We start from the raw sequence: 57,671 nt of genomic DNA, 5'->3' as shown, positions 1-57,671 counted from the left end.
TGGAAGTGGGCGACCGGCTTGCCGAAGACGGTGCGCTCCTGGACGTACTGCTTGGCGAACCGGACGGCGGCCTTGGCCTGCGCGTAGGCGCCGAAGGCGATGCCCCAGCGCTCGGAGGCCAGGTTGTGGCCGAGGTAGTAGAAGCCCTTGTTCTCCTCGCCGAGCAGGTCCTCGACCGGCACCTTGACGTCGACGAAGGCCAGCTCGGCGGTGTCGGAGGTCTTCAGGCCCAGCTTGTCGAGCTTGCGGCCGACGGAGTAGCCCTCGGACTTGGTGTCCACGGCGAACAGGGAGATGCCGTGGCGGCGGTCCTCGGCGGTCGGCGCCGCGGTGCGGGCGCACACGATCACGCGGTCGGCGTGGACGCCGCCGGTGATGAAGGTCTTGGCGCCGTTGAGGACGTAGTGCGTGCCGTCCTCGGAGAGCTTGGCGGTGGACTTCATGCCCGCGAGGTCGGAACCGGTGCCCGGCTCCGTCATCGCGATGGCCCACATCTCCTCGCCGGTGACGAACTTCGGCAGGTAGCGCTTCTTCTGCTCGTCGGTGGCGAGCATCTTGATGTAGGGCAGCGCGAGCAGCACGTGCACGCCGGAGCCGCCGAAGTTCACGCCCGCGCGGGCGGTCTCCTCGTAGACGACGGCCTCGAACTTGTGGCTGTCCAGGCCGGCGCCGCCGAACTCCTCGGGGACGTTGATGCCGAAGATGCCCAGCTCGCCGAGCTTGTAGTAGAAGTCGCGCGGCGCCTGGCCGGCGGCGAACCACTCGTCGTAGACGGGCACGACCTCGGCCTCGATGAAGGCGCGCAGGGTCTCCCGGAACGCCTCGTGATCCTCGTTGAACACCGTACGGCGCACGCCGCCCACCTCCACGTACATGTCTAAGCGCTTGCTCAGACTCCAAGGTACTGGTGAGTATCTTCCGCCGTCCAGAGGTCTCCCCCCGTAACGCTCATCACGCCGAGCCCCGCCCCGCCCCCTCGCCGCCCGGCCTCACGCCTCGCCGGCCGCCGTGAACGCACCCCGCGCCATCCGGTGCAGCAGTGCCGCCGTCGTCCCCCGGCCCGGCAGCGTGCCGGCGCGGCCCAGGTGGGGCGTGGAGTTCAGCAGGCCGAAGACCGAGTGGACCGCCGAGCGGGCCGTCGGCTCGGTCAGCGCCGGATACACCTCGCGGACCACCTCCACCCACAGCTCGACGTACTGCCGCTGGAGCTGGCGGACCAGCTTGCGGTCGCTGTCGCGGAGGCGGTCCAGCTCGCGGTCGTGCAGGGTGATCAGGGGACGGTCGTCCAGGGCGAAGTCGATGTGGCCCTCGATGAGGGAGTCGAGGACGGCGGAGGCGCCCAGCCGGCCGTCCGCCTCCGCCAGGCGCCGCTTGGCGCCGGTCAGCAGCTGGCCGCTGATGCCCACCAGCAGCTCGGCGAGCATCGCGTCCTTGCCCGGGAAGTGCCGGTACAGACCGGGGCCGCTGATGCCGACCGCGGCGCCTATCTCGTCGACACCGACGCCGTGGAAGCCGCGCTCGGCGAAGAGCCGGGCGGCCTCCTTGAGGATCTGCTCGCGGCGGGTGGGGGCGTCGGTTCTGGTGACCATGCAGGTAATTCTAGACAGCGAGGTTAGCGGTCGTTAACCTGGAGGAAATGGTTAACGCTCATTAACACGTTCGACCAACAGGTTCGATCACCGGTGAGGGGACCGCAGGATGCAGGAGGCACCGGAGCTCCGGAGCGCGGCAGATCCCGCGTCGGAGGCCTGGCGGGCCAATGAACAGGCTCATCTCGCGCTGGTCGCGGAGCTGCGCGGCAAGCTGGCCGCGGCGGCGCTCGGCGGCGGCGAGAAGGCGCGGGCCCGGCACACCGCGCGCGGCAAGCTGCTGCCGAGGGACAGGGTGGACACCCTGCTCGACCCGGGCTCGCCCTTCCTGGAGCTGGCCCCGCTGGCGGCCGACGGGATGTACGAGGGGCAGGCTCCGGCCGCCGGCGTGATCGCCGGGATCGGCCGGGTCAGCGGACGCGAGTGCGTGATCGTCGCGAACGACGCCACGGTCAAGGGCGGCACGTACTACCCGATGACCGTGAAGAAGCACCTGCGCGCCCAGGAGGTGGCGCTCGACAACCGGCTGCCGTGTGTGTACCTGGTCGACTCCGGCGGTGCCTTCCTGCCGATGCAGGACGAGGTCTTCCCCGACCGGGACCACTTCGGGCGGATCTTCTACAACCAGGCCCGCATGTCCGGCGCCGGGATCCCGCAGATCGCGGCCGTCCTCGGCTCCTGCACGGCCGGTGGGGCGTACGTCCCGGCGATGAGCGACGAGGCCGTGATCGTGCGCGGTCAGGGGACGATCTTCCTCGGCGGCCCGCCGCTCGTGAAGGCCGCCACCGGTGAGGTCGTCACGGCGGAGGAGCTGGGCGGCGGCGAGGTCCACTCCCGGGTCTCCGGCGTCACCGACCACCTCGCCGAGGACGACGCGCACGCCCTGAGGATCGTCCGGAACATCGTCGCCACGCTCCCGGCCCGGCGGTCCCTGCCCTGGGAGGTGCAGCCGGCGGTCGAACCGAAGGTGGATCCGTACGGGCTGTACGGCGCCGTCCCGGTCGACTCCCGCACCCCCTACGACGTCCGCGAGATCATCGCGCGCGTGGTCGACGGCTCCCGGTTCGCCGAGTTCAAGGCCGAGTTCGGGCAGACGCTCGTCACCGGCTTCGCCCGCATCCACGGCCACCCGGTCGGCATCGTCGCCAACAACGGCATCCTCTTCTCCGAGTCCGCCCAGAAGGGCGCCCACTTCATCGAGCTGTGCGACCAGCGCGGCATCCCGCTGGTGTTCCTGCAGAACATCTCCGGGTTCATGGTCGGCAAGGACTACGAGGCGGGCGGCATCGCCAAGCACGGCGCCAAGATGGTGACGGCGGTGGCGTGCACGCGCGTGCCGAAGCTGACCGTGGTGGTCGGCGGGTCGTACGGCGCGGGCAACTACTCGATGTGCGGCCGGGCCTACTCGCCCCGTTTCCTGTGGATGTGGCCGGGCGCCAAGATCTCCGTCATGGGCGGCGAGCAGGCCGCGTCCGTGCTCGCCACGGTCAAGCGCGACCAGCTGGAAGCGCGCGGCGAACAGTGGCCCGCCGGGGACGAGGAGGCCTTCAAGGCACCGATCCGCGCGCAGTACGAGCGCCAGGGCAACGCCTACTACGCCACCGCCCGCCTCTGGGACGACGGCGTGATCGACCCGCTGGAGACCCGTCAGGTGCTCGGACTCGCCCTGACGGCCTGCGCCAACGCGCCTCTGGGAGAGCCCCAGTTCGGCGTCTTCCGGATGTGAGGAGGGGAACCGTGTTCGACACAGTGCTGGTCGCCAACCGGGGCGAGATCGCCGTACGCGTCATCCGTACGCTCCGCTCGCTGGGCGTGCGCTCGGTGGCGGTCTTCTCCGACGCCGACGCCGACGCGCGGCACGTCCGGGAGGCCGACACGGCGGTACGGATCGGGCCGCCGCCCGCGGCCGAGAGCTATCTGTCCGTCGAGCGGCTGCTGGAGGCCGCCGCCCGCACCGGCGCCCAGGCCGTGCACCCCGGGTACGGCTTCCTCGCCGAGAACGCCGGCTTCGCGCGCGCGTGCGAGGAGGCGGGGCTGGTCTTCATCGGCCCGCCCGCCGACGCGATCGCGCTCATGGGCGACAAGATCCGTGCCAAGGAGACGGTGCAGAAGGCCGGGGTGCCGGTGGTGCCCGGGGGCCGTGACCCCGACCTCGCCGGTGCGGCCCGCGAACTGGGTGCGCCCGTGCTGCTCAAGCCCTCCGCAGGGGGCGGCGGCAAGGGCATGCGCCTGGTGCGGGACATGACCGTGCTGGAGGAGGAGATCGCCGCCGCCCGCCGCGAGGCCCGCGCCTCCTTCGGCGACGACACCCTGCTCGTGGAGCGGTGGATCGACCGGCCCCGGCACATCGAGATCCAGGTGCTGGCCGACGGCCACGGGAACGTGGTTCACCTCGGCGAGCGCGAATGCTCGCTCCAGCGGCGCCACCAGAAGATCATCGAGGAGGCGCCGAGCGTGCTCCTCGACGAGGCCACGCGCGCGGCGATGGGCGAGGCGGCCGTGCAGGCGGCCCGCTCCTGCGGCTACCGGGGCGCGGGCACGGTGGAGTTCATCGTGCCGGGCGGTGACCCGTCGTCGTACTACTTCATGGAGATGAACACCCGTCTCCAGGTGGAGCACCCGGTCACCGAACTGATCACCGGCCTCGACCTGGTGGAGTGGCAGCTGCGCGTGGCGGCCGGGGAGAAGCTGGGCTTCGCGCAGGCGGACGTGACGCTCACCGGGCACGCGGTCGAGGCCCGGATCTGCGCCGAGGACCCCGCGCGCGGCTTCCTGCCCTCCGGCGGCACGGTGCTGCTGCTGGACGAGCCGCAGGGCGACGGCGTGCGCACCGACTCCGGGCTCAGTGAGGGCACCGAGGTGGGCAGCCTGTACGACCCGATGGTGTCCAAGGTGATCGCCTACGGCCCCGACCGGGCGACGGCGCTCAGAAAGCTCCGGGTGGCGCTGGCGGAGACGGTCACGCTGGGCGTGCAGACCAACGCGGGCTTCCTGCGCCGGCTGCTGGAGCATCCGGCGGTCGTGGCGGGCGAGTTGGACACGGGGCTCGTGGAGCGGGTGGTGGACGAGCTGGTTCCCACCGACGTGCCGGAGGCGGTGTACGAGGCGGCGGCCGCCGTACGCATGGAGGCGCTGAAGCCCCGCGCGAAGGGCTGGACCGACCCCTTCTCGGTGCCGAGCGGATGGCGCCTCGGCGGCACCCCGAAGCCGCCCGTCTTCCACCTCCGGGTGCAGGAACCGGTGACGTACACCCCCCGGGGCACCCACACCGTCACCGGCGACCGGGTGACGGTGACCCTGGACGGCGTCCGCCACGTCTTCCACCGGGCCGGTGACTGGATCGGCCGTCACGGCGACGCCTGGCACGTGCGCGACCACGACCCGGTCGCCGCGTCCCTCACCCGGTCCGGACACACGGGCGCGGACTCGCTGACCGCTCCCATGCCCGGGACGGTGACCGTCGTGAAGGTCGCGGTCGGCGATGAAGTGGCCGCGGGCCAGAGCCTGCTGGTGGTCGAGGCGATGAAGATGGAGCACGTCATCTCCGCCCCGCACGCCGGCACGGTCGCCGAGCTGGACGTGACGCCGGGCACGGCGGTCGCCATGGACCAGGTGCTGGCCGTGATCGCACCGCACGACGAGGAAGAGGTGGTGGCGGAGTGAGTGCCGAAGGACTGCCCATGGTCGTACCGGCCGGTGGTCTGCCCGCTCGGGTGCGGATCCACGAGGTCGGCGCGCGTGACGGGCTGCAGAACGAGAAGATGGCCGTACCGACGTCGGTCAAGGCGGACTTCATCCGCCGCTTGGCCGATGCGGGCCTGACGACGATCGAGGCGACGAGTTTCGTGCACCCCGAGTGGGTGCCCCAACTGGCGGACGCCGAGCATCTGTTCCGGCAGGTCTGCGATCTCGACGTGGACCTGCCCGTCCTGGTGCCGAACCGCCGTGGCCTGGACCGCGCGCTCGCGCTCGGCGCCCGCCGGATCGCGGTGTTCGCCAGCGCCACCGAGTCCTTCGCGAAGGCCAATCTGAACCGCACGCTGGACGAGTCGCTGGCCGTGTTCGAGCCGGTGGTGCGGCAGGCGAAGGACGCGGGCGCGCATGTGCGCGGCTATGTCTCGATGTGCTTCGGCGACCCCTGGGAGGGGGCGGTCCCCCTCCACCAGGTGGCCCGCGTCTGCACGGCCCTCAGGGACATGGGCTGCGACGAGCTGAGCCTGGGCGACACGATCGGCGTCGCCACCCCCGGCCACGTCCTCGAACTGCTCTCCCTGCTCAACGAGAAGGGCGTGCCGACGAACGTGATCGGCGTGCACTTCCACGACACCTACGGCCAGGCGCTCGCCAACACCCTGGCGGCCCTGCAGCACGGCGTCACCACCGTCGACTCCTCGGCGGGCGGGCTCGGCGGCTGCCCGTACGCGAAGTCCGCCACCGGCAACCTCGCCACCGAGGACCTCGTCTGGATGCTGCACGGCCTCGGCATCGAGACCGGCGTCGACCTCGGCCGTCTGACCGCCACAAGCGTGTGGATGGCCGCCCATCTGGACCGGCCCAGCCCGTCCCGTACCGTCCGCGCTCTCTCCCACAAGGACCAGTGATCAGCATGGACCACCGTCTCAGCCCCGAGCTGGAGGAACTCCGCCGCACGGTGGAGGAGTTCGCGCACGACGTGGTGGCGCCGAAGATCGGCGACTTCTACGAGCGGCACGAGTTCCCGTACGAGATCGTCCGCGAGATGGGCCGCATGGGCCTGTTCGGGCTGCCGTTCCCGGAGGAGTACGGCGGCATGGGCGGCGACTATCTCGCCCTCGGCATCGCCCTGGAGGAACTGGCGCGGGTGGATTCGTCGGTGGCGATCACCCTGGAGGCCGGGGTGTCGCTGGGCGCGATGCCCGTGCACCTCTTCGGCACGGAGGAGCAGAAGCGGGAGTGGCTGCCCCGCCTGTGCTCGGGCGAGATCCTCGGCGCGTTCGGCCTGACGGAACCGGACGGCGGCAGCGACGCCGGGGCCACCCGTACGACGGCCCGTCTGGACCCGGCCACGAACGAATGGGTGATCAACGGCACGAAGTGCTTCATCACCAACTCCGGTACGGACATCACGGGCTTGGTGACGGTGACCGCCGTGACCGGCCGCAAGCCGGACGGCAAGCCGCAGATCTCCGCGATCATCGTCCCGTCCGGTACGCCGGGCTTCACGGTCGCGGCCCCGTACTCGAAGGTCGGCTGGAACGCCTCGGACACCCGCGAGCTGTCGTTCCAGGACGTACGCGTCCCGGCGGCCAACCTCCTGGGCGAGGAGGGCCGCGGCTACGCCCAGTTCCTGCGCATCCTGGACGAGGGCCGCATCGCCATCGCGGCGCTGGCGACGGGCCTCGCACAGGGCTGCGTCGACGAGTCGGTGAAGTACGCCAGGGAGCGCCACGCCTTCGGCAGGCCGATCGGCGCCAACCAGGCCATCCAGTTCAAGATCGCCGACATGGAGATGAAGGCCCACACGGCCCGTCTCGCCTGGCGCGACGCCGCTTCCCGCCTGGTGGCCGGCGAACCCTTCAAGAAGGAGGCGGCCCTCGCCAAGCTCCACTCCTCCACGGTCGCTGTCGACAACGCCCGCGACGCCACCCAGATCCACGGCGGCTACGGCTTCATGAACGAGTATCCGGTGGCCCGCATGTGGCGCGACTCCAAGATCCTGGAAATCGGCGAGGGCACGAGTGAGGTCCAGCGGATGCTGATCGCACGCGAGTTGGGGCTGGTCGGCTGAGGCAGCTCCGGCGGCACACAGGCCGCGTACGGGTTCGGGTGCGGGGCGCCCCACCCCCTGGACATCGAGTGAGGTTAGGCTAACCTACCTTGAAACCTGTCCGGCGGGCGCTCCGCCCCGTTCGAAAGCAGTCATACCCATGCCCCAGGCCCGTGCCACCCATCTCACTCGCCGCGGTCTCCTCGCCGCGGGCGGCGCCGTCGGACTGGCCGCCGCGCTCAGCGCCTGCGGGGACGACAAGGGCAAAGACAGTGGCGCGGGCGGCGGGTCGAAGGCCGCCAAGTCCGGCCCTTGGTCCTTCAAGGACGACCGCGGCACGGTCGTGAAGCTGGACAAGGTCCCCGCGAACATCGTCGCCTTCACCGGCGTCGGCGCCGCGCTCCACGACTACGGCATCCAGGTCAAGGGCGTCTTCGGCCCGACCACGACCAAGGACGGCAAGGCCGATGTCCAGGCCGGCGACATGGACGTCAGCAAGGTGACGGTCCTCGGCAACACCTGGGGCCAGTTCAACATCGAGAAGTACGCGTCGCTCGCGCCGGACGTGCTGATCTCCACGATGTTCGACGGCGCCGGCACCCTCTGGTACGTCCCCGAGGAGTCGGAGAAGAAGATCTCCCAACTCGCCCCCGGTGTCGGCATCTCCGTCTACGACCGCCGGCTCACCGAGCCGCTGCAGCGCATGTGGGACCTGGCCGAGTCGCTCGGCGCGGACATGAAGGCCGCGAAGGTCACCGACGCCAGGAAGCGGTTCGAGGCCGCCGCCGCCCGGCTGCGCGCCGCCGCCAAGGCCAAGCCCGGCATCAGGGTGATGGCCGGCAGTGCGAGCGACCAGCTGTTCTACGTCTCGGGCACCAACCTCTCCGTGGACCTGGAGTACTTCAAGGCCCTCGGCGTGAACTTCGTGGAGCCGCCGGAGAGCGCCAAGAAGCAGGGCGGTGGCTGGTACGAGTCGCTGAGCTGGGAGAACGTCGACAAGTACCAGGCCGACATCATCATGATGGACGACCGGTCCTCGGCGATCCAGCCGGCCGACATCAGCAAGCCGACATGGAAGAAGCTGCCCGCGGTGAAGGCGGGGCAGGTGATCGCCCGGTCGCCCGAGCCGATTCTGTCGTACGACAAGTGCGTGCCACTGCTGACGAGTCTGGCCGAGGCCTTGGAGAAGGCGAAGAAGGTCGGCTAGGGGGTGTCGTTCGGATCATCCCGGCGTCGCGGGCCCTGGCACGCACGGGTCGGCCGGCGCACCGCTCGTCACGGCCGGCCTGATCCGAACACCCCCTAGGCGCCCATGCGGAGGGGCGCCGTGCATGGCGGGCGGCTGCGGACCGCGTGTGGCTGGTCGCGCCGTTCCCCGCGCCCCTTCAGGCCCGCTGCAATCCCCCGCATCGATGAGGAGCCCACATGACCACGGCCGTAGCCGCCCCGTTCCGGTTCTTCTCCCTGCAGGTCGTACGGACGAGGCGGCTGGGGCCGTCGCTCGTCCGTGTCACCTTCGGCGGAGCCGATCTGCACGCGTTCCACTCCGACGGACGGGACCAGTCCCTCTCCCTGTTCCTGCCGCACCCCGGTCAGACCGAGCCCGTCGTCCCGCTGGAGCTGGGGGACGGCTGGTGGCAGGGGTGGCGGGAACTGCCGGACGACGTACGGGCCGTGATGCGCTCGTACACACTGCGGGCCCTCAGGCGCGACCCGGACGAGATCGACATCGACTTCGCGCTGCACGGCATCGAGTCCGGCGCGTCCACCCCCGCCGGCCCCGCCTCCCGCTGGGCCTCCCGGGCGACCGCAGGTGACCGGGTGCTGCTGCTCGGGCCGGCGGTCGCCGACAACCGCGCGATCCGCTTCCGCCCGCCCGGGGACACCGACCTCGTCGTCCTGTGGGGCGACGAGACCGCCGTACCGGCCGCGACCGCGATCCTGGAGTCCCTCCCCGCCGGCAGCCGCGCCCGCGCCTGGCTGGAGGTGCCGCACGCCGGGGACATCCAGGACGTGCGCACGGCGGCCGACGCGGAGATCACGTGGCTCGTACGGCACGACGGATCCCCCATGGCCGTCGATGCCGTACGGGCCGCCCACCTGCCCGCGGCCGAGCGGCCGTACGTGTGGATCGCCGGTGAGTCGGGGCAAGTGAAGGCGCTGCGGCGGCACTTCGTCGGCGAGCGTGGCGTCGACCGGCAGCGGGTGACCTTCGTCGGGTACTGGCGGCAGGGGATGACCGAGGAACAGCTGCGGGCCGCCGGGTAACCGCTCCTGGAGTGACGCCGGTCACGGGTCAGGCATGCCTTGATCCAATTAACTTAGGTTAGGCTAACCTAAGCTGAAACCCCCGTACGGACTGTCCCCTCGGAGGACCCCCACATGCGCTCGCACCTGCTCAATGGCCTCACCGCGGAGCACTACCGCAGCTCCGTGACCGAAGGAGTCGAGCGGGTGGCGGCCAAACTCGCCACCACCGACCGTCCGTTCACCGGCGTCACCGTGGACACCCTCTCCCCCCGGATCGACGCCATCGACCTCGACCGGCCCCTCGGCGACACCGCCGCCGTACTCGACGAACTGGAGGACGTCTACCTCCGGGACGCCGTCTACTTCCACCACCCCCGCTACCTCGCCCACCTCAACTGCCCCGTGGTCATCCCGGCGGTGCTCGGCGAGGCCGTCCTCTCCGCGGTCAACTCCTCCCTGGACACCTGGGACCAGTCGGCCGGCGGCACCCTCATCGAGCGCAAGCTCATCGACTGGACCGCCGAACGCATCGGCCTCGGCCCCGCCGCCGACGGCGTGTTCACCTCCGGGGGCACCCAGTCCAACCTCCAGGCGCTGCTCCTGGCGAGAGAGGAAGCCAAGAGCGACAGCCTCGCGAAGCTGCGCATCCTCGCCTCCGAGGTCAGCCACTTCAGCGTGAAGAAGTCCGCGAAACTCCTCGGCCTGGGCCCGGACTCCGTCGTCGCCGTCCCCGTCGACCGCGACAAGCGGATGCAGACCGTCGCCCTCGCCCATGAGCTGGAGCGCTGCCGGCGCGACGGGCTGGTGCCGATGGCGGTCGTCGCCACCGCCGGCACCACCGACTTCGGCTCCATCGATCCGCTCCCGGAGATCGCCGGACTGTGCGCCCAGTACGCCGTGTGGATGCACGTCGACGCGGCCTACGGCTGCGGGCTGCTCGCCTCCCTGAAGTACCGGGACCGCATCGACGGCATCGAGCGCGCCGACTCGGTCACCGTCGACTACCACAAGTCCTTCTTCCAGCCGGTCAGTTCGTCCGCCGTCCTGGTGAAGGACGCGGCCACGCTGCGGCATGCCACCTACCACGCCGACTACCTCAACCCGCGCCGCATGGTGCAGGAACGCATCCCCAACCAGGTCGACAAGTCCCTGCAGACCACCCGCCGCTTCGACGCCCTCAAGCTGTGGATGACCCTGCGCACCATGGGAGCGGACGGTGTCGGACAGCTCTTCGACGAGGTCTGCGACCTGGCGGCCGAGGGCTGGCAGCTGCTCGCCGCCGACCCCCGCTACGACGTCGTCGTCGAGCCCACCCTCTCCACCCTCGTCTTCCGCTACATCCCGGCGGCCGTCACCGACCCGGCCGAGATCGACCGCGCCAACCTCTACGCCCGCAAGGCCCTGTTCGCCTCCGGCGACGCCGTGGTGGCCGGCACCAAGGTCGGCGGCCGCCACTACCTGAAGTTCACCCTGCTCAACCCCGAGACACGGGCGGCCGACATCGCCGCCGTCCTCGATCTGATCGCCGGCCACGCCGAGCAGTACCTGGGAGAGTCCCTTGACCGCGCTTCCTGAAGCCACCCGTGTTCATGACTTCGTGGGGATCGGGCTCGGCCCCTTCAACCTCGGCCTCGCCTGTCTCACCGAACCGATCGCCGGTCTGGACGGCGTCTTCCTCGACTCCAAGCCGGACTTCGAGTGGCACGCCGGGATGTTCCTGGACGGCGCCCACCTGCAGACCCCGTTCATGTCGGACCTGGTCACCCTCGCCGACCCCACCTCGCCCTACTCCTTCCTCAACTACCTGAAGGAGAAAGGCAGACTGTACTCGTTCTACATCCGCGAGAACTTCTATCCCCTGCGGATCGAGTACGACGACTACTGCCGCTGGGCGGCGGGCAAACTCCGCAGCGTCCGCTTCGGCACGACGGTCACCGAGGTGACGTACGAGGACGAGCTGTACGTCGTCCGCACGCAGGCCGGTGAAACGTACCGCGCCCGGCACCTGGTCCTGGGCACGGGGACGACCCCGTACGTCCCGCAGGCCTGCCAGGACCTGCCCGGCGATTTCCTGCACAACTCCCAGTACGTGCACCGCAAGGCGGAGCTGCAGGCGAAGAAGTCCGTCACGATCGTCGGCAGCGGCCAGAGCGCGGCCGAGATCTACCACGAGCTGCTCGCCGAGATCGACGTCCACGGCTACCAGCTCAACTGGGTCACCCGCTCCCCGCGGTTCTTCCCTCTCGAATACACCAAGCTGACCCTGGAGATGACCAGTCCCGACTACATCGACTACTTCCGCGCACTGCCGGAGGAGACCCGCTACCGGCTGGAGAAGCAGCAGAAGGGCCTGTTCAAGGGCATCAACTCGGATCTGATCGACTCGATCTTCGACCTGCTCTACCAGAAGAACGTCGAGAGCGGCGACCGCCCGGTCCCGACCCGTCTGCTGACCAACTCCACCCTGAAGAGCGCCCGTCACGACGCCGACGGCACCTACACCCTCGGCTTCCACCAGGACGAGCAGGGCAAGGACTTCGAGATCCGCACGGAGGGCCTGCTGCTGGCCACCGGCTACCACTACGAGCCCCCGGCCTTCCTCGCCCCGATCCGGGACCGCCTCCGCTTCGACGGACACGGCCGCTTCGACGTCGCCCGCAACTACGCCATCGACGTCACCGGCCGGGGGGTCTTCCTGCAGAACGCCGGCGTCCACACCCACAGCATCACCAGCCCCGACCTGGGCATGGGCGCCTACCGCAACGCGTACATCATCCGCGAACTGCTCGGCACCGAGTACTACCCCATCGAGAAGACGATCGCCTTCCAGGAGTTCGCGGTATGACCGACACGGACATGACCTTCACCTTCCGTCCCGTCGATCCCCTGGCCCACGGCGAACTGCTGCACTCCTGGGTCACCCATCCCAAGGCGTCCTTCTGGATGATGCAGGACGCGAAACTGGAGGACGTCGAGCGGGCCTACATGGAGATCGCGGCGGACGAGCACCACCACGCGCTGCTCGGACTGCGCGGCGGCGTGCCCGTCTTCCTCATGGAGAAGTACGACCCCGCGCACCGCGAGCTGACCGGCCTGTACGAGGCACAGCCGGGCGATGCCGGCATGCACTTCCTGGTCGCGCCCACCGACACGCCCGTGCACGGGTTCACGCGGGCCGTCATCACGGCCGTGATGGCGCACCTGTTCGAGGATCCGGAGGTGAAGCGCGTCGTAGTCGAACCGGACGTCCGCAACACGGCCGTACACGCGCTGAACGAGGCCGTCGGGTTCGTGCCCGAGCGGGAGATCCAGAAGCCGGAGAAGAAGGCGCTGCTGAGCTTCTGCACGCGCGAGCAGTTCACCGCTGCGACGGGGGTGGCCGCATGACCCTCGCCGACACCGTTGCCCACCTCTCCCCCGAGCGCTGGGCGACCGCCAACCGTCTGCTGATACGCAAGGCGCTCGCCGAGTTCGCCCACGAGCGCCTGATCACACCTGCGCGGGAGGGGGACGGGTACGTCGTCCGCAGTGACGACGGCCTGACCTCCTACCGCTTCTCCGCCGTCCGGCGCGCCCTCGACCACTGGCAGGTCGACGCCGAGTCCCTCACCCGGCACCGGAACGGTGCCGAACTCCCGTTGTCCGCCCTGGACTTCTTCATCGAGCTGAAGGAGTCCCTGCGGCTGACCGACGAGATCCTGCCGGTCTACCTGGAGGAGATCTCCTCCACCCTCTCCAGCACCTGCTACAAGCTCACCAAGCCCCGCATCACCTCCGCCGAGCTGGCGGGTCACGGCTTCCAGGCGATCGAGACCGGGATGACCGAGGGGCACCCCTGCTTCGTCGCCAACAACGGCCGGCTCGGCTTCGGCATCCACGAGTACCTCTCCTACGCCCCGGAGACCGCGAGCCCCGTCCGTCTGGTGTGGCTGGCCGCGCACCGCTCACGGGCCGCCTTCACGGCGGGTGCCGGGATCGCGTACGAGGAGTTCGTCCGGCAGGAGCTGGGCGCGGACACGGTCGACCGGTTCCACGGCCGGCTCACCGCCCAGGGCCTCGACCCCGCCGACTACCTCCTCATCCCCGTCCACCCCTGGCAGTGGTGGAACAAGCTCTCCGTCACCTTCGCCGCCGAGGTGGCCCGCCGGCACCTGGTCTGCCTGGGCGAAGGCGACGACGAGTATCTGGCCCAGCAGTCCATCCGGACCTTCTTCAACACGTCCCACCCGGAGAAGCACTACGTAAAGACGGCCCTGTCCGTCCTCAACATGGGCTTCATGCGGGGGCTCTCGGCCGCCTACATGGAGGCCACGCCAGCCATCAACGACTGGCTGGCCCAGCTGATCGAGAACGACCCGGTGCTGAAGTCCACGGGCCTGTCGATCATCCGCGAGCGGGCGGCCGTCGGCTACCGGCACCTGGAGTACGAACAGGCCACCGACCGCTACTCCCCCTACCGCAAGATGCTGGCCGCACTGTGGCGGGAGAGCCCGGTACCCTCGCTCCAGGACGGCGAGTCCCTGGCCACCATGGCCTCCCTGCTGCACGTGGACCACAACGGCGCCTCCTTCGCGGGCGCGCTGATCGCCCGCTCGGGACTCCCGCCGACGGAGTGGCTGCGCCGCTACCTCCGCGCCTACTACACCCCCCTGCTGCACAGCTTCTACGCCTACGACCTGGCGTTCATGCCGCACGGGGAGAACGTGATCCTGGTGCTCAAGGACGGCGTGGTGCAGCGGGCGGTCTACAAGGACATCGCCGAGGAGATCGTGGTGATGGACCCGGACGCGGTCCTGCCGCCGGAGGTACAGCGGATCCGTGTCGAGGTCCCGGACGACACGAAGCTGCTGTCGATCTTCACGGACGTCTTCGACTGCTTCTTCCGCTTCCTCGCCGCACACCTCGCCGCCGAGGGGACCCTGGAGGAGCACGCCTTCTGGCGCACGGTCGCCGAGGTCACCCACGAGTACCAGGAGGCGAACCCCGAACTGGCGGAACGATTCCGTCAGTACGACATCTTCACCCCCGAGTTCGCCCTGTCCTGCCTCAACCGCCTCCAACTCCGCAACAACAAACAGATGGTGGACCTCACCGACCCGTCGGGCGCCCTCCAGCTCATCGGCACCCTGACGAACCCGATCACCGGCCTCTGAGCGTGGGGCTTGACGCCTCCGCGCACCGGGTATCGCAGGCACATGCGGGCATGGCGAGCGGCCGTGTGGGCGGGGCCCTCGTGGGAGGCATTCGTGCTGGGTGTGGTGAGGCGGGTGCGGGCGGGGGCCGGTCCGCAGCCGTGGTGGATGCCGCGGCGCGTACTGACCGTGGTGTCGGCCGATGTCGACCCCGCCTCGGGAGTCGCGGCGGTCTGGATGCTGTGGCGTCCGAAGTCACAGCGGACGCGTGAGCACACCGAGCTGCTGGAGTGGTACGACGAGCGGTGGCGGTACGTGGGAGGCGGCTGGGGCGACGGAGACGGAGACGACGGTGCCGACGTCGATGTGCTCGACATTCGCCACGCCGCGGGCAGCCTCAGCCTCACCCGCCGCCTCGCCCCTCCTGGCTCCCTCATCTCAGCCCCATGGATCGGTTGCGAGATCGTGCGCCTCGGGCCGGACGTGGGGCATGTGCTCATCGGCGCCCGCCGGATCGAGGCTCCCGAGCAGCGCAGGCTCATCGCTGTCTGGACATCTCCCCGCACCGCCGGCCTCGCAGACCGTCCCGTCATCTCGGCCCTGGGCCGCGACGGCACGGAACTCTCCCGCATCGGGCCCCATGACGGCCTGGACAGCCATACCTGGACGCGGCTGAGAGACGAGCTTTGACCGGTCTGCTCCAGCAGTCGGCTCCGAAGACGGACGGGCACCCCGGAGTACGGTCCTCCGGGGTGCCCGTCCGGCTTCTCCGGTTGCCGCTACCAGCTGTAGCTCTGTCCCTCCGGCGTAACGCGGAGGGTGAACCGCTCCAGCTCAGGTGCTCCAGCGGCATACCAGCGGCCCAGTTGGTCTTCGGCAGCGTCCCACAGAGCGTGTGGACCGTCCTGCCGCACAGTCCACCGGCCGTTCTCCTCATAGAGAGCGGCCCAAGAGCCGGAGTCGACGTCGATCAGGACTTCCTCCCGGAGCCCGTCGCGTTCCATGGTCAGACGCTGGCCGCCCGGAAGCGCGGACTGCACAACGAAGCGGGACGCCCAGCCGTCCAGGGCGTCGGCCCCGACAGTGGCCGGGCGCTCCTCGCCTGCGCTCAGGTCTGGGAGCAGGCCGAGTGGTGGCGGCAGCTGCGGACGCGCGAGCATGAAGCTCACTCGGCCGCCCAACAGCGGCCCGGATGCGGTGCCGTCGTCGTGCACGGCCAATCGAGCGAGTTCCGAGGTGCCGAGCCAGCCACCGATGGTCGTCAGGATCTCTCCGCCAGGCCGAGCCTGCTCGATCCACTCCGAGGGCACGGTTCGCACGCCGCAGGTCGCGATGATCCGGTCGTACGGTGCACCTTTGGCAAAGCCGCGCAGGCCGTCACCGGTGATGAGGGTGGGGTACATCCCGATCCGGCCAAGAGCCGTCTGCGCCCGCGCGGCCACCTCCTTGTCGTACTCGATGGAGGTGACGGCGCCCTCGCCCAGCCGGGCGCAGAGCAGCGCGGTCGAGTAGCCGGTACCGGTGCCGATCTCCAGCACCCTCATACCTGGCTCCGCCCGCAGTTCCTCCAGCATGCGCACCACGAGCGAGGGCAGCGTGCTGGAGCTGGTCGGCTCACGCAGGATTTCCCCGCGAATGTCTGACGGAACGATCGTGTTGGCGATCTGTGTCACGAGCGACTCGTCGGCGAAGCAGCCCCGCATCCAGTCCGCGCTGCCCTCCAGAACAGGCTGCCAAGCTGCGGGGAAGGCGTTCGGCACCCGACGGAAGAAGCCGCTCCGGAGGAACTCGTGCCGGGGAACGGACTCCACCGCCCGCCTCCACGGCTCGGTCCGCAGCGCCCCTGTCTGCTGAAGACTGTCGACCAACCGCTGGTGCAGCTGTGTCACCTCGGTGTTCACGTCGTCCTCTCCAGTAGGTCGGCCATGGCCTGGAGCATCGGCATGCCGGTCTCCGGTTCCAGCCAATACCACTGGCCGGAGGGGTTGCACTCCAGGAACCACCATCGCCCGTCCGTGCCCACACAGAAGTCGAAAGCGCCGAAAACGAGCCCGAAGCTGTCCAGATACCGGAAAAGTGACGCCCTAGTCCGTGGTGGCGGCTCCACAGGGGTGTACTTCAGACGGCCGTAGTCAGTACGCCAGTCCAGCAGATCGGAGTCGATGCGAACGCAGAACACCCGAGTGCCGATGACGGTGACGCGGACGTCCGCTTCCTTGGGGACGCGTTCCTGGAAGAGATGCGCGGTGCCGGCCACGTGCTCGTCGATGTCCTCGGCGGCGACCTCCGCGATCCGGACGACGGAGGAGACGCCGTCTACGTGGTACGCCGGGTTCGACAGCGGCTTGTAGATGACCGAGTGGTGGCGTTTGACGAAGGCCCGGGCGGCGTCCGGGCTGGAGGTGATGAGTGTGGCCGGTACGTCGAATCCTGCCTGCCTCGCCGCGACGAGGCCGGAGGGCTTGAATTCGGCGTCGCCGATCCTGTGCGGGTGGTTGACGTACAAGCACCCCGGCAGGGACGCGAGCACGCCTCCGAGTCCGTACCGGGCCTGGGTGACGGCAAACCGCGCATCTTGCTCGGGCAGGTGCGGGAAAGCAAACCCGGTCGGCCGTCGGTAGTACAGGGATCGTACGGCGGTCAGGTCGGCGGTCCGGGTGGGGGTGAGAAGGCGGCCCTGGATACCGTGCTGGGTGATCTCGGCCTCCACCGACAGTGAGGCGGGGAAGTCCCCGGAGTCGAGCCGCACGACCGGGACGCCCCGATCGTGCAGCTCGCGGATCACCACGTCGGCGGTGGGGTCGTACAGGCTGGTGACGACCAAGACCAGACGCGGATCACTCACTGGTCACCATCGCTCCCTTGGTCGGAGTCGGTGTTTCCCTGCCCCTGCCCGTCGGGACTGGTGCCGTGGCCGGGCATATCCATGACCTGCCCGGCGGCGTCGAAGAACACGGCCGCCTGGGTGCGCGGGTCCAGTTCGGCGCGCGCGTATCCCGGGGCCATCGTCGGATAGGGGGCCATGCGACTCACCCCCCAGGGGTCCAGAGTGGGGGTGTCGGACGGCTGCGGCGTCTCGGTCGGGAACCGGTCGGAGTGGACGAACAAGGCGTACTCCTTCACTCATATCGGTTGAAGAGCCCGCTGCGGATCGTTCCGAGCAGGGGCCCGGTGCACCGCTCCCGCCGGAGTCTTGCGGAACCCGGCGGGTGGGGTGATCTTGGGACGCGACCCTGACCCGGCGGTCGCCTGGGGGTGCGTCAGTTGGACGTCCTCGCGAGCACCAGGGCAAGTACGGGGCCGGTGACGGCGGCCACATACATGAGCAGGCCGGCGATCGCCTTCATGACCGTTCGCCGGCCGATGCTTCCCCGTCCAATTTCTCGTAGTGGTCGCAGAGGGCCTTGACGGAGCGGGCGAGCTTGCGCACCACGGCCACGCGGACGGGCGGCGTGCAACCGTCTCCGACCCGCAGGTTCCTGGTCCCCTCGCCGACGCAGGCGAGCGCGCAGTATCGCGGGACGCTGTTCTTCGGTATCCGTCCTGCCTTCTCCGCCACCTCGGGGATCAGCAGCCCCAGATGGCGACGCAGTGTCGCGTTGAGAGTGTCCAACTCCTTGGGGACGGGGGGAAGCACTTCGGGCCCGTCGTCAGGACCGAGCAGCAGGGCCGCGGTCTCACGCATCGTGGCGATGTCCATCAGGCCGCTGTCGTCGTGCTGCTTCACCATGGCATTCACCCGCCCACCGCCTGTCCCGCCCGGCAGCGCGGGCACCCGCAGGGCGGGTACCGGGTGTCCATCACCGGCGGCAGCGGCTCGTTCCCGTATGGCACGGTGATCGCGCCCCGGGCGCGGGTGACCGTGCCATAGCGGTCCATGGTGTAGACCCGAATCGTCATACCGTTGCCTCGTGTACTGGCCCGGGGCCGGGCTGTACCTTTCATCAAGTCGACGCTCCAAGCAGCGTTGGCCATGCCCCCGGATCGGTCGCACGGTCGCGGGGGTCTCCTTGGTCGGTGCCGGTCATGCCGTGGCGGCCTTGCTGCGGCAGCCACATGTGGCGATTCGCCACACACGCGTGCTCCCACGGACCACGACCTGCCCGGCAGCGCGCAGGGTCTTGTTGACAGCCCCGCAGTGGAAGCAGGCCTCACCGTGCAACCGGACGACGCTCACGCGCCCTTCGATGACCGCGGGCGCGAGCCGAAGTGAATCAGGCACTTCTCGACTCCCATCTGTTGGCTCCTGCGCGTGCCACAGATGGTGATGGTGCGGCTACACCACAAGTACCCCTGTTGGGGGTAGCCACGGGACTGCGTCAGATGGCGGCGCACCACTCCGCGAAGTTGGTGAGCGACTCGGAGTCGGCTCGCTTCAAGCGGCGCAGTGTCGCGGCGTCCTGACGGACCCAGGGATGCTCACGCGTGTGCTGTGGTGCAATGTGACGGGCCACTTTCAGCGACTCGAACGCGTCGTCGGCGAGCCCCGACCAGAGCTGAGCACGGGCCAGTTCGATGTAGAACCCACTCCTGCGTTCGGCCGGAAGGTCCTTGGAGGGCTTCCACTCATCGGCGATTTCGAGGGCCCGGCCGACATGTGCGTCTCCGAGGCCGACGGCCACAGAAACCTCGTGGATGCGTACAGAGTCGGGCCCGAACGCGGTGCCACAGTAGACGTCTTCGCTGATGCGGTCACCGAGCTTGCGAGCTTCCGACAGGTGGCTGACTGCCATCGAAACGTCGCCGGCGCGACTGGCAATGACGGCGGCCCTCATGTGCAGCGAACCCTGAGCTGCGATCTCCGGGGCTGTGGCGGGGGCGGGCACCGCGTCCAGCGCTTGGTGGAGCGCCCGTAAGCCTGCCTGATGCGCGCGGGCGGCAAAGAATGTCTCGGTGCGCACGTAGGCCACGGCAGCAGAGAGGAGAGGATCCCTGGCTTCGGCGACGGCCCACCGCATGACATCGATGAGACGGGCAGACAGATCGCGTGCGCCGAACTTGTAGGCCACTGCATCTGCAGAGCGGCACGCCCTGACCAGGAAACCCGCCGCTTCCGCGCGTTCATGCGGTGCGGCCGTGTGGTAAGCGCGTAGGAGTTCTGTGAGCAGGTCAGGCAGTTCGCGGGCAATCTGGGTGTATTGGGCCGCGAGCCTCCGCCGTGTGGCCGCTTGAACGGCCTCCCGCAGCTCGTGCCAGGCGCGGACGGGGCCGTCTTCGGGTAGGTCGTAGGCGGCGATGACAGCGGACAGAGCGGGCAGCCCATCGTGCACGCGGGTGTACGCCGGGCCGCGGTCTGTGCGCAGACGGGCAGGATCGACACCGAGGGCGTCCGCGATCGCATCGAGCGTCGAGTCGCTCACTCCGCGCTCGCCGCGTTCGATCTTGCGGATGGTTCCGAGGGCGACGCAGGCCGCTTCGGCGAGTTGCTGCTGCGTCAGCTTCGGGCGCATGACACTGCGGTAGTAGGCGATCCGGCCGCCGACTCCACCACGGGAACGCAAAGGCATACTGGCTCCAGTTCGGTGCATCCTTTGCGAACGTACTCGCACCGGCACCCCGTGTGCGCAGAAACTGCCCCGTCACCGCGCGTGGGGGACCAGTTTGCAGATTTCAGTCACCAAGAAGCGCGGCAAGCTCGCCGAGGCTGTCGATCCGCCAGTCCGCGGCAGCAATCACATCAGCGTCGTCTGCCCACAGACGTCCCCACGGGCCGCGGCGGATGTGGGCCACGCGCAGTCCGGCCGCCTTAGCCGGGAACACGTCGTTCACCGGGTGATCTCCCACGTACACCGTGCGCTGCGGAGGAGCCTGCGCCACCTCCACCACTCGCCGGAAGAACTCCGGCTGAGGCTTGGCGACGCCCCACTCCCCCGATGTCGCGACCACGTCCGCAGGTAGATTCAGACCGCGCAGCAGCTCACCGGCCCGGACCGTCTGGTTCCCCGCGATGACCACTCGCACCCCGTGCTGCCGGAGCATGGTGAGCGCCGGTCGCACGTCCTCGTACAGGTCTGTCTCGTCCAGGGACTCACCGCGCCCTGCTGCTTCCCGCGCCCGGTACTCGGCGGCGACGTCGATGCCCGGACGGACGAGTCTCAGGGCCTCGGCATTGTCGATGCCTTGAGCCACGACGGCTCCGACGAGCGCGGACAGGGTATGACGGGGAACGCTGAGCCAGTCGGCCCAGGACGCCCAGTACCGGTCATCCCTGGTGATCGTCTCTCCGACGTCGAACACAACCGTTTCAATCACTCGTGCAGCCTACGGTTCGTGAGCGTCGGGGCCGGTGTTGCCTGGGCGAATGGGGGCTTGATGCCCCGCGCATGGTGAGGCGGGCGCAGGCGAGGGCCGATCCGCAGCCGTGGTGGATGCCGCGGCGCGTACCGACCGTGGTGTCGGCCGATGTCGACGCCGCTTCCGGAGGCGCGGTGATCTGGATGCTCTGGCGTCCGCAGTCATGGCGGCGGCGTGAGCACACCGAGCTACTGAAGTGGTACGACGAGCAGTGGCATACGTGGGAGGCGGCAGCGGCGACGGAGGTGACGACGACGGTTGCTGAAGGCCGTCGACGACCTCCAGAAATAGTGGTTCACCGCCAGACAGATGCCCGTGTGACGCCGAGAGCCAGGACGGGTGCGGCGGACAGGACGGCGAGCCGTGCCCAATGGCAGGCGTTGGACCCCTTGAGACACAGGCCACAGGCGAGGCGTCAGCCCACCCACCCTCGCAACAGCCCCTCCCGCTCCGCTTTCCGAGGCGACCCGCCTTCCCGCGCGCGGCCCCACTCCGACATGGCCGCCAGCGTCGTCGCCATTGTCGCGGCTCCCTCCGTGAGGCGGGACAGGAGAGCGCGGGAGAGGTCGACCTCCGTCTGGGAGTAACCGACCGCCGCGGCGGCGTACGCCGACAACTCGTGCTCACCGTCGGTCGATTCCACGCACACCCTCATCATCGGCGGGTCCTCGCCCGTCAGGCCGACACCCCCGGACAGGGCCACGTCCAGCACCATGCCCAGGGCCAGGTCCTTGACCGCGCCGGCCTGCAGCTTCAGGGACTTCACGGGGACGTCCGTCACCGTCAGGGCGCGCACGTCCTCCCACAGGTGCAGGCCGGACTGTCTGTCGCCGAGGGCCACCACGCCCTCGGGGGTCAGACGTACCCCGGGAGCCAGACCGGACGGCTTCGCGCCCAGGTACACGTCGCTCCCGACGATGCAGAACAGCCCCACCATGGCCATGGTTTGCTCCCCCGACGACGGCACCACCGCCGTGTGACACATCAGAGATCAGTTCGCCCTCGCAACGTGCCAACGGGCCGTGGAGTTCCCGCCTCGCCGTCTCGACTCCATACCCAAGGACACCCAGGCAGACGGACGGGCACCCCGGAGTACGGTCCTCCGGGGTGCCCGTCCGTATGTGGTCAGCTCGTGGGCCAGGGGACCTGGGGTGACTTGTAGTAGGTGATGCCCAGGGCGTCCCAGCGTGGGGCCTGGGCAGCCAGGCGTACCTTGTACGTGTCCCAGTCGTGCGTCGCCGCCGGGGACCAGCCCAGTTCGGCGGCGCCGGGCAGGCGGGGGAACGCCATGTACTCGATGTCGGGGGACTTCTTCAGGGTCTCCGACCACAGGGGCGCCTCCACCCCCCGGACGGCGGAAGCCGGGGCGCCCGGGAGGTAGGTGCCCGGGTTCCAGTCGTACGACCGCTTGACCTCGACCAGGCCTGCCCAGTCGAGGCCCAGCTTGGTGTCCTTGGTGTACTTCATGTCGAGGTAGATCCGGTCCGCCGGGGAGAGGATCAGGCCGGTGCCGTTCCGGGCGGCGTTGGCGACCTGGTCCTTCTCCGCCGCGCTGGTGCTGTCCAGGCCCCAGTACTGGGCGAGGGCGCCCTGGGCCGGGTGCGCGCCGGTGAGCTGGTGCCAGCCGATGACCGTCTTTCCGTACTTGGCGACGATCGGCTGCACCCGGTCCATGAACGTCACATAGTCGGCGTGGCTGGTGGAGTGCGCCTCGTCGCCGCCGATGTGGAGGTAGCGGCCGGGGGTGAGGGCGGCCAGCTCCCGGATCACGTCGTCCGCGAAGTCGTAGGTGACCTGCTCGGGCACGCACAGCGAGCTGAAGCCGACCTTCGTACCGGTGTACAGCGGGGGTGCGATGCCGTCGCAGTTGAGTTCGGCGTAGGAGGCGAGGGCCGCGTTGGTGTGGCCGGGCATGTCGATTTCGGGGACGACCTCCAGGTAGCGGGAGGCCGCATACCGGATGATCTCCTGGTACTGCGCCTTGGTGTAGTAGCCGCCCGGGCCGCCGCCGACCTCCGTGGAGCCGCCGTAGGTGGCCAGGCGCGGCCAGGAGTCGAGGGCGATGCGCCAGCCCTGGTCGTCACTGAGGTGCAGATGCAGCTCGTTGATCTTGTAGAGGGCCAACTGGTCGATGTACCGCTTGACCTGGTCGACGGTGAGGAAGTGCCGGGATACGTCCAGCATGGCGCCACGGTAGGAGTAGCGGGGGTGGTCCTCCATGGTGCCGCCGGCGATCTGCCAGGGGCCCGCCTGCACCGTTTTCTTCTCGACGGCCGGCGGGAGGAGCTGACGCAGGGTCTGCACGCCGTGGAAGAGGCCTGCGGGGGCGCTCGCGGTGATGGTGACGCCGCTCGCGTCGCTGTGCAGCCGGTAGCCCTCGGCGCCGAAGTCGCCCGGTGCGAGGTGGAGTCGGATGCCGCCGCCGTGGTCGGTGAGCGGCAGCGGATAGCCGGTGGAGGGCCGCAGGATGCCGGTGAGGTACGCGCCGATCCGGCGGACCTCGGCCGAGTCGTCGACCCGGACGCCGGTCGCCCGCGTGATGCGGTACGGCGTCTTGCCCGGCGTGACGGAGGCGGGTGCCGGGATCACCCGGTCCAGCGGGGTGGGGACGGCCGCTGTCGCCGTGGGTGCCGCGGGTGCGGCGCCGAGCGTGAACACACCGGCCGCGGCCACCAGCAGCAGTGATCCGAGCATGCGGGTGGTTCGGGGAGTCGTGCTGTGTGTGCGTCTCACATGCGCTCCCTTCAGTTGTGGTCGAGACCACTCTCCCGCAGATCCGGTGAAACAATCCCTCCATGGCGGAAATCATCCAGAAGGACGGCACCTGGACCTTCGACGGCGATGCCCTGCGGCTCACCCCGGGCCGGGACAAGAACGTGAGCCTGCTCCGCCGTGAGCTGGGCGAACTCGTCGTGCCGCTGGGGGCGTTGGCCGGTGTCTCCTTCGAGCAGGGGCGGAAGTCGGGGCGGCTGCGGCTGCGGCTGCGGGACGGGGCCGATCCGCTGACGCAGGCCACCGGCGGCCGGCTCGGCGAGCCGCACGACCCCTACCAGCTGACCGTGGAGTCCGACCGGTACGGCGTCGCCGAGTACTTCGCCGAGGAGGTGCGCAACGCCCTGCTGCTGGACCGCGTTTCACCGGACCCGGTCGGCGAGTACCTGCTGCCGGGCCCGCCCCTGCCGGTGTCCGCCTCGGCCGGGGACGGCACGGCGAGCTTCGACGGGGAGCGGGTGCGGCTGGAGTGGAACTGGAAGACCGAGAACGCCAAGGCGAACGTCGGCACCCGGACCATCCCGCTCGCGGATGTCCTCGGCGTGGAGTGGCAGCCGGCGGCCGGTCTGGAGAACGGGCACCTGCGCTTCCGGGTGCGCGGTGCCCCGGTGACGGCGACGGCCAAGTACGACCCGAACGCGGTCGAGCTGTGGGGCTTCAAGAAGGACCCGCTGATGGCCCTGGTGGCCGCCGCCGTACAGGCCCGGCTGCCACATCCGGCCGCGGCGGGGCAGGAGACGCCGAAGGATCCGCCGGTGCTCGACAGGGCGCCCGCCGGGAGCGACCACGACGCCCTGCTGCGCCGCCTGCGCGAGCTGGGCGAACTGCACCGCGACGGGGTCCTGACCGAGGAGGAGTTCACCCTGGCCAAGCAGGCGGTCCTCAAGCGCATGTGAGGACCGCCCGCCGGACTGTCACTTCGCCGTGCGGGACACCGTGAAGTGGTCGATGCGGTCGCCGGTCTCGGCGATGCCCGACACCGTCAGGGTGGTCTGGCGGCCCTTCGGCGCGGGGGTGACGTCCACGCGCAGGAAGGAGTAGTTGAGGTAGCGGACCCGGGACCAGGTGACCGTCTCGTTGACCTTGCCGTCCTTGGTGTTGATGAAGGAGGCGACCGAGTCCACCTCGTGCTCGTGGCCCTCGTAGGAGTCCGGGGCGGAGAAGGCGTACAGGCTGCGGCCCGCCGCGCCCGCCGTGACGTAGACCACGCCCTCGGTCTCGGGGTAGGCGGTACCGCCGATCGGGAGCTTCTTGGTGACCTTGTTGTCCTTGATCACGTCGGTGCGCTCGTACTGGTGGTTGTGGCCGTTGATGACCAGGTCCACCTGGTACTTCTCGAACAGCGGCACCCACTCCTGGCGCACGCCCCCCTCCGAGGCGTGCGCCGTGGACGTGCAGTACGCGCAGTGGTGGAAGAACACGACGATGAAGTCGACGTCGTCACAGGCCCGGTACTTCTTCAGCTGGGCCTCGAACCAGGTGGTCTGGGTTCCGCCGGATATGCCCAGGTTCGCCGGGATCTCGAAGGAGACGTCGTTCGGGTCCAGCGAGATGACCGCGGTGTTGCCGTGGACGAAGGAGTAGACACCCGGCAGGTTCCTGGCGTCGGGGCCGTTGTCCGGGAGTGTCCAGCGGGCCTCCTCACCGCCGTAGCCGTTGGGTGAGTACCAGGCCTCCATGTCGTGGTTGCCGTAAGAGACCATCCACGGGATCTGCTTGGCGACCGACTCGGTCTGGTACAGGAACTGGTCCCAGGTGCGGGAGTCGAAGCCGGTGTCGGTGGTCTTGCCCTGGCCGGCCGGGTCGCCGTACGCGATGTCGCCGGCGTGCAGGTGGAAGGCCGGGTTCTGGCCGAGGATCAGGCTGTCGTTGGCCAGGGCGTGGTAGCTGACGCCCTGGTCGCCGAAGGCGGTGAAGGTGAACGGCGCCTTGCGGGCGGGGGCGGTGGTGAAGGTGCCCAGGGTGCCCAGCAGGTGCCGCTCGGCCGGGTCGAAGCCCTCGTGACCCACACCGTAGTAGTAGGTCCTGCCCGGGCGCAGGTGGGTGAGCCGGGCGTGCAGGTAGTACTGCGTGTGGTCGCCGCTCGCGCCGACGCCGGCCGGTGTGTAAAGGCTGCGGACCTCGGCCTCGATCTTGCGGGAGAGGTCCCAGGGGTGGGCGCCGATGCGGATGAACGGCTTCTTCACGGCGACCGGGACCTGCCAGGAGACGGTCATCTCCGTGCGGGGGTCGTTGCCGTAGGCGAGGTGGCGGCCGAAGGGGGCGACGAGGGCGCCGTCGACCGTCTCGGCGGCGGGGGCGGCCTGCTGGGTCGGCACGGCCGCCCGGGCGGTGGCGCCCGGGACGAACGCGCCACCCGCGACGGCGCCCAGGGTGACGGCGCCGCCTCTGATCAGGTTGCGCCGCGAGAATCTGGCGCGCAGGTACTCGTGCTGTTCGGCCATGCTCATGCGCTCGGCCAGCTTCTCGGGTACTCCCATACGAGGAATGTCCATGGCGTCCGAAACTCGTGGGCCTGGGCAACGAGATGCAAGACACAGAGTGGACAGCTTGCGAACAGAGATCCAACAGCACTCACGGCGGACGTCTGCCCGAAATCGGGCACGCTCCTTGCGAAACCGTGGCCCCGTACCTCAGGATCTACCGGGTGCACGACGAACTCGTTGATCATCTGACGCGGTCCACGCCCCTTGCCCGGGGCGAGGCGCTGCGTGTGATCCAGGACGTGCTCGCCTATTTCGACGAGTCGACGGAGGGCTACGTCCGTCGCCGTCACCGTGAACTGCAGGCCCAGGGCCTGGTCAACGCGGAGATCTTCGAACAGATCTCGGCGGACCTCAAGTACCGAGCGGTGGCACCGCCCGAGCTGACGCTCAGGCAGCTGCGCCGCATCGTCTACGGCTAGGAATACCTATACATGTGCGGAATTGTCGGATACATCGGGAAGCGTGACGTGGCCCCGCTGCTGCTCGAAGGGCTGCAGCGGCTGGAATACCGCGGCTACGACTCGGCGGGCATCGTCGTCACCTCCCCGAAGGCGCCCGGCCTGAAGATGGTCAAGGCCAAGGGCCGGGTGCGCGACCTGGAGGCCAAGGTCCCGGCGCGCTTCAAGGGCACCACCGGCATCGCCCACACCCGCTGGGCCACCCACGGCGCCCCCTCCGACGTCAACGCCCACCCGCACATGTCGGCCGACAACAAGGTCGCCGTCGTCCACAACGGCATCATCGACAACGCCGCCGACCTGCGCCGCAAGCTGGAGGCGGACGGCGTCGAGTTCCTCTCCGAGACCGACACCGAGGTGCTCACCCACCTCATCGCCCGCGCCACGGCCGAGAAGCTGGAGGACAAGGTCCGCCAGGCGGTCCGGGTGATCGAGGGCACCTACGGCATCGCGGTGCTGCACGCCGACTTCCCCGACCGGATCGTGGTGGCCCGCAACGGCTCCCCGGTCGTCCTCGGCATCGGCGAGAAGGAGATGTTCGTCGCCTCCGACATCGCCGCCCTGGTCACCCACACCCGGCAGATAGTGACCCTCGACGACGGCGAGATGGCCACGCTCAAGGCCGACGACTTCCGCACCTACACCACCGAGGGCACGCGCACCACCGCCGAGCCCACCACGGTGGAGTGGGAGGCCGAGTCGTACGACATGGGCGGCCACGACACCTACATGCACAAGGAGATCTTCGAGCAGGCCGACGCCGTGGACCGCGTGCTGCGCGGCCGCATCGACGACCGCTTCTCCACCGTGCACCTCGGCGGCCTCAACCTGGACGCCCGCGAGGCCCGGCAGATCCGCCGCGTGAAGATCCTCGGCTGCGGCACCTCGTACCACGCGGGCATGATCGGCGCCCAGATGATAGAGGAGCTGGCCCGTATCCCGGCGGACGCCGAGCCGGCGTCGGAGTTCCGCTACCGCAACGCGGTCGTGGACCCCGACACCCTGTACGTCGCCGTCTCCCAGTCCGGTGAGACGTACGACGTCCTCGCCGCCGTCCAGGAGCTGAAGCGCAAGGGCGCCAAGGTCTTCGGCGTCGTCAACGTCGTCGGCTCGGCGATCGCCCGCGAGGCGGACGCCGGGATCTACGTGCACGCGGGCCCCGAGGTGTGCGTGGTCTCGACGAAGTGCTTCACGAACATGACGGTGGCCTTCGCCCTGCTCGCCCTGCACCTGGGCCGCACCCGTGATCTCTCGGTCCGCGACGGCAAGCGGATCATCCAGGGCCTGCGCAAGCTGCCCGAGCAGATCACCGAGATCCTCAAGCAGGAGGAGCAGATCAAGGAGCTGGCCGAGCTGTACGCCGACGCCCGCTCGATGCTCTTCATCGGCCGTGTCCGGGGCTACCCGGTGGCCCGTGAGGCCTCCCTGAAGCTCAAGGAGGTCTCCTACATCCACGCCGAGGCCTACCCCGCCTCCGAGCTGAAGCACGGCCCGCTGGCCCTGATCGAGCCGGCTCTGCCGACGGTGGCGATCGTCCCCGACGACGACCTGCTGGAGAAGAACCGCGCGGCCCTGGAGGAGATCAAGGCCCGCAGCGGCAAGATCCTCGCGGTGGCCCACCAGCACCAGGACAAGGCCGACCAGACGATCGTCGTCCCCAAGAACGAGGACGAGCTCGACCCGATCCTGATGGGCATCCCGCTCCAGCTGCTGGCGTACCACACGGCGAAGGCGCTGGGCCGGGACATCGACAAGCCGAGGAACCTGGCGAAGTCGGTGACGGTGGAGTAATTCCGCGACAACAGATCCGCGACAACGGAAAGGACCCCCGCGTGGCCACCTTCACGCGGGGGTCCTTCCGTGCTGCTGCTCATCAGCCGGCGGCCGTCACCCCCCGGCCCGCAGCACGCCCGGGAAGCGCCGTCGGCCAGTGCGCCAGCGCGGCCGTGGCGGCGTACCACGCCACCGCACCGGAGACGGCGGCCACCCAGCCCCCGACCTTGGCCAGGGAAGAGCTGTCGGCGAAGGCCGCGACGGCCAGCACCAGCATCGCCAGGAACAGCAGCCCGTGCATGAGCTGACCCAGGCCGTCCCCGCCCGCGAGGGTCAACGTGAGCGCCACGAGGGCGAACAGGAGCAGGAAGAGCCCGGCCGCGTCGGCGGAGGAGTGACCGCCGGCCGCCCAGGTGAACCACAGCGCGCCGAGGGCCACGAAGCCCGTTCCGGAAACGCCGTCGCCGCCGCGGAAGGCCAGCAGGCCGACCAGGAACAGAGCAACTCCGCCCACGTAATGGGCGACTGACACGGCGTCGGACGCGGCCACGCCGTGGATCACGCCTGTCGTACCGAGGCCGAACGCCAACAGGGTTATTCCCAGGGCGAGTCGGCCGACCACCGTAGTACTTCCGTTGTCCACGGCGGGCTCCCTTCATGTCGTGCAGTTGCGCGGTGACCGATATATGCCCTTCACAAGGGCACAAACCACCTCTACGCGCGAGTAGTTTCGCGCTGTACAAAGGGAGTCGCCGTACTGCTCCGGGGAGTTGGGAGCGTCAGGGAATGACGATCACGGGCCGCCGGGCCCGCTTGGCGAGCCGCCCCGCGACGGAGCCGAAGATCCGGCCGACGATGCCGTGCGTGGAGCCGACGACGATCGCGTCCGCCTCGTACTCCTTGCCGACCTCCTCCAGCTCGTGGCAGATGTCACCGCCGCGCTCCACGAGGATCCACGGCACCTCGGCCAGGTAGTCCGCGCACGCCAGTTCCAGACCGAGGACCTCGGTGCGGTGGTCCGGCACGTCGACGAAGACGGGCGGCTCGCAGCCGGCCCACACGGTGGTCGGCAGCCGGTTGGCGACATGGACGATGATCAGGCCGGAGTGGGAGCGGTGGGCCATGCCGATGGCGTAGGCGAGGGCTCGCTCACTGGAGGTCGAGCCGTCGAAGCCGACGACGACTCCGTGCCGGAAGGCGGGATCGCAGGAAGGGCGTGACGCTTCCGCCGCCAGGGGATCGGCCGCCGTGGGGTCGGCGACCGGCCGCTTGCGGTCCGCGGGTTCGAAGAATTCGTGACCGGCCATGGCTGTCTCGGCGTTGTGATCCTTTATGGGTGGGACGACAGTGTGCGGCGGAGCTGTGTCCGGGAAACATCTTCCCAACCCCATACCCCCAAGGGTACGGCGGCACGCCTCCTGAGCCCAGATCCCGCGCACGCTCCGTAAGCGGTCCCCGACATCCGTAGGGGTTCACCGGAGCATGCACGAGCCGCGCCCGTAACGCAATGGTTGCTGCCCCGTACAGGCGGTTTGCTCAGGATTCACAGACGTACGGGCGGTGACCGACCGCTCGAACAGACGTTGAACCGGGTGAGCCACCGCCACAGGGAGTACGAGAGATGCCCCGTCCCCGATCCACCTCCGATCCGCACCCCGCGCCGGACACCGTGAGTGATGTGATCCGCTGGGCCGCCTTCAGCTGCGTCCTCGTCCCCGTCGTCCTGGTCTGGTACGGCACCTCGCTGGCCGGCGCGGCGGGCGCGGCGCTGGGTCTGGCAGCCGTCACGGCCGTGTGCCGGATCCTGCTGCGCCGGTCGGAGCGGTGCGCCGAGCGGAACGCGCGCGGCCGCAGGCGTTGCCCGAAGCAAAGAGGCGGACGTCACACCCGCAGACGGACACCGGTCGACTGACCTGTTTCCGTACCCCCGAACGTATCTTTTCAGCCAACTTCTGAATGTCGCCCCACAGGCCCTCCAACCACCCTCCAACCCCCGTTCGACCTGCACGGAAAGGGTCTACGGGCAGTTGCGCACCCTACGCGGTTTGGCCACTGCGACAAGGCGCACTTCCCTCCACGCTCCGCGAGTGCAACGCTTCGTGATCGAATGCTTCACGCCAAGTTGTCATGTCGACAATCTGGGGCGTGTGGAACTGGTCACCGTGAGACCGCGGGAGCCAGTAGATTCGATCTTGACTGTCTTTACGGCGGGGGACTCGTGCAGGACCGAGGGGAAACGTGCAGGAGCGACACAACCGAGGAGCCGCGACCACCGAGGGGGGCTTAGCAGTATGAGCCACGACTCCACTGCCGCGCCGGAAGCCGCGGCCCGGAAGCTTTCCGGGCGCCGCCGCAAGGAGATCGTCGCGGTGCTGCTGTTCAGCGGCGGCCCCATCTTCGAGAGTTCCATTCCGCTGTCGGTGTTCGGAATCGACCGCCAGGACGCCGGCGTCCCGCGCTACCGACTGCTGGTGTGCGCCGGAGAGGAAGGTCCGCTGCGGACCACAGGGGGCCTGGAACTCACCGCACCGCATGGACTGGAGGCGATATCGCGCGCCGGGACGGTCGTCGTACCGGCCTGGCGTTCGATCACCGCGCCGCCACCGGAAGAAGCGCTCGACGCACTGCGCCGGGCGCATGAGGAGGGTGCCCGGATCGTCGGGCTGTGCACGGGCGCGTTCGTGCTCGCGGCAGCCGGACTGCTGGACGGCCGCCCGGCGACCACTCACTGGATGTACGCGCCGACGCTGGCCAAGCGCTATCCGTCGGTGCACGTCGATCCACGTGAGCTGTTCGTCGACGACGGCGATGTGCTCACGTCGGCGGGTACGGCGGCCGGAATCGATCTCTGTCTCCACATCGTGCGGTCGGACCACGGCAACGAGGCGGCCGGCGCGCTCGCCCGGCGCCTGGTCGTGCCACCGCGCCGCAGCGGCGGTCAGGAGCGCTATCTGGACAGGTCTTTACCAGAGGAGATCGGCGCCGACCCGCTGGCCGAGGTCGTCGCCTGGGCGCTGGAACACCTCCACGAGCAGTTCGACGTGGAGACCCTGGCGGCACGCGCCTATATGAGCCGCCGTACGTTCGACCGCCGGTTCCGTTCGCTGACGGGCAGCGCGCCGCTGCAATGGCTGATCACGCAGCGTGTGCTCCAGGCCCAACGGCTGCTGGAGACGTCGGACTACTCCGTGGACGAGGTGGCGGGCCGGTGCGGCTTCCGCTCCCCCGTCGCGCTGCGCGGGCACTTCCGCCGCCAGCTCGGCTCGTCCCCCGCCGCCTACCGGGCCGCCTACCGGGCCCGCAGGCCGCAGGGCGACAGGCAGGCCGACACGGAGCCGCCGGTGCACGCCGCCGGCCAGCCGGGCGCGGCCATGGGTCTGACGGGCCCCGGCCCGATGGGCCACGCACCCGTGCTGCACCCGGACCGCGACAGCGGCGTACCGATGCAGAGCCGCCGCACAGCGGCGGGGGCGGTGGGGCTGCTGCCGGGGCCGCGGAGCGGTAGCTGAGAGAAGGGGGGCGAGCAGGCACTCGCCCCCCTTTTCTTTTGCGCAGCCCCGTTTCCGGCGCGGCCCCCAGCATGCTCAGCGCCAGCACAGGGCGTCACAAAAGCCCAGGCCCGCTTTAGGGTGGTCGCATGAACGATCGCATGGTGTGGATCGACTGCGAGATGACCGGCCTCTCGCTGTCCGAAGACGCTCTCATCGAGGTGGCCGCCCTCGTCACCGACTCCGAGCTGAACGTACTCGGCGAGGGGGTGGACATCGTCATCCGCCCGCCGGAGCAGGCGCTGGAGACGATGCCGGAGGTGGTGCGTCAGATGCACACCGCGTCCGGGCTGCTCGCCGAACTGGAGAACGGTACGACCCTCCAGGACGCCGAGCAGCAGGTCCTCGCGTATGTGAAGGAATACGTGAAGGAGCCCGGCAAGGCCCCCCTGTGCGGCAACTCCGTCGGCACGGACCGCGGCTTCCTGGAGCGGGACATGGCGGCCCTGGAGAGCTACCTCCACTACCGGATCGTGGACGTCTCCAGCATCAAGGAGCTGGCCCGCCGCTGGTACCCGAGGGCGTACTTCAACAGCCCGGAGAAGAACGGCAACCACCGGGCCCTCGCCGACATCCGCGAGTCGATCGCCGAGCTGCGCTACTACCGCGAGGCCATCTTCGTCCCGCAGCCCGGCCCCGACTCCGACACCGCGAAGGCGATCGCCGCCAAACACGTCCTGCCGGCGCAGCACAGCTGAGAAGAGGGGCTCGCGAAAACGTGTGCGCGAGCACCCCTTCGGACCCTGTAGACTTCTTCTCGGCCGGTCGGGGAAACGACAAGTTCCACCGCCGGTCGTGGTGGGTGTAGCTCAGCTGGTAGAGCACCTGGTTGTGGTCCAGGATGTCGCGGGTTCGAGTCCCGTCACTCACCCTCACCGATCAGCCGGTGACTCCGTCGCGAGACGGGTCACCGGCTGATTCTTTTGTGCCGTACTGGCCGTGGCAGGCACCGCCCGGGTGAACAGCGAGCCGAGGACGGCCACGCCCACCGAGCCGCCGAGGGTGCGGAACGGATTCGTCGCCGCCGTGGCCGCCCCCGTGTCCCGCAGCTCCACGCTGTTCTGCGAGCGCCCGTGCCGGGCATGCGGGCGCCGTCACCGGCCCCGTGCCGGGCCCCGGCCCAGGTGCGCCGCCAACCACGACGACGAGCAGCGGCCCCGACCCCCGCGCGGCCCTACGACGACGCCCGTGTCACCAGCTCCGTGGGCAGCACCGCGTGCTGCCGCTCCAGTCCCCGGGACAGGGGCGGGCGGCGGTCGGCGACTTCCGTGAGGAGCAGGTCGATCATCGCGCGGCCCATCTCCTCGATGGGCTGGCGCACGCTGGTGAGCGGCGGATCCATGTGGCGGGCGATGGCGGAGTCGTCGTAGCCGACCAGCGCCACGTCGTCCGGGATACGGCGGCCCGCCTCACGCAGCACCTGCCGGGCGCCGGCCGCCATCACGTCCGAGCCGGCGAAGACCGCGTCCAGGTCCGGGCGCCGCTCCAGCAGCACGGTCATCGCCCGGCGACCGCCCTCCTCCGTGAAGTCCCCCGGCACGACGAGGAGTTCGTCCGGCTCGCGGCCCGCGTCACGCAGGGCGTCGCGGTAGCCGTCGAGGCGGCGCTGGGCGCCGTAGACGTCGAGGCGGCCGGTGATGTGGGCGATGCGGGTGCGCCCCCGGGACAGCAGGTGCTCCACCGCCGAGCGGGCGCCGCCGTAGTTGTCCGAGTCCACCGAGGTGAGCGTCTCGCCGGCCGAGCGGGGGCCGCTGATCACGGCCGGGATCTCCAGCTGGGCCAGCAGGTCGGGCAGGGGGTCGTCGGCGTGGACCGAGACGAGCAGGACGCCGTCCACCCGGTGGGCCGCCAGGTACTGCGCGAGGCGCTGCCGCTCCCGGTCACTGCCCGCGAAGATCAGCAGCAATTGCATTTCGGTGTCGGAGAGCTGGGAGCCGACACCGCGCAGCATGTCCGAGAAGTACGGCTCCGCGAAGAACCGGGTCTCGGGTTCGGGGACCACGAGGGCGATGGCGTCGGTGCGGTTGGCCGCGAGGGCGCGGGCCGCCGTGTTGGGGACGTAGCCGAGCTCGGCCACGGCCGCCTCGACCGCGGCACGGGTGGCGTCGCTGACCCGGGGCGAGCCGTTGATCACCCGCGAGACCGTGCCCCGGCCGACCCCGGCCCGGGCGGCGACCTCCTCGAGCGTGGGCCGGCCCCCGCCGCGGCCCCGCGCTCCGTGGCTTGCCATGGGCTCCGCCTCTCTCGACCGACTCCTGGTGCTGGCTGGAATGTAACAGCACCGTTCGCTGCCGTTGCCGTCCCAGGGGCTGCGCCCCCGGGCCCCCGTTCCCTGCCTCCGGCCGACCGCCGGACGGGCCGGCCGAGCGGCGACCGGCGCCCGGAGACACCGGAGGACACCGGCCCCCTTAACGGGCCGATAACTGAACGCGCTTGCCGATGTCCGCTCCCTTGACACCCCGCGCCGAACCGGCGACTCTTCAACACATCACTGGTGGGAGCGCTCCCACAGTACCTGACACCTACACAACCCGCACGTTCCCCGCCCGAGCCGCAGCGCGTACGAACGGGCCCGATTCCATGCAGTCGGCCGGGGGGTCGGCACGTCAGGCAACAGGAGGACGCAATGCGCACGAGCATCCGCCGGTCCCAGCGGCTGATGGCCCTCGCGGCCGTGGCCGCGCTGACCACGGGGCTGCTGGCCGGCTGTGCCAAGGACGCGGACGACGGCTCGTCCAACGACTCGGACGGCGGCGGAAACGGCAAGGGCAAGATCACGCTGACCATCGGCACCTTCGGTGTCTTCGGCTACAAGCAGGCCGGCCTCTACGACGAGTACATGAAGCAGCATCCGGACATCAACATCAAGGAGAACGTCACCACCCGTACCGACGTGTACTGGCCGAAGGTGCTCACCCGCCTCCAGGCCGGCTCCGGAACGGACGACATCGAGGCCATCGAGATCGGCAACATCACCGAGGCCGTGCAGACCCAGGCGGACAAGTTCCTCGACCTCGGCAAGGAGGTCGACAAGTCGCAGTGGCTGGACTGGAAGAACGCCCAGGCCACCACCAAGGACGGCAAGCTCATCGGGCTCGGGACCGACACCGGGCCGATGGCCATCTGCTACCGCAAGGACCTCTTCCAGCAGGCCGGGCTGCCGACCGACCGGACCAAGCTCGCCCGGATGTGGAAGGGCGACTGGAGCAAGTACGTCGACGTCGGCAAGCAGTACATGAAGAAGGCCCCCAAGGGCACCAAGTTCGTGGACTCCGCCGCCTCCGTCTACATGGCGGCGGTGGGCGGCGCGAGCGAGCGGTACTACGACAAGGACGGCAACGTCGTCTGGGACAGGTCCGAGGGCGTGAAGAAGGCCTGGGACGCCGCCATGACCGCCGCCACCAGCGACATGTCGGCGAAGCTCAAGCAGTTCGACCCGACCTGGGACCAGGGATTCGCCAACGGCACCTTCGCGTCCGTCGCCTGCCCGGCCTGGATGATCGGCTACATCGAGCAGAAGTCCGGTGACTCCGGCAAGGGCAAGTGGGACGTGGCGGCGGCGCCGGCGGCGTCGAACTGGGGCGGCTCCTTCCTCGGCGTACCGACCGCGACCAGGCACCAGAAGGAGGCCGTCGCGCTGGCGAAGTGGCTGACCGCGCCCGAGCAGCAGGCGAAGGTCTTCGCCAAGCAGGCCAGCTTCCCGTCGACCCCCTCGGTGTACCCGACCCTGAAGCCGCAGGCCGACACCACGGCGTACTTCTCGGGCGCCCCGATCACCCAGATCTTCTCCGACTCGGCGAAGACCATCCCGGCACAGCCCCTCGGCGCCAAGGACAAGCCGATCGACAACGCGATCAGCGACATCGGCATCCTCCAGGTCGAGCAGAAGGGCAAGTCGCCCGCGCAGGGCTGGGACGCCGCGGCCAAGGAGATCAAGGACGTGCTCGGCCAGTGACCAGCCCCGAGCAGGCCCTCGCGCACTCCGCGACGAGCGCCGACGCCGCGCCCGGCACCCCGCCGGGCGCGGCCCGGGACGCTCACGGTCGCGGTACGCCGGCGGGCGCCGACTCCTGGCGCAGCCGGCTGTACCGCTGGGACATGAAGGCGTCGCCGTACGCGTTCGTGTCCCCGTTCTTCGTCCTGTTCGCGGCGTTCACCCTGGTCCCGCTGCTCTACACGGCCTGGTACTCGCTGCACCACGTGCAGCTGTCCGCGCTGGACCACCAGACCTGGGCGGGCCTGGACAACTACCAGAACCTGTGGTCCTCGGACTTCTTCTGGAACGCCCTGAAGAACACCCTGACCATCGGGGTCATCTCCACCGTGCCGCAGCTGCTGGCCGCGATCGGGCTGGCCCATCTGCTGAACTACAGGCTGCGCGGCTCGACCGTCTGGCGCGTGGTGATGCTGACCCCGTACGCCACCTCGGTGGCCGCGGCGACCCTGGTGTTCACGCTGCTGTACTCGTGGGACGGCGGCATGGTCAACTGGATCCTGCACTTCTTCGGGGCGGACCCGGTCAACTGGCGCGAGTCCGACTGGGGTTCGCAGTTCGCGGTCTCGTCGATCGTGATCTGGCGGTGGACCGGCTACAACGCGCTGATCTATCTGGCGGCCATGCAGGCGATCCCGACCGACCTGTACGAATCGGCGGCGATCGACGGCGCCAACCGCTGGCAGCAGTTCCGGCATGTGACGATCCCGCAGCTGCGCCCGACCATCCTCTTCACGGTCGTGGTCTCCACCATCGGCGCGACCCAGCTCTTCGGTGAGCCGCTGCTGTTCGGCGGCGTCAGCGGGTCCAAGGGCGGCTCGGAGCACCAGTTCCAGACGCTCGGCCTGTACATGTACGACCAGGGCTGGATCATCGGCAACCTCGGCAAGGCGTCCGCGATCGCCTGGTCGATGTTCCTGATCCTGCTGCTCGTCGCCGCGGTCAATCTGCTGCTCACCCGACGGCTGAGGAAGTCCCAATGACCACCAGTGAACTGACGCTGCCCCGGAAGGCGCCCCGCCGCCCGGGCCGAATGGGCGCGGGCAAGCAGCTGCACGCGGGTCCGGTGACGTACGTCGTGCTCACCGTCTTCGCGCTGGTCTCCCTGGCCCCGCTGGTGTGGACGGCCATCGCGGCCTCCCGCACCGACCGGAGGCTGGCCGAGACCCCGCCGCCGCTGTGGTTCGGCGGCAACCTGTTCAAGAACCTGCAGAGCGCCTGGGACCAGGCGGGGCTCGGTACCGCGATGTTCAACTCGGTGATCGTGGCGGGCACGATCACGGTGAGCACGGTGCTGTTCTCCACGCTGGCCGGCTTCGCCTTCGCCAAGCTGCGGTTCCGTTTCTCCGGCCTGCTGCTCCTGCTGACCATCGGCACGATGATGATCCCGCCGCAGCTGGCCGTCGTACCGCTGTACTTGTGGATGTCGGACCTCGGCTGGTCCAACCAGCTGCAGACGGTGATCCTGCCGAGCCTGGTGACCGCGTTCGGTACGTTCTTCATGCGGCAGTACCTGGTGCAGGCGCTGCCGACGGAGCTGATCGAGGCGGCCCGGGTGGACGGCGCGAGCAGCATCCGGATCGTCTGGCACGTGGTCTTCCCGGCGGCGCGTCCGGCCATGGCCGTACTCGGCCTGCTGACGTTCGTGTTCGCCTGGAACGACTTCCTGTGGCCGATCATCGCCCTGAACCAGCAGAACCCGACCGTGCAGGTGGCCCTGAACTCGCTCGGCACCGGCTATGTCCCGGACCAGGCGGTGATCATGGCGGGCGCGCTGCTGGGCACGCTGCCGCTGCTGATCGCGTTCGTCCTGTTCGGCAAGCAGATCGTGGGCGGGATCATGCAGGGCGCGATCAAGGGCTGAGAACCCCTCCCAGGGGCCGGGCCACCACCACCCCGGCCCCTCCGGATCCTCTCCATTCCCCCGCACTACGCCAGGTCTCCTACGACCCCCAATGGGAGCGCTTCCATGCCCGAACCCGTTACCTCCGTGACCTTTCCTTCCGCCTTCCTCTGGGGTGCCGCGACCTCGGCGTACCAGATCGAGGGGGCGGTGCGGGAGGACGGCCGCACGCCCTCGATCTGGGACACCTTCAGCCATACGCCGGGCAGGACGGCCGGCGGTGACACCGGGGACATCGCCGTCGACCACTACCACCGCTACCGCGACGACGTGGCGCTGATGGCGGAGCTGGGCCTGAGCGCGTACCGCTTCTCGGTCTCCTGGCCCCGGGTGCAGCCGACGGGCCGGGGCCCCGTGGTCCAGCGCGGTCTGGACTTCTACCGCCGCCTGGTGGACGAACTCCTCGCCCGGGGCATCAGGCCGGCGCTCACCCTCTACCACTGGGACCTGCCGCAGGAGCTGGAGGACGCGGGCGGCTGGCCGCAGCGGGACACCGCGTTCCGGTTCGCCGAGTACGCCCGGCTGGTCGGCGAGGCGCTGGGCGACCGGGTGGAGCAGTGGATCACCCTCAACGAGCCCTGGTGCAGCGCCTTCCTGGGATACGGCTCCGGCGTCCACGCCCCCGGCCGTACCGACCCGGCAGCCTCCCTGCGCGCCGCCCACCACTTGAACCTCGCACACGGCCTGGCGGCTTCGGCCCTGCGCTCGGTGATGCCGGCCCGGAACGAGATCGCGATCAGCCTCAACTCGTCCGTGGTACGGCCGCTTTCCCAGGACCCCGCCGACATCGCGGCGGCCCGCAGGATCGACGACCTGGCCAACGGCGTCTTCCACGGCCCGATGCTGCACGGCGCGTACCCCGCGTCGCTGCTGGAGGCGACGGCCTCGGTCACCGACTGGTCGTACGTCCTCGACGGCGACACACGCACGATCAACGTGCCGCTGGACGCCCTGGGCCTGAACTACTACACCCCGGCCCTGGTCTCGGCCGCGTCCGGCGGGGCCGCGGGTCCCCGGGCGGACGGCCACGGCGCCAGCGACCACTCCCCCTGGCCGGGCGCCGACGACGTGCGGTTCCACCAGACGCCGGGCGAGCGCACCGAGATGGGCTGGACGATCGACCCGACGGGCCTGTACGACCTGCTCCTGCGCTACACCCGCGAGGCGCCGGGTCTGCCCCTCTACATCACGGAGAACGGCGCCGCCTACGACGACAAACCCGACCCCGACGGCCGCGTCCACGACCCCGAGCGCATCGCCTACCTGCACGACCACCTCGCGGCGGTCCGCCGGGCCATCACCGACGGCGCCGACGTCCGCGGCTACTACCTGTGGTCCCTGCTGGACAACTTCGAGTGGGCGTACGGCTACGGGAAGCGGTTCGGGGCGGTGTACGTGGACTACGGGACGCTGGAGCGGACACCGAAGTCGAGCGCGCGGTGGTATGGGCAGGTGGCCCGGACGGGGGTGTTGCCGGGGGTGGAGCCTGGGGTCTGAACATGCCGGGACGGCGTGCGGCAGTAAAGGGAGTACCGCACCCCGCGTCTGCCGAGGTCGGTTCTCGGTGAGCTAGTCGTCGAGGCCGAGGTGCGCAAAGACGGCGTCCCGGACGCAGCGCACGGCGCCGGGGTCGACCACGGCCAGGACGGGAACGGCGTGGTACCAGCCCTCCGGGGTGAGTGCCTCGGCGAGGAGGGACCTCGCCCGAGCGGGATCCGGGCCGTCGGGGGGCGGGTGGAGGTGCGCGGCGATGCGGCGGGCGAGTGCGGCGCGGATGCCGCCGCCACCGCCGATCAGGCCGCCGGGGTCGACGGGTGCGCAGGCAGCGTGACCGGCGAGGGCGGAGAGGGCGGCCGACGCGAGCTCCTCATCGCGCCCGAAGCCCTGGACAACGGCCCTGGCCTCGGCGTGGTTCCCCAACGCGGTGTGAGTGAAGGCCTCCGCGACCGCCGCCCGGAGATCCCGCACCGCTCTGTCCTCCCGCACCAGTCGGTCGAGTCGGCCCCGGGTCCTCTCCGGATCGTTCGCGGCGGTGGCCAGCACGATCAGGGCCCTCTCCCCGTATTCGCATGCCGTGGGATCGTCCACGTCGACCCCCCACAGCAGTGCCTGGACACGGGCGGCGCGCTCGGCGTCGTGGGGAGCCGTCGCGGCCAGCAGCCCGAGGAGGGCAGGCACGGATGGAGGGTGCCTGTCCCGGTGCTCGCGGAACAGGGCATCGGCCAAGTGCTCCGCCCTGTCCGGATCGTGCGGCCACAGGGATGTCACCACGATCGCACGAGCTTGATCGGCGAAGAAGTAGTCGGTCCGGCCTCTTCCGAGCTGTTGCACCAGCTTCATGGCCCGCTCCGCCCCTCCTGTGCTCGCCAGTGCCTGGACGACGGCGGTCAGCACGCCGGCACGCACGACCTCGTCCCAGCCGCCGCCGAGCTCGGCCGTACGGGCCGCCTGCTCCGCCAGACACGTCGCTCGAGAAGCGTCCACGCCCCCGAGGGCCACCGCCGCGGCGGCGTACGCGAAGGCACACATGTCGGGCGTGCGGATCGCCTCGACAAGACACTCGGCGTCGTCCGGTGCGCCCGTGGCGGCGAGTGCTCCCGCGAGCACGGCGAGGCGCTCGTCCTGGCGGGAGGCGTCGATCCAGCTGTAAGTCTCGTCCGTCCCGCCCCTCAGCTGGTTGCCACGCTCCGCCTGGCGGAGCAATCTCAACGACCGGGCGGGATCGGTGTCGACGAAGTGGTCCGCGAGCGCGGCGAGTGCTCCGGCGACCCCTTGCCACCACCAGGTGTTCGTCCCGGTGAGCAGCAGGGTCTCCAGCTCGTCGGCGGCTCCTGCCGTGGCGAGCAGTCCCACGACCCGGCCGACGGAATCGTCCTCCTCGGAGGGGTCATGAAGCTCCCAGAAGCCCTCGAGTTCCTCCCACGCTTGCAAGACGCGACCCTCCCGGGCCCACCCCACGGCCATCGCAGGTCCCACACTCCGCGACGGATGGGACCACCGCAGCAGAACCTCCCGGAGTTCGTGTGCCTCGGCTGTGCGATGGGTCTCGGCGAGCGCGGACACCGTGTCGTAGGCGTCCTCTTCATTGCCGGGCGCCATCAGCCCCCCTCGCCCGTGAGCTTCGAGGGCGAGCCGGATCATGCGCTCCGCCTGGGGCCGGTTCACGGTGTGCAGGATCCGTGCGGCGGCCGCGGGGACATTTCCTGAGGCGTAGGCGTGCTCCTCGGCGAGGGCGGCCACTTCGTCGTACAGACGTGCGGCACGGCTCGGCGCTGCATGGGCCGTCCATGCTTCGGCCGTGGCACCCAGCGCACGGACACGGTCGGGCAGGAAGGTGATACCTCGCGCCAGTTTTTCCGTGTGGTGCAACAAGTCGGCCGCGCACTGTGGGTCCTTGGCAGCGCGGGCGACCATGGCCAACGCCTCGACGCCCCGCCTCTTGCTCGGCGGTCGCGACTCGCCGAGCCGGCGCAGTGCCTCACCCTCCTCGCCCGTCGCCATCAAGACGGCGGCCAGCTCCCGCAGCGCGTCGTCGACGATCCCGTCGCCGTGGGACCACTGATTCTCGCCCACCGTCCTCCGCGTCAGTTCCAGCGCTTCCTCGGCCAGCCCCACGGCCCGCCGGTCCCCCGCTTCGGCCAGAACGCGTGCAATCCGGGCCAGTGCGCGTGCGCTGTGGAACGGATCGAAGACACTGCGGGCGAGCCCGATCGCATGGCGCACGCGACCCAGGCGGGCGTAGACCGCGGGGATGTCCGGGTGCAGCGACTCGTTGCGCCAGGCGAGCAGATCCGCCACGGCTGCAAGGGCTGCCAGTGTCCCCAGGTGATCAGGGGCGTTGCTGCGTACCACCTGTCGTGCCGCCTCGATCTCCGCGAGGCACGCCGCGTCGCTGCCGGTGACCTCCCGCAGCCGGTCGCGTCGGCGAGCGTCCGTGGCGAGGGCACGGATACGACGTACGTCCTGGAACTGTGTGAGCAGACGGCCGTACGGCTGGAGCAGGTACAGCGGGGTGTCGGCCGGCCACCCCTTGCGTGCATGGGCCTCCGCCCAGCTGTGCAGACGTTCGGCGTACGTGTCCAGGTCCGGCCCGAGTTCCTCCTCGGCCGCGGTGAGAAGGGTCTCGTGTGCGAAGAGGTAGCCGCGGCCCGCCACGTACAGGGTCACGTCTCCGCCGCTGTCGACGCCGGTACCGCGCTCGCGCAGGATACGGCCGAAGGCACTGCCGAGCCGTCCGGTCAGCTCGTGGTGGCGCGCGCCGGTCAGTTCGCGCAGGTCTTCAGCCGTGAGTGTGCCGCGTGCCGCGGCGAGCAGCCCGACCAGGTCGACCTGCAACCGGTCTCCGGACAGCGCCCGCCGGAGGTCGAGCCTGGCCTTGTACTCGGTGTGCCGTGCCTCCGCTGTCGCCGTGAGTTCGAGGACCCGGCAGTGACGCAAGGGGTGTTCGTCGTTCACGTCCAGGGGAAGGTCGGGGCTCGGTCGGCCGGTCACCAGGACGCGGACGTTCGGGGGAGGCCGCCGCGGCAGCAGTGACGCGATGCTCGGTCCGCTTCCACCGTGTGCGAGGGACTGGTCCTCGTCGAGTCCGTCCACCACGAGGAGCAGGGTGCCACCGTACTGTGCGACACGTTCGGCGGCCTTGCGCAGGAGCAGGCCCCGCAGCCCGTCGCGGGCCCCCGGCGAGTGCTGACCGAACGGCGCATGACCCGCGATGGCGGCGAGCTGGTCGATGAGGGCGCTGGTGAAGGCGTCGCTGTCCGACTGGTGTGCGTTGCGCGAGGTGATGAAGAACCACACCGGGACGACTCCGCGGGGCGGGTGCAGTGCGAACCATGCGGCCAGCGAGGTCTTTCCGGACCAGGGCCGCCCCTGAAGCCTCAGATACTGATCGGGGCCGCTGCACAACGCGACGAGCTCGCGCAGCTCGGACTCCCGGCCCTTGAGTTCCTCGGGGGCGAAGTCCTCGGCGAGCTGGGTGCGGTAGGCCTCCTGAATCAGGGCGAACGTAGTGGCCGGTATCACCTCAGGCAGTGACTCGGTGGCCAGCTCGCAGCCCAACGCCTCCTCCAGGAGAGCCAGCTCCGCGTCGGGGAGCGCTTCGGCCCAGCGGTCGACCCGGAGCGCGGCGATGCGGCCGGGGCCGTCGCTGCGGTGGTGGCGAGCAACGATGCCGATGAGTCGCCCGTTGCCGAAGACGGCCGCCCCGGACATGCCTTCCCAGACGTCCCGGCCAGGCTCCGGGTCGTCGGCGGGAGGCGAGGTGATGGCGAGGTCGAGGGTGCCCTCACGCCGGTTGGAGAGTACAGCGCAGCTGGTGCGGACGTGCTCCGCGTCGCGGAAGCGCGAACCGTCCTCGCCGCGACGGAGCTTGAATCGCGGGAAGCCCATGGCGGTGCAGGACAGCACCGCGTCCTGGTCACCGACCCGGCCGAAGGTGGCGGGGGTGATGCCGGCCACCGGCTCGGCCGTGATGGCGAGTACCGCGACGTCGATGCCGTCCTGCCGGTACAGCACTTCGGCCGCGACGGTCCGCTCACCCGGCCGGTCGGCCTGAAAACGGACGTGCACATCATTCGCGCCGTCAACGACATGGGCGGCGGTGAGGACCTTGCCCGGTGCGAACAGATAGCCCGTACCGCGCCTGGCCTCAGCACGGTTGGACGGCGCTGCGATGATCTCGGCGACCTGTGCCGGCCGAAGGCCCGGGTCACCGCTCGCCGTCAACCTCGCCGCCCGCGATCAGAACAGGCCGGGCCGGGGTGCCGTCCGCCGGGATCGTCTTCGGGGTCAGCGTGACCTTGATCCGTTGGGTCTGCGCGTTGGAGTACTTGCCGTTCGCGCCCGCGTCGACGACCCACAGCTTCACCTTGGCGTCCGCGCCCGCCTCGCGGGTGACGGCGACGGTGGCCTCGACCTCCACCGGACCGACCTCGAACCGTACGAGCTGCCCGTCCCCGCCCGTCAGGGCCGACGTCAGCTGTTCCCTCAACTCGCGGATCATGTCGGACAGTTCGATCACTGCGCCCCCTCGTCCACCGGATGACCCGATGCTACCGGGGGGCGCGGCACCCCACCGTCGTGCCGCGCCCCCCGCGCAGGGGGGTGGGTCACTTGAAGGCGCCGAACGCCTTCGAGAAGGCGTGCTTGTCCTGGGCGATCGAGCTGCAGGTGGCGTCGGCGGTGGGCTTGGGGCCGCCGGCGCACTGCTGGTCGCGGGTGGCGGACCACATCGAGAGGCCACCGAGGCCCTTGGACTTGGCGAAGGTCGCCAGCTGGGTGGCGTCGTCCACCTTGAAGACCTCGGAGGAGACGTCGTTGACACCGATCATCGGGGTGACCGCGACGGTCTTCCAGGCGGCGGAGTCGGAAAGGCCCAGCACGCTCTTGACCTGCGCCTGGGTGGCGGTTGCCGCCTGTTCGGCCAGGTCACCCATGTCCCCGCTGAACGAGGGGCCGTAGTCCATCGCCATGATGTTGACCGTGCCGATCTTCACGCCGTTGGCCTTGGCGTCGGACAGGAGGTTCACGCCGTCCTGGGTGAGGCCCTGCGGCAGCACGGGGAGGGTGAAGGAGACGTCCAGGTCCGGGTGCTGGGCCTGGAGCTTCGCTATCGCCTTCGCCCGGAGGGTGTTCGCCGCCGTGTTGGGCAGCGCGCCGCCCTCGACGTCGAAGTCCACCTTGGTGAGCTTGAACGCGTCGACCGCCTTGCCGTACGCCGCCGCCAGCGCGTCGGCGGAGGAGCAGGTGGTGGCCAGTTCGGAGCCGGACGCGCCGCCGAAGGAGACCCGGACGTCGCCGCCCTTGGCACGCAGGGAGCCGATCTGCGCGGCGACGCCGTCGCTGGTCAGGTCGGTCACTCCGCCCCACTTGGGGGTGCAGCCGCCGCCGTCGGTGATGAAGGCGAGGTTGTAGTTCTTCACGCCGGTCGCGTCGGCGGCGGCGAGGAGGTCGAAGGCCGGATAGAGGGAGGTGTCGACGTACGGGGCGAATCCCGCGGAGGAGGTGGTGCCGTTTCCGGTGCCGGTGCCGCCGGTGGGCGTGGGGGTCGCGCTCTTGGTCGGCGTGGGGGTGGGAGTGGACGACTTGGTGGGGGTCGGGGCCGGCGACTGGGTGCTGGTCGGGCGGCCGCTCGGCTCGGGAGTGGGCGCGTCGTCCGCCGAGCACTTCGCGTCGTCGATACGACAGCCCCCCGGGTCGCCGCTGCCGTTGACCACGAAGCCGACGGTGACCGACTTGCCGGGGGCCAGACCGTCCCTGTCCCACTTCGGGGGCTTCACGGTGACGTGCCGGCCGCTGACGCTCGACTCTCCGTTCCAGAGCGAGCCGAGCCGGGCTCCGGCCGGCAGGTCGAACTCCAGCGTCCAGGTCTTCTCCGGCTGGGCGCTGTTGTTGGTGACGACGTACTGCGCGGTGTAGCCCGTCGACCAGTCGCTGGTCCTGGTGTACGCGGCGTTGACCCCGGCCGCGTTCGCGGTGCCGGTCAGCAGGATGGCGCCGCCGCCGACCGCGGCCGCGGCCACGAGCCCGCCGATCGCCTTGTTCCTGCCACTGATCCTGCGCCGGTGCGTGCTCATGCGCGTGCCTGCCTTCGCTGTTCACGGGGGTGAGGTGCGGCAGCACGCTAGCGATCCGGAATCGGACAAATGGCTTGATCGGGACGGCCGTTGCAGACCTTAGGGTTCGCTTAAGGAAGGGATCGGCGACGATTAATGGTCGAGACCAGTCGGGACCGGTTTGCCCGATCGGCGTCTTCGCGCACGGCCCCGCGCCACCGGCCCCCGCCCGTCCAGCTGGAACCAGATCCGCACCTCGGTGCCGCCCAGCACCGAGGATCCGATCCGGACGTCCCCGCCGGTGGCCTCGGCGAGCCGGCGCACGATGTCGAGGCCGAGCCCGGTCGAGCCGGTGTTGCCGGAGCCGCGGCCCCGGGCCATCGCGGCGTCCGGGTCGGCTATGCCGGGGCCCGCGTCGGAGACCAGCACGATCACCGCGTCCTCGGCGTTGTGCACGTCGACCGCGAAGGCGGTGCCCTCGGCGGTGTGCCGGAAGACATTGCCGAGCAGGGCGTCGAGGGCCGCGGCCAGGTCGGCGCGGGCCACGGGTATGCGCACCGGCCGCTCGATTCCGGCCACCCGCCACTTGCGGCCCTCGTCCTCGGCGAGCGCGGACCAGAACTCCATGCGCTCGCGCACCACTTCGGCCACGTCGCATCCGGCGCCGGGCCCGGCCGCGACCGTCTGCGGCTTGGCCTCCCGGGCCGTACGGATGATGGTGTCGACCTCGCGCTCCAGCTGGGCGACGGCGGCGCGGGTCTGCTCGGCGGCGGGCCCCGCGCCGAGGGAGGCCGTGTTGAGCCGCAGGACGGTGAGCGGGGTGCGCAGGCGGTGGGAGAGGTCGGCGGCCATCTCCCGTTCATTGGCGAGGAGTTGGACGACCTGGTCGGCCATGGAGTTGAACGCCACGGCGGCCAGTCGCAGTTCGGTCGGACCGTCCTCCGGCACCCGGGCGCCCAGCCGGCCCTCGCCCAGTTCGTGCGCGCCCTCGGCCAGCCGCTGGGCGGGGCGCACCATGCGCACCCCGAGCCGGTCGGCGACCGCGACGGAGCCGACGATCAGCGCCAGGCCGACGGCCGCGAGCACCGCCCAGGCCGTGCCGACGCCATTGGTCACCTCGGACTCGGGGACGTAGACCTCGACGACCGCTATGGCGCCGGAGCCGAGCGCGACCGGCTGGAGCAGCGTGGAGCCGCCGGAGACGGAGGTCGTGGAGGCGCGGCCCAGTTTCCGCACCGCCTGGATGTCGCGGCCGGCGGCGCGCTGTCTGCCGAGGTCGAGTGCCGACCGGCCGTCGGCGGCGGGCAGATGCACGGCCATGCCGGAGTCGGCACCGGCGGAGGCGACGACGCGCTCCAGTTCGTCCCGGTCGGTGGTGATGGACAGCGCGGGCGCCACCGCGGCGGCCTGCCGTTCGGCGTTGGAGAAGGCCCGGTCACGGGCCATCTCCTTGACGACCAGCCCGAGCGGGACCGCGAAGGCGACCACGACCATCGTGGTGACCGCCAGGCACACCTTGACCAGGGCCCATCTCATCGGACCGGCTCCCCGTCCGCAGCCGGTGCCACGGGGGGTTCGAGCTTCACGCCGACGCCCCGGAGCGTGTGGAGATAGCGGGGCCGGGCGGCCGTCTCCCCCAGTTTCCGGCGCAACCAGGACAGATGTACGTCGATGGTCTGGTCGTCGCCGTAGGACTGCTGCCAGACCTCGGCGAGGAGTTCCTTGCGCGGGACGACGACCCCGGGGCGGCCGGCGAGGAAGGCGAGCAGGTCGAACTCGCGGCGGGTGAGGTCGAGGCGGACTCCGTCCAGTTCGGCCTGGCGGCGCAGCGGGTCGACGGTCAGGCCGCCGACGCGGAGCACGGACGAGGGCGGGGCCTCCCCTCCGCCGGAGCGGGCCCGGCGCAGTACGGCCGCCATCCGGGCGGACAGGTGCTCGACGGAGAACGGCTTGGTCAGGTAGTCGTCCGCACCGGCGTTGAGCAGCCGGACGATCTCCGTCTCGTCGTCCCGTGCGGTGGCGACGATGACGGGGACGTCGGTGATGCCGCGGAGCATCTTCAGCGCCTCGGAGCCGTCCAGGTCCGGCAGTCCGAGGTCGAGGACGACCACGTCGAAGCGGAAATGGGCGACCTCGCGCAGCGCCTCCAGCGCCGTACCGACGCTGCGCACGGTGTGTGCGGCGTCGGTCAGATGCCGGATGAGCGCCGAGCGTACGAACTGGTCGTCCTCGACCACGAGCACACTTGCCATGCGCCGCACCGTACGCCATGCGGACCACACCGGGCGGGCACCTGTGGACAACTCGGAGCATGTGCGCACCGCGGTGCCCCTGAGGCAGTATGACCCGCCATGCGCAGAGGACTCGTACACGTACTGGCGTGGCTGCTCGCGACGGGAGCGGCGGTCACGCTGTCGTGGTGGGGCGTGCACACGGTGATGGCGGGGACGGCGTACGACCCGCCGCGCGCCCTGCCGGTCACCGCCGCCGACGCCACCGCGCAGGGCGGCAAGGCGCTGCCCCCGCCGGCGCACCGGCCGTCGCCGTCGAAGAGCCCGTCGAGCCGGCCGCCGACGCCCACGCCCTCCCGGACGCCCACCCGCACCCCCTCCCCCGCCACCACGTCGGGCCGGGTCAAGTCGTACGACACCGACGGCGGCCGGGCGGTGTTCGAGTTGGACGCCTCCAGCGCCACCCTCGTCTCGGCGACGCCGGGGACCGGCTGGTCGATGCAGGTGTGGAAGACGCAGACATGGATCCGCGTGGAGTTCAGCCGGGGCACGGACCGGGTCTCGGTTTTCTGTGCCTGGCACGACGGTCCGCCGCATGTGGAGGTGGGCAGCTACTGAGCTCCCGAACGGCGGCCGAGCAACCGCGGGAAGGGCCGGGGCGTCAGCGGAACACCGAGGGCGGTGGGGCCGGGGAGGCCGCCGCCGTGGCGTCCGTCACCGGGAGTGCGCCGCCGGTGAAGTCCCTCAGCGGCTTGCCGTGTTCGACCCGGCCCGGGTGCGGGTCGGCGGCGGCGCGGCGGGTGAGGTCGGCGAGCGGGAGCGGGGCGTCGGAGGCGACCAGGACGGCGTTGCCGAAGCGCTTGCCGCGCAGGACGGCCGGGTCGGCGATCAGCGCCAGCTCGGCGAACCGGGCGGCGGCGGTGGCGATCTGGCCGCGCAGGTGGGCGAGCGGCGGGCCATCGGCCAGGTTGGCCGCGTAGACCCCGGACGGCTTCAGGGCCCGGCGGACCTCGTCCAGGAACTCGGTGGAGGTGAGGTGGGCGGGGGTGCGGGCGCCGCTGAAGACGTCCGCGACGACCAGGTCCGCCCACCCGTCCGGGACCTTCGCCAGCCCCGCGCGGGCGTCCGCCGAGCGCACCCGTATCCGCGCGTTCGGGTCCAACGGCAGCTCCCGGCGGACCAGTTGGACCAGGGTCGCGTCGCGTTCGACGACCTGCTGGGTGGAGCGGGGGCGGGTCGCTGCGGTGTACCGGGCGAGGGTGAACGCGCCGCCGCCGAGATGCACGGCGTGCACGGGCCTGCCGGGCGGGGCGAGAAGGTCGATGACATGGCCGAGGCGGCGCTGGTACTCGAAGGAGAGGTACGCGGGGTCGTCCAGGTCGACGTGCGACTGGGGCGCGCCGTCGATCAGCAGCGTCCAGGCCCGGTTGCGGTCGGGGTCGGGCACCAGCTGAGCGAGCCCGCCGTCGACCGCCTCCACGACGGCTTCGACGGCCGGCCCGCGCCGCGTGTCCCGTGTCCGCCGTGTGTTCCTGGACCTGCCCATCGGACCATTTTCGCAGCCCGTACGGGCGGGCGCCTCACCGGCGGCTGTCGGCCGCCTCGATCATCCGGGCCGCCTCCCCGAGGGCCCGGCGCAGCACCACCGGATCGGTGGCGAGGTCGGCCTCGCCGGGCGGCAGCAGCCAGTCGGAGCCCTCCACCGGCGGCTCGGGATCGAGTCTCAGTCCACGCCCGTCCGTCTCCGTACAGGTGCTGCCCGGCACGTCCCAGCAGGCCGCCGTGCCGGCCGGAACCAGGAAACCGAGGGTGGCGCAGCCGCCGTCGTGCAGCACGGGTCCCATCGCGTCACCGGCGCCGCGTCGCAGGATGTCGACCGCCTCAAGGCCCTGCCGGGCCGGTACCGTCACGAGGTCGCAGGCCGCCTCGGCCGCCGCACCCTTCGCGGCCGACGACGGCGAGGTACAAGGTTCGTTGCTCTGGCTGGTCTCCATGCCGGCCTCCACCACACAGCCCTGTTGCGGTCCACGGGGTCCAACGCGTGAACGCGTCAACGGCTACGGCACAAGTGCGCCGCAAAGGATGGCACTTCATGGCGGATCGTGGATGAGATATCCGGTTTGTAGCCAAACACAGCGTGGCGGACCCTTCACAGCAGGTACGTTCATGCCCGCCGGAACCAGGACGTCACTCGGACAACTCGTCCCGAATCCGTCCCGGATCCGGCATGGTTCGACGGTTCGCACGAGAGGACCCGGCCATGGCGTCGTCAACCGAGACCGCGTCACAGCCCGAACGGCCACCCCGGCCGAACCTCGCCTTCCGGCAGCTGCGCGGCAGTCGTTCACCGGCCGAGTTCGCGGCACTGGTACGCCGTGCCGCGCGCGAGATCGGTGAGCGGGTGAGCTGTGACGCGCGGTATGTCGGCAGGGTCGAGGCGGGCGAGATCCGCTGCCCCAACTACGCGTACGAACGGGTGTTCCTGCACATGTTCCCCGGCCGCACGCTCACCGACCTCGGCTTCGCGCCCCGCTCGTCCGTCCGCGGGCGCGCGGCGCGGACGACGGCGGCCATGCCCGGGGCACTCATCAACGGTGAGGGCCGGGGGGCCGGTGAGACACCGGCGGCCTTCGAACCGTATGACACACAGGACCCGTACGACCCGCACGAGCCGTACGCGAAAGACCATCCGAACCACGAGGAGAGCGACGTGCTGCGTCGCGCATTCATGACCGGCGGAGGCGCCACGGTGGCCGCCGCCACGCTGGGCCCGCTGGGGCTCACCACGGACGCCGCCGCGGCGGTCCGCACCGCTCGCCGGCCGGGAACGCCCGAGGCGGCCGCCCTGGAGGAGGCGGTCCGCCGTATCCGGCTGCTCGACGACCGGCACGGCGCGGACGGCCTCTACCGGCGCGCGGCCGCTCCGTTGCGCGCGGCCTACGCGCTGCTGGACGCCGGCGCGACCCGGCAGACCACCGCCGACCGCCTGCACTCGGGCGCCGGTGAACTCGCCATCTCCGTGGGCTGGCTGGCGCACGACTCGGGCCGCTTCGACGACGCCCGCTCGCACTATGCGGAGGCGCTGGCCACCGCCCGGATGACCGGGGACCCGGCGCTGGAGGCACACGCCTTCTGCAACACCGCGTTCCTTGCGCGGGACGCCGGCCGCCCGCGCGAGGCGGTCCGCGCCGCGCAGGCCGCCCAGCGCGCAGCCGCTCCGCTGGGTTCGGCGCGGCTGATGTCCCTGCTCGCGCTGCGCGAAGCCGGCGGCTGGGCGGGGCTCGCCGACCGCACGGGCTGCGAACAGGCTCTCGTCCGGGCCCAGGCGCTCTTCGCGCGGGGCCGATCGGACGCCGACCCCGAGTGGATGAGCTTCTACGGCGAGGCCGAGCTGGAGGGGCTTGAGGCGCAGTGCTGGTCCACGCTGGGTGACTGGCGGCGCGCGTCCCGGCACGCGCGCCGGGCGGCGCATCTGCAGGATCCGCACTTCACGCGGAACATCGCCCTGTACATGGCCGAGCTGGCGGACGACCTGGCCCGCGAGGGCCGTCCCGACGAGGCGGCGGCAGCCGGTCTGAGGGTGCTGTCGTTGCTGGACCAGGTCCAGTCCTCCCGCGTCCAGGGGATGCTGGCGGGGACGGCTCGGGTGCTGTTGCCCCACCGGCGGGCGTCGGGAGTGTCGGAGTTCCTGGACCGGCATGCGTCCATGCCGAGAACCGGGAGGGCGTAACCGCTCCGGGCAGGGGCTGCCGGTGGTCTCCGGGCTGCGGTGCGCGGGGTCGCTCGCGCAGTGACCCGCCCCCTTCAGGGTGCCGCCCAGCCCCCGCACCCGATCATCCCGCCAAGTGCCCCACGTCGTTCCAGCTCTCGATCGCCGGCTCGCCGTAGGCCCAGCCGAGGACGGACAGCGAGGTCGGGTTCAGGCGTATCCGCGCCGCGAAGTCCAGCGGCAGGCCCAGCCACCGGGCGCCTATGGAGCGGAGGATGTGCCCGTGGGCGAAGACCAGGACGTCGCGATCGGACGAGCGGGCCCAGGAGACCACCTCGTCCGCACGCGCGGTCACCTCGGCGAGGCTCTCGCCCTCCGGCACCCCGTCCCGCCAGATCAGCCACCCCGGCCGTACGGCCTGGATCTCGGCCGGCGTCATCCCCTCGTAGGCGCCGTAGTCCCACTCCACGAGTGTGTCCCACACGGTGGCCCGGTCCCCGAAGCCGGCCAGTTCGCACGTCTCACGCGCGCGTGCCAGCGGACTGGTGCGCACCTCCACCCCCCGCAGCCCGTCCAGCGGAGCCCGGTGCAGTCGCTCGCCGAGCAGCTTGGCTCCCCGCCTGCCCTCCTCCAGCAGCGGCACGTCGGTCCTGCCGGTGTGCTTGCCGGACAGCGACCATTCCGTCTGTCCGTGCCGGGCCAGCAGGATGCGCGGTGCCATGGGAGACCTTTCCGGGAGGAAGACGCCACACGGACGCCACGAGAACGACGAGAGAGGACTTCTCCATCATCGCTCACACCCGTTCGGGGCAACCCGGCGGGCGATGTCAGCGTCTTCGGGGGCCGGAGCGCCCGCATGGGCGGAACACGGACACCGTAAAGTGGCACGGTCGCCCTCCGGGGGCGCACCGCACTGCAGAAGGGGGAGGGCGATCGGATGCCGCAGACCGAGACACCGGGCACCGAGGTGACCCCGCGACCCCGGCTGCGCTGGTGGACCGAGCTGCCGCTGATCCTCCTGGTCTACGGCTGCTACTCGGCCGGCCGGCTCCTCGCCCGCGGTGACGTGTCCTCCGCCGTCGACCACGGCCTGGCGCTCCTGCGCCTGGAGAAGGCCCTGCACCTGGACGCGGAGCACCCGCTCAACCGGCTGTTCACGCGCGAGCCCTGGCTCGGTGTGCCGGCGGACTTCTGGTACGCCTCGCTGCACTACCTGGTCACGCCCGCCCTTCTGATCTGGCTGTTCCGGGCCCACGCCGAGCACTACCGGCGGGCCCGCACCTGGCTGATGACGTCCACGTTCATCGGCCTGATCGGCTTCACGCTGCTGCCCACCTGCCCGCCCCGGCTGCTCTCCGCCGGTCACGGCTTCGTGGACACCATGGCGCACTACAGCTCGTACGGCTGGTGGGGCAGCGAGGCGAGCGCGCCGCGTGGCATGGGCGGGATGACCAACCAGTACGCGGCGATGCCGAGCCTGCACGTCGGCTGGGCGCTGTGGTGCGGGGTGATGCTGTGGCGCCACGGCCGTACCCGCCTCGCGAGAACCGTCGCCGTCGGCTATCCGCTGGGGACCGCCCTGGTGGTCATGGGCACCGCCAACCACTACCTCCTGGACGCGGTCGCGGGCGTCGCCGTGATGGGCGTCGGCCACCTGCTGGCGCAGCCCGTGATGCGGGTCGTGGACCGGGTCCGGGCCCGCCTGCCCCGGGTGTTCCCGCGCAGCGCACCGGTCACGGACGCCACGGGTTCCCCGATTGTCAGTGCCGGATGCCAGACTTCCGCGGGTGAGCGAATTCCACGGCAGCGCCAGTCGCAGCTCGACGCCGGGGCCGAACCGGACACCTCCGCCCGCGACGCGGGCGAAGGGGCTCCGACACCGACTCGCTGAGCTGCGCGGTCCCGACGTACCGGCCAAGGCCCTGGACGCGCGCGCCCTCGCGGCGCTCGCGGCGAACCCCGGGTGCGCCAGGCGGGCCATCCTGGACGGCGCCGGGGTGGACAAGGCGCGGCTGGCGAGCGCGCTGGGCGCGCCGTCCGCGTTCGGTCAGTCGCAGTTCGCGCTGACGCGCGGCAACGCGTTCGAGGCGAAGGTGAAGGCCGACGGCGGCGCCGAGTTGCTCCGGCTGGCGCACACCCGCCTCGACCCGGGTGCCGCAGCGCCGGAAGGGGCCGCCGTACCCGACCTGACCGCGCACGGCCCCGAGGGGCGTACGGCACGTACGGCGCTGGCGCTGCGCGAGGCCACGCGCGCGGGCGGCTGGACGCTGCTGGACCATCCGATGCTGGCGCTGGACGTGGCCGGTTCGCTCGCCTTCCTGGAGCCGGACGCGGTGGTGGTGCACCCGGACGGCAGCTGGTCCGTGGTGGAGATCAAGTCCTTCCCCCTGCTGGACGGCTCGGCGGACCCGGCGAAGGTCGGTGCCGCGGCCCGGCAGGCGGCGGTGTACGTGCTGGCGCTGGAGGAGGTCGCCGCGCGGCTCGGCGCGGAGCCGGAGGGACGCGCCCACGAGCACGCCCCCGTCCCGTTCGTACGGCACCGGATCCTGCTCGTGTGCCCGAAGGACTTCTCGAACCTGCCCGCCGGCTCCGCCGTCGACGTCCGCAAGCAGCGCGCGGTCACCGCCCGCCAGCTGGCCCGGCTCACCCGGATCGAGGAGATCGCCGAGGCCCTGCCCGAGGGCCTGTGCTTCGCGCCCGACCGGGGCGCCGAGGAGCTGACGGCGGCCGTGGAGGCGGTCCCGGCGGCGTACGCGCCCGAGTGCCTGTCCGCGTGCGAACTGGCCTTCCACTGCCGGGACCGCTCCCGCGCGCAGGGCGCGGTCACCCGTCTCGGCCGTCCGCTGCGCGCCGAACTGGGCGGTCTGACCACGGTCGAGGACGTCCTCGCGGCAGCCCGCGGCGAGACGGGCGATCCGGACGACCCCGCGGTCGCGGCGCTGCGCAGGGCGGCCGCCCTGCGCGCGGAGGCGCTGGCGGACGCGGCCCGCCGGGAGGTCGTCCCGTGTCCCTGATCACCACCCTCGCCCGGCTGGAGGCGGTCGCCACCGGCCGGGCCCAGCCCGCCGCGACCGTCCGGCACCGGCATCTGTCCGACCGCCCGCTGGTGTTCGTGCCGCTCACCACCGCGGGCGAGGCCGGCGCCCCGCTCGGCGCCCTGGTCGGCACCGACCGGGACGCGCCCCGCCTGCTGGTCGTACCGCAACCCCGCGACCGCGACCTGCGGTTCTCCTTCCTCGCCGACCTGGCCGATATCGTCCTGCCGTACATCGACTCCTGTGCCAAGTCCGTGGAGGCGGCCGAACGCACCGAGACCGACCCGGAGACCGGCAAGCGGGTCAAGGTCGAGGTGGAGCTGTGCGCGGACGCGCCCCAGCTGATCGTGCCGAGCCGCGCGGGCCTGGACTTCGTACGGCTGCTGGGCCGCTCGATGCGGTTCCGCCGTACGGCCGAGCAGGACCCGGAGGCGCCCTACCCGGCGCCGCCCCGGGTGCCGCTGCTCGGCCGCTGGCTGACCCACTACGGCGAGCGGTCCCGGGTCCCCGGCTCCTCGCTCCTGCTGGCCCTGACCGATCTGCTGTCCCGGCACTGGGCGACCGGCCAGTCCGGTCTGGAGGACCAGCACCTGGGGGCGCTGCTCGCCTGGATCGACCCGCCCGAGGGCACCTCCGGCGCCGAGGCCGCGCGCCGGGCCGAGCTGGCGCGGGACGCGGCCGGCCAGCTGCTGTGCCCGCCGGCCGGTCCGGCCACCGACCCGGCCTTCGACAACAGGCTGCTGGCCCCGGCGATCGAGCGGTACGACCGCGCACGCGCGGCACTCGCCGCCGCCGAGGACGCCCTGGCCGCCGACGACCGGCTGGCCGCGCTCACCACGGCCGAGCAGACGATCCGCGACCTGGTGGAGAGCCGCACCCGGCCCACCTGGGACGCGGTGTGGCGGGGCCTGGACCTGCTGCGGGCGCTGCCGGAGGGCGCGCACGTGGCGGAGCGCTGGACCCGCGACCGCTGGTCCTTCACCGGGCACCGCGACCGGGTGCTGGCCGGCGAACCCCCGCAGCCGCGCCGGGACGATGCGGTGACGGCGGCGAACAAGCTGGCCACGCGCGAGCGCGAGCAGGCCCGTCTGGAGGCGCAGGAGGCGCTGGACGATCCGCTGGTGATGGCGGCGCGGCGGCTGGCCGGGGAGGCGTTCACGGGCGAGGTGACCGATGTCGTGATGGCGTACAGCGAGGGCAGGCGGCCCAGCCCGCGCCCGCTGGTGACGGTCCGCACGGACGACCGGCCGCATCTCGCGGAGCGCGCGAAGGTGTACCGCTCGCTGGGCGGCAAGCCGCAGTCGGCGGAGTTCGCGGGATACGACTCCGAGGACGGCCTCGTGCTGCGGATCCTGGACAAGATGGGCCGCGGCAAGGAGCCCGAGCCCGGTTCCGTGCCGGAGAAGGGCGACCGGGTGTGCTTCACCCTCTTCGAGCACGAGCAGCGCGGCGGGGCGAAGCTGCCCGACCCGGAGGAGACCCCGTGGACGCACGGCGGCCCGCCCGGTGAGGCCGTACCGGAGGCCCCCGACACGGTGACCGAGGAGGATGTGCTGTGACGACGGTCGACGTCGATCCCGGGGCCGCTGCCGCCCGCGCCACCGACGCGATCCTCCACGACACCCTGCACGGCTCCGAGCGCGGTGTCGTCGTGGACTCCCCGCCCGGCGCGGGCAAGTCGACGCTGGTGGTCCGCGCGGCGCTGGAACTGGCCGAGGCGGGCCGCCCGTTGATGGTGGTGGCGCAGACGAACGCACAGGTGGACGATCTCGTCCTCAGGCTCGCCGAGAAGAACCCAGACCTGCCGGTCGGCCGCCTGCACAGCAGTGACACCGACGCCTACGACAAGGCGCTGGACGATCTGCCGCAGGTGCGCACCTCCGCGAAGGCGGCCGACCTGAACGGCCTGCCGGTCGTCCTGTCCACGGCCGCGAAGTGGGCGCATGTGAAGGTCGACGAGCCGTGGCGGCATGCGATCGTGGACGAGGCGTACCAGATGCGTTCCGACTCCCTGCTGGCCGTGGCGGGGCTCTTCGAGCGGGCGCTGTTCGTCGGCGACCCCGGCCAGCTGGACCCGTTCGCGATCGTCGGCAGCGAGCAGTGGGCGGGCCTGTCGTACGACCCCTCGGCGTCCGCGGTGACCACCCTCCTGGCCCACAACCCCGGCCTGCCCCAGCACCGCCTGCCGGTCTCCTGGCGCCTCCCGGCCTCCGCGGCCCCCCTGGTCTCGGACGCCTTCTACCCCTACACGCCCTTCCGCAGCGGCACCGACCACGACGACCGCCGCCTGACCTTTGCGATCCCCTCGGACGGCTCCGGCCCCGACCGGGTGATCGACGAGGCGGCGGAATCCGGCTGGGGCCTGCTGGAGCTGCCCGCCCGGCACACCCCGCGCACGGACCCGGAGGCGGTGCGGGCCGTGGCCACGGTCGTCCGCCGCCTGCTGGACCGAGGCGGCGCCGCGACCTCCGAACGCTCCCCCTCCCCCACCCCCGTCACCCCCGACCGCATCGCCGTCGGCACGGCCCACCGCGACCAGGCGGCGGCCGTCCGCACGGCCCTCGCCGAGCTGGGCGTGGCGGACGTCACGGTCGACACCGCGAACCGTCTCCAGGGCCGGGAGTACGACATCACGGTCGTCCTGCACCCGCTCTCCGGCCGCCCCGACGCCACCGCCTTCCACCTGGAGACGGGCCGCCTGTGCGTCCTGGCCTCCCGGCACCGCCACGCCTGCATCGTGGTCTGCCGCGCGGGCGTGAGTGACCTCCTGGACGACTATCCCTCCACGGAACCGGTCCAGCTGGGCACGCTGGTGAAGTTTCCGGACGGCTGGGAGGCGAACCACGCGGTGCTGGCGCATCTGGCAAAACACCGCGTGAGCCGACGGCCATGACCGGGACCAGGAGCGCCGCACCACCACACCTCCGCGTCCGCCCCCCAACCGCCGGACGGAGTCCGGCACGCCGCCGCAGGCGGCCGATGAACACAGCCCGGACGGCTGGGAGGCGAACCACACGGTGCTGGCGCATCTGGCGGAACACCGCGTGAGCCGGCGGCCATGACCGGGACCAGGAGCACCGCACCACCACACCTCCGCGTCCGCCCCCCCCAACCGCCGGACGGAGTCCGGCACGCCGCCGCAGGCGGCCGATGAACACAGCCCGGACGGCTGGGAGGCGAACCACGCGGTGCTGGCGC

At 70.8% G+C, this 57,671-nt stretch carries 50 protein-coding genes and 1 tRNA gene (1 of these 51 running past the window's edge); 28 read left to right on the top strand and 23 right to left on the bottom strand.

Annotated elements, in window-relative coordinates; translation table 11 throughout:
- On the bottom strand, positions 1–854 hold the 5' portion of the coding sequence (locus ACZ41I_RS00255) for an acyl-CoA dehydrogenase family protein (RefSeq protein WP_363214049.1). It extends 304 nt beyond the left edge of the window; only the first 854 of its 1,158 coding nucleotides appear in the window; its start codon is at positions 852–854; the stop codon falls past the left edge of the window.
- Between the two features lie 135 nt (positions 855–989).
- Positions 990–1,589, bottom strand: a complete 600-nt coding sequence (locus tag ACZ41I_RS00250) for an SACE_7040 family transcriptional regulator (protein WP_399768785.1) — start codon at positions 1,587–1,589, stop codon at positions 990–992.
- Positions 1,590–1,698: 109 nt separating this feature from the next.
- Between ACZ41I_RS00250 and ACZ41I_RS00245 the strand changes: the two genes are divergently transcribed.
- From ACZ41I_RS00245 to ACZ41I_RS00195, 11 genes are all read left to right on the top strand, one after another.
- Positions 1,699–3,315: a carboxyl transferase domain-containing protein gene (locus ACZ41I_RS00245; RefSeq protein WP_468512808.1), complete on the top strand. Its 1,617-nt coding sequence runs from the start codon at positions 1,699–1,701 to the stop codon at positions 3,313–3,315.
- 11 nt (positions 3,316–3,326) lie between these two features.
- A complete protein-coding gene (locus ACZ41I_RS00240; protein WP_468512807.1) occupies positions 3,327–5,252 on the top strand; it encodes an acetyl/propionyl/methylcrotonyl-CoA carboxylase subunit alpha in 1,926 nt (641 codons plus the stop codon).
- Positions 5,249–6,190 carry a hydroxymethylglutaryl-CoA lyase gene (locus tag ACZ41I_RS00235; protein ID WP_468512806.1) on the top strand — a complete coding sequence of 314 codons (942 nt, stop codon included), beginning with the start codon at positions 5,249–5,251 and terminating at the stop codon, positions 6,188–6,190. The genes ACZ41I_RS00240 and ACZ41I_RS00235 overlap by 4 nt, the downstream gene beginning before the upstream one ends.
- Before the next feature lie 5 nt (positions 6,191–6,195).
- Positions 6,196–7,356: an acyl-CoA dehydrogenase family protein gene (locus tag ACZ41I_RS00230; protein WP_363213972.1), complete on the top strand. Its 1,161-nt coding sequence runs from the start codon at positions 6,196–6,198 to the stop codon at positions 7,354–7,356.
- A gap of 139 nt (positions 7,357–7,495) precedes the next feature.
- Positions 7,496–8,542, top strand: coding sequence for an ABC transporter substrate-binding protein (locus ACZ41I_RS00225; RefSeq protein ID WP_468512805.1), 1,047 nt, complete (start codon positions 7,496–7,498; stop codon positions 8,540–8,542).
- 218 nt (positions 8,543–8,760) lie between these two features.
- A complete protein-coding gene (locus tag ACZ41I_RS00220; protein WP_468512804.1) occupies positions 8,761–9,603 on the top strand; it encodes a siderophore-interacting protein in 843 nt (280 codons plus the stop codon).
- Positions 9,604–9,717: 114 nt separating this feature from the next.
- Positions 9,718–11,160, top strand: a complete 1,443-nt coding sequence (desA, locus tag ACZ41I_RS00215; RefSeq protein ID WP_468319730.1) for a lysine decarboxylase DesA — start codon at positions 9,718–9,720, stop codon at positions 11,158–11,160.
- Complete coding sequence (locus ACZ41I_RS00210; protein ID WP_468512803.1) at positions 11,144–12,430, top strand: lysine N(6)-hydroxylase/L-ornithine N(5)-oxygenase family protein; 1,287 nt, start codon at positions 11,144–11,146, stop codon at positions 12,428–12,430. The genes desA and ACZ41I_RS00210 overlap by 17 nt, the downstream gene beginning before the upstream one ends.
- Positions 12,427–12,972 carry a GNAT family N-acetyltransferase gene (locus ACZ41I_RS00205; RefSeq protein WP_468512802.1) on the top strand — a complete coding sequence of 182 codons (546 nt, stop codon included), beginning with the start codon at positions 12,427–12,429 and terminating at the stop codon, positions 12,970–12,972. The genes ACZ41I_RS00210 and ACZ41I_RS00205 overlap by 4 nt, the downstream gene beginning before the upstream one ends.
- Positions 12,969–14,738 (top strand): IucA/IucC family protein, encoded by a 1,770-nt coding sequence (locus ACZ41I_RS00200; RefSeq protein ID WP_468512801.1) that lies wholly within the window; start codon positions 12,969–12,971, stop codon positions 14,736–14,738. Before ACZ41I_RS00205 ends, ACZ41I_RS00200 begins: the two co-directional genes overlap by 4 nt.
- Before the next feature lie 42 nt (positions 14,739–14,780).
- Entirely contained in the window at positions 14,781–15,407 is a 627-nt protein-coding gene (locus tag ACZ41I_RS00195; protein ID WP_468512800.1) for a hypothetical protein, read from the top strand.
- Between the two features lie 89 nt (positions 15,408–15,496).
- Here the strand turns inward: ACZ41I_RS00195 and tgmC are convergent, their stop codons facing one another.
- From tgmC to ACZ41I_RS00150, 9 genes are all read right to left on the bottom strand, one after another.
- Positions 15,497–16,618: an ATP-grasp peptide maturase system methyltransferase gene (gene tgmC / locus ACZ41I_RS00190; protein ID WP_399768762.1), complete on the bottom strand. Its 1,122-nt coding sequence runs from the start codon at positions 16,616–16,618 to the stop codon at positions 15,497–15,499.
- The gene (tgmB, locus tag ACZ41I_RS00185; protein ID WP_468512799.1) at positions 16,615–17,562 is read right to left on the bottom strand and encodes an ATP-grasp ribosomal peptide maturase; all 948 of its coding nucleotides are present in this window, start codon (positions 17,560–17,562) and stop codon (positions 16,615–16,617) included. Before tgmB ends, tgmC begins: the two co-directional genes overlap by 4 nt.
- The gene (tgmA, locus tag ACZ41I_RS00180; RefSeq protein WP_468512798.1) at positions 17,559–17,825 is read right to left on the bottom strand and encodes a putative ATP-grasp-modified RiPP; all 267 of its coding nucleotides are present in this window, start codon (positions 17,823–17,825) and stop codon (positions 17,559–17,561) included. The genes tgmB and tgmA overlap by 4 nt, the downstream gene beginning before the upstream one ends.
- Positions 17,826–18,060: 235 nt before the next feature.
- Positions 18,061–18,447 (bottom strand): DUF6415 family natural product biosynthesis protein, encoded by a 387-nt coding sequence (locus ACZ41I_RS00175; RefSeq protein WP_468512797.1) that lies wholly within the window; start codon positions 18,445–18,447, stop codon positions 18,061–18,063.
- A gap of 5 nt (positions 18,448–18,452) precedes the next feature.
- A complete protein-coding gene (locus tag ACZ41I_RS00170; RefSeq protein ID WP_468512796.1) occupies positions 18,453–18,617 on the bottom strand; it encodes a hypothetical protein in 165 nt (54 codons plus the stop codon).
- A gap of 419 nt (positions 18,618–19,036) precedes the next feature.
- Positions 19,037–20,167 (bottom strand): helix-turn-helix domain-containing protein, encoded by a 1,131-nt coding sequence (locus ACZ41I_RS00165; protein ID WP_468512795.1) that lies wholly within the window; start codon positions 20,165–20,167, stop codon positions 19,037–19,039.
- Between the two features lie 160 nt (positions 20,168–20,327).
- A complete protein-coding gene (locus ACZ41I_RS00160; protein WP_399768760.1) occupies positions 20,328–20,969 on the bottom strand; it encodes an HAD family hydrolase in 642 nt (213 codons plus the stop codon).
- Between the two features lie 457 nt (positions 20,970–21,426).
- Positions 21,427–21,954: a hypothetical protein gene (locus ACZ41I_RS00155; RefSeq protein ID WP_468512794.1), complete on the bottom strand. Its 528-nt coding sequence runs from the start codon at positions 21,952–21,954 to the stop codon at positions 21,427–21,429.
- 182 nt (positions 21,955–22,136) lie between these two features.
- Positions 22,137–23,744 carry a beta-N-acetylhexosaminidase gene (locus ACZ41I_RS00150; RefSeq protein WP_468512793.1) on the bottom strand — a complete coding sequence of 536 codons (1,608 nt, stop codon included), beginning with the start codon at positions 23,742–23,744 and terminating at the stop codon, positions 22,137–22,139.
- Positions 23,745–23,806: 62 nt separating this feature from the next.
- On the opposite strand from ACZ41I_RS00150, the gene ACZ41I_RS00145 reads away from it, so the two are divergent.
- The gene (locus ACZ41I_RS00145; protein ID WP_363213964.1) at positions 23,807–24,679 is read left to right on the top strand and encodes a DUF4429 domain-containing protein; all 873 of its coding nucleotides are present in this window, start codon (positions 23,807–23,809) and stop codon (positions 24,677–24,679) included.
- Positions 24,680–24,697: 18 nt separating this feature from the next.
- On the opposite strand, the gene ACZ41I_RS00140 is transcribed toward ACZ41I_RS00145, so the two are convergent.
- Entirely contained in the window at positions 24,698–26,263 is a 1,566-nt protein-coding gene (locus ACZ41I_RS00140) for a purple acid phosphatase family protein (RefSeq protein WP_468512792.1), read from the bottom strand.
- Between the two features lie 167 nt (positions 26,264–26,430).
- Between ACZ41I_RS00140 and ACZ41I_RS00135 the strand changes: the two genes are divergently transcribed.
- Entirely contained in the window at positions 26,431–26,688 is a 258-nt protein-coding gene (locus ACZ41I_RS00135) for a hypothetical protein (RefSeq protein ID WP_363214048.1), read from the top strand.
- A 12-nt stretch (positions 26,689–26,700) separates the two neighbouring features.
- Positions 26,701–28,518 (top strand): glutamine--fructose-6-phosphate transaminase (isomerizing), encoded by a 1,818-nt coding sequence (glmS, locus tag ACZ41I_RS00130; protein ID WP_363213962.1) that lies wholly within the window; start codon positions 26,701–26,703, stop codon positions 28,516–28,518.
- Between the two features lie 82 nt (positions 28,519–28,600).
- Here the strand turns inward: glmS and ACZ41I_RS00125 are convergent, their stop codons facing one another.
- Both ACZ41I_RS00125 and ACZ41I_RS00120 read right to left on the bottom strand, forming a co-directional pair.
- Positions 28,601–29,143, bottom strand: coding sequence for a GPR1/FUN34/YaaH family transporter (locus tag ACZ41I_RS00125; protein ID WP_399768751.1), 543 nt, complete (start codon positions 29,141–29,143; stop codon positions 28,601–28,603).
- Between the two features lie 136 nt (positions 29,144–29,279).
- The gene (locus ACZ41I_RS00120) at positions 29,280–29,807 is read right to left on the bottom strand and encodes a universal stress protein (RefSeq protein ID WP_399768749.1); all 528 of its coding nucleotides are present in this window, start codon (positions 29,805–29,807) and stop codon (positions 29,280–29,282) included.
- A gap of 314 nt (positions 29,808–30,121) precedes the next feature.
- Here ACZ41I_RS00120 and ACZ41I_RS00115 point away from each other — a divergent pair, with 314 nt between their 5' ends.
- The 4 genes from ACZ41I_RS00115 (at position 30,122) to ACZ41I_RS00100 (ending at position 32,919) form a co-directional block, all read left to right on the top strand.
- The gene (locus tag ACZ41I_RS00115) at positions 30,122–30,412 is read left to right on the top strand and encodes a hypothetical protein (protein ID WP_363213959.1); all 291 of its coding nucleotides are present in this window, start codon (positions 30,122–30,124) and stop codon (positions 30,410–30,412) included.
- Between the two features lie 379 nt (positions 30,413–30,791).
- Entirely contained in the window at positions 30,792–32,009 is a 1,218-nt protein-coding gene (locus tag ACZ41I_RS00110) for a helix-turn-helix domain-containing protein (RefSeq protein WP_363213958.1), read from the top strand.
- Positions 32,010–32,137: 128 nt separating this feature from the next.
- Positions 32,138–32,746, top strand: a complete 609-nt coding sequence (gene orn, locus ACZ41I_RS00105; protein ID WP_363213957.1) for an oligoribonuclease — start codon at positions 32,138–32,140, stop codon at positions 32,744–32,746.
- Positions 32,747–32,846: 100 nt separating this feature from the next.
- Positions 32,847–32,919 (top strand) — tRNA-His (locus ACZ41I_RS00100).
- 303 nt (positions 32,920–33,222) lie between these two features.
- On the opposite strand, the gene ACZ41I_RS00095 is transcribed toward ACZ41I_RS00100, so the two are convergent.
- Complete coding sequence (locus ACZ41I_RS00095) at positions 33,223–34,278, bottom strand: LacI family DNA-binding transcriptional regulator (protein ID WP_468512791.1); 1,056 nt, start codon at positions 34,276–34,278, stop codon at positions 33,223–33,225.
- A gap of 396 nt (positions 34,279–34,674) precedes the next feature.
- On the opposite strand from ACZ41I_RS00095, the gene ACZ41I_RS00090 reads away from it, so the two are divergent.
- The 4 genes from ACZ41I_RS00090 (at position 34,675) to ACZ41I_RS00075 (ending at position 39,442) form a co-directional block, all read left to right on the top strand.
- The gene (locus ACZ41I_RS00090) at positions 34,675–36,003 is read left to right on the top strand and encodes an ABC transporter substrate-binding protein (RefSeq protein WP_363213955.1); all 1,329 of its coding nucleotides are present in this window, start codon (positions 34,675–34,677) and stop codon (positions 36,001–36,003) included.
- Complete coding sequence (locus ACZ41I_RS00085; protein ID WP_363213954.1) at positions 36,000–37,025, top strand: carbohydrate ABC transporter permease; 1,026 nt, start codon at positions 36,000–36,002, stop codon at positions 37,023–37,025. The genes ACZ41I_RS00090 and ACZ41I_RS00085 overlap by 4 nt, the downstream gene beginning before the upstream one ends.
- The gene (locus ACZ41I_RS00080) at positions 37,022–37,906 is read left to right on the top strand and encodes a carbohydrate ABC transporter permease (RefSeq protein ID WP_399768740.1); all 885 of its coding nucleotides are present in this window, start codon (positions 37,022–37,024) and stop codon (positions 37,904–37,906) included. The genes ACZ41I_RS00085 and ACZ41I_RS00080 overlap by 4 nt, the downstream gene beginning before the upstream one ends.
- A gap of 105 nt (positions 37,907–38,011) precedes the next feature.
- On the top strand, positions 38,012–39,442 hold the full coding sequence (locus ACZ41I_RS00075; protein WP_468512790.1) for a GH1 family beta-glucosidase: 1,431 nt from the start codon (positions 38,012–38,014) through the stop codon (positions 39,440–39,442).
- Between the two features lie 72 nt (positions 39,443–39,514).
- On the opposite strand, the gene ACZ41I_RS00070 is transcribed toward ACZ41I_RS00075, so the two are convergent.
- The 5 genes from ACZ41I_RS00070 to ACZ41I_RS00050 form a co-directional block, all read right to left on the bottom strand.
- Positions 39,515–43,669 (bottom strand): trypsin-like peptidase domain-containing protein, encoded by a 4,155-nt coding sequence (locus ACZ41I_RS00070; RefSeq protein ID WP_468512789.1) that lies wholly within the window; start codon positions 43,667–43,669, stop codon positions 39,515–39,517.
- Positions 43,653–43,964, bottom strand: a complete 312-nt coding sequence (locus ACZ41I_RS00065) for a trypco2 family protein (RefSeq protein ID WP_468319753.1) — start codon at positions 43,962–43,964, stop codon at positions 43,653–43,655. The genes ACZ41I_RS00070 and ACZ41I_RS00065 overlap by 17 nt, the downstream gene beginning before the upstream one ends.
- 88 nt (positions 43,965–44,052) lie before the next feature.
- Entirely contained in the window at positions 44,053–45,519 is a 1,467-nt protein-coding gene (locus ACZ41I_RS00060) for a glycoside hydrolase family 18 protein (protein ID WP_468512788.1), read from the bottom strand.
- 132 nt (positions 45,520–45,651) lie between these two features.
- On the bottom strand, positions 45,652–47,034 hold the full coding sequence (locus tag ACZ41I_RS00055) for a sensor histidine kinase (protein WP_468512787.1): 1,383 nt from the start codon (positions 47,032–47,034) through the stop codon (positions 45,652–45,654).
- Positions 47,031–47,750 carry a response regulator transcription factor gene (locus ACZ41I_RS00050; RefSeq protein ID WP_399768728.1) on the bottom strand — a complete coding sequence of 240 codons (720 nt, stop codon included), beginning with the start codon at positions 47,748–47,750 and terminating at the stop codon, positions 47,031–47,033. Before ACZ41I_RS00050 ends, ACZ41I_RS00055 begins: the two co-directional genes overlap by 4 nt.
- 99 nt (positions 47,751–47,849) lie before the next feature.
- Between ACZ41I_RS00050 and ACZ41I_RS00045 the strand changes: the two genes are divergently transcribed.
- A complete protein-coding gene (locus ACZ41I_RS00045; RefSeq protein WP_363213946.1) occupies positions 47,850–48,347 on the top strand; it encodes a hypothetical protein in 498 nt (165 codons plus the stop codon).
- A 43-nt stretch (positions 48,348–48,390) separates the two neighbouring features.
- Here the strand turns inward: ACZ41I_RS00045 and ACZ41I_RS00040 are convergent, their stop codons facing one another.
- Together ACZ41I_RS00040 and ACZ41I_RS00035 are read right to left on the bottom strand one after the other, a co-directional pair.
- Positions 48,391–49,275: a spermidine synthase gene (locus tag ACZ41I_RS00040; protein WP_363213945.1), complete on the bottom strand. Its 885-nt coding sequence runs from the start codon at positions 49,273–49,275 to the stop codon at positions 48,391–48,393.
- A gap of 34 nt (positions 49,276–49,309) precedes the next feature.
- A complete protein-coding gene (locus ACZ41I_RS00035; protein WP_363213944.1) occupies positions 49,310–49,723 on the bottom strand; it encodes a hypothetical protein in 414 nt (137 codons plus the stop codon).
- 266 nt (positions 49,724–49,989) lie between these two features.
- Here ACZ41I_RS00035 and ACZ41I_RS00030 point away from each other — a divergent pair, with 266 nt between their 5' ends.
- A complete protein-coding gene (locus tag ACZ41I_RS00030) occupies positions 49,990–51,459 on the top strand; it encodes a hypothetical protein (RefSeq protein ID WP_399768723.1) in 1,470 nt (489 codons plus the stop codon).
- Positions 51,460–51,562: 103 nt separating this feature from the next.
- On the opposite strand, the gene ACZ41I_RS00025 is transcribed toward ACZ41I_RS00030, so the two are convergent.
- A complete protein-coding gene (locus tag ACZ41I_RS00025) occupies positions 51,563–52,159 on the bottom strand; it encodes a histidine phosphatase family protein (protein WP_363213942.1) in 597 nt (198 codons plus the stop codon).
- Positions 52,160–52,375: 216 nt separating this feature from the next.
- Between ACZ41I_RS00025 and ACZ41I_RS00020 the strand changes: the two genes are divergently transcribed.
- From ACZ41I_RS00020 to ACZ41I_RS00005, 4 genes are read left to right on the top strand one after another with little or no spacing between them, the layout of a single operon-like run.
- The gene (locus ACZ41I_RS00020; RefSeq protein ID WP_468512786.1) at positions 52,376–53,329 is read left to right on the top strand and encodes a phosphatase PAP2 family protein; all 954 of its coding nucleotides are present in this window, start codon (positions 52,376–52,378) and stop codon (positions 53,327–53,329) included.
- Positions 53,226–54,452 carry a hypothetical protein gene (locus ACZ41I_RS00015; protein ID WP_399768719.1) on the top strand — a complete coding sequence of 409 codons (1,227 nt, stop codon included), beginning with the start codon at positions 53,226–53,228 and terminating at the stop codon, positions 54,450–54,452. The genes ACZ41I_RS00020 and ACZ41I_RS00015 overlap by 104 nt, the downstream gene beginning before the upstream one ends.
- A complete protein-coding gene (locus tag ACZ41I_RS00010; RefSeq protein ID WP_468512785.1) occupies positions 54,443–56,032 on the top strand; it encodes a hypothetical protein in 1,590 nt (529 codons plus the stop codon). The genes ACZ41I_RS00015 and ACZ41I_RS00010 overlap by 10 nt, the downstream gene beginning before the upstream one ends.
- Positions 56,029–57,366 carry an AAA domain-containing protein gene (locus ACZ41I_RS00005; RefSeq protein WP_468512784.1) on the top strand — a complete coding sequence of 446 codons (1,338 nt, stop codon included), beginning with the start codon at positions 56,029–56,031 and terminating at the stop codon, positions 57,364–57,366. Before ACZ41I_RS00010 ends, ACZ41I_RS00005 begins: the two co-directional genes overlap by 4 nt.
- The last annotated feature ends 305 nt before the right edge of the window (positions 57,367–57,671 follow it).

Source organism: Streptomyces sp. NPDC030799 (assembly GCF_055572255.1).
The sequence above is the reverse complement of the archived record's forward strand: the minus strand, read 5'-3'. Positions and strand labels throughout refer to the sequence as shown.

Coding starts and splice junctions, on each gene's coding strand:
- ACZ41I_RS00020 (WP_468512786.1), top strand. CDS start 52,376: ATGCCGCAGACCGAGACACCGGGCACCGAGGTGACCCCGCGACCCCGG.
- ACZ41I_RS00025 (WP_363213942.1), bottom strand. CDS start 52,159: ATGGCACCGCGCATCCTGCTGGCCCGGCACGGACAGACGGAATGGTCG.
- ACZ41I_RS00230 (WP_363213972.1), top strand. CDS start 6,196: ATGGACCACCGTCTCAGCCCCGAGCTGGAGGAACTCCGCCGCACGGTG.
- ACZ41I_RS00040 (WP_363213945.1), bottom strand. CDS start 49,275: ATGGGCAGGTCCAGGAACACACGGCGGACACGGGACACGCGGCGCGGG.
- ACZ41I_RS00250 (WP_399768785.1), bottom strand. CDS start 1,589: ATGGTCACCAGAACCGACGCCCCCACCCGCCGCGAGCAGATCCTCAAG.
- ACZ41I_RS00155 (WP_468512794.1), bottom strand. CDS start 21,954: ATGGCCATGGTGGGGCTGTTCTGCATCGTCGGGAGCGACGTGTACCTG.
- orn (WP_363213957.1), top strand. CDS start 32,138: ATGAACGATCGCATGGTGTGGATCGACTGCGAGATGACCGGCCTCTCG.
- ACZ41I_RS00145 (WP_363213964.1), top strand. CDS start 23,807: ATGGCGGAAATCATCCAGAAGGACGGCACCTGGACCTTCGACGGCGAT.
- ACZ41I_RS00035 (WP_363213944.1), bottom strand. CDS start 49,723: ATGGAGACCAGCCAGAGCAACGAACCTTGTACCTCGCCGTCGTCGGCC.
- ACZ41I_RS00165 (WP_468512795.1), bottom strand. CDS start 20,167: ATGCGCCCGAAGCTGACGCAGCAGCAACTCGCCGAAGCGGCCTGCGTC.
- ACZ41I_RS00110 (WP_363213958.1), top strand. CDS start 30,792: ATGAGCCACGACTCCACTGCCGCGCCGGAAGCCGCGGCCCGGAAGCTT.
- ACZ41I_RS00115 (WP_363213959.1), top strand. CDS start 30,122: ATGCCCCGTCCCCGATCCACCTCCGATCCGCACCCCGCGCCGGACACC.
- ACZ41I_RS00120 (WP_399768749.1), bottom strand. CDS start 29,807: ATGGCCGGTCACGAATTCTTCGAACCCGCGGACCGCAAGCGGCCGGTC.
- ACZ41I_RS00170 (WP_468512796.1), bottom strand. CDS start 18,617: ATGACGATTCGGGTCTACACCATGGACCGCTATGGCACGGTCACCCGC.
- ACZ41I_RS00225 (WP_468512805.1), top strand. CDS start 7,496: ATGCCCCAGGCCCGTGCCACCCATCTCACTCGCCGCGGTCTCCTCGCC.
- ACZ41I_RS00060 (WP_468512788.1), bottom strand. CDS start 45,519: ATGAGCACGCACCGGCGCAGGATCAGTGGCAGGAACAAGGCGATCGGC.
- ACZ41I_RS00045 (WP_363213946.1), top strand. CDS start 47,850: ATGCGCAGAGGACTCGTACACGTACTGGCGTGGCTGCTCGCGACGGGA.
- ACZ41I_RS00095 (WP_468512791.1), bottom strand. CDS start 34,278: ATGGCAAGCCACGGAGCGCGGGGCCGCGGCGGGGGCCGGCCCACGCTC.
- ACZ41I_RS00030 (WP_399768723.1), top strand. CDS start 49,990: ATGGCGTCGTCAACCGAGACCGCGTCACAGCCCGAACGGCCACCCCGG.
- ACZ41I_RS00055 (WP_468512787.1), bottom strand. CDS start 47,034: ATGAGATGGGCCCTGGTCAAGGTGTGCCTGGCGGTCACCACGATGGTC.
- ACZ41I_RS00090 (WP_363213955.1), top strand. CDS start 34,675: ATGCGCACGAGCATCCGCCGGTCCCAGCGGCTGATGGCCCTCGCGGCC.
- ACZ41I_RS00220 (WP_468512804.1), top strand. CDS start 8,761: ATGACCACGGCCGTAGCCGCCCCGTTCCGGTTCTTCTCCCTGCAGGTC.
- ACZ41I_RS00200 (WP_468512801.1), top strand. CDS start 12,969: ATGACCCTCGCCGACACCGTTGCCCACCTCTCCCCCGAGCGCTGGGCG.
- desA (WP_468319730.1), top strand. CDS start 9,718: ATGCGCTCGCACCTGCTCAATGGCCTCACCGCGGAGCACTACCGCAGC.
- ACZ41I_RS00195 (WP_468512800.1), top strand. CDS start 14,781: ATGCGGGCATGGCGAGCGGCCGTGTGGGCGGGGCCCTCGTGGGAGGCA.
- ACZ41I_RS00205 (WP_468512802.1), top strand. CDS start 12,427: ATGACCGACACGGACATGACCTTCACCTTCCGTCCCGTCGATCCCCTG.
- ACZ41I_RS00175 (WP_468512797.1), bottom strand. CDS start 18,447: ATGGTGAAGCAGCACGACGACAGCGGCCTGATGGACATCGCCACGATG.
- ACZ41I_RS00140 (WP_468512792.1), bottom strand. CDS start 26,263: ATGGGAGTACCCGAGAAGCTGGCCGAGCGCATGAGCATGGCCGAACAG.
- ACZ41I_RS00080 (WP_399768740.1), top strand. CDS start 37,022: ATGACCACCAGTGAACTGACGCTGCCCCGGAAGGCGCCCCGCCGCCCG.
- ACZ41I_RS00245 (WP_468512808.1), top strand. CDS start 1,699: ATGCAGGAGGCACCGGAGCTCCGGAGCGCGGCAGATCCCGCGTCGGAG.
- ACZ41I_RS00075 (WP_468512790.1), top strand. CDS start 38,012: ATGCCCGAACCCGTTACCTCCGTGACCTTTCCTTCCGCCTTCCTCTGG.
- ACZ41I_RS00050 (WP_399768728.1), bottom strand. CDS start 47,750: ATGGCAAGTGTGCTCGTGGTCGAGGACGACCAGTTCGTACGCTCGGCG.
- glmS (WP_363213962.1), top strand. CDS start 26,701: ATGTGCGGAATTGTCGGATACATCGGGAAGCGTGACGTGGCCCCGCTG.